43 protein-coding genes, 5 tRNA genes and 1 other RNA gene (1 of these 49 running past the window's edge) are annotated in these 57671 nt (G+C 66.8%); 38 read left to right on the forward strand and 11 right to left on the reverse strand.

Going from position 1 to position 57671, the window contains the following annotated elements; all coding sequences use genetic code 11:
* Window positions 1–749: 749 nt before the first annotated feature.
* The 14 genes from FJY88_01475 (at window position 750) to FJY88_01540 (ending at window position 22724) form a co-directional block, all read left to right on the forward strand.
* On the forward strand, window positions 750–1727 hold the full coding sequence (locus FJY88_01475; GenBank protein ID MBM3286014.1) for a YbbR-like domain-containing protein: 978 nt from the start codon (window positions 750–752) through the stop codon (window positions 1725–1727).
* A gap of 212 nt (window positions 1728–1939) precedes the next feature.
* The gene (locus FJY88_01480; protein MBM3286015.1) at window positions 1940–2224 is read left to right on the forward strand and encodes an integration host factor subunit beta; all 285 of its coding nucleotides are present in this window, start codon (window positions 1940–1942) and stop codon (window positions 2222–2224) included.
* A 46-nt stretch (window positions 2225–2270) separates the two neighbouring features.
* Window positions 2271–3059 (forward strand): 16S rRNA (cytidine(1402)-2'-O)-methyltransferase, encoded by a 789-nt coding sequence (gene rsmI / locus FJY88_01485; GenBank protein MBM3286016.1) that lies wholly within the window; start codon window positions 2271–2273, stop codon window positions 3057–3059.
* Window positions 3019–3675, forward strand: a complete 657-nt coding sequence (locus FJY88_01490; protein ID MBM3286017.1) for a CDP-alcohol phosphatidyltransferase family protein — start codon at window positions 3019–3021, stop codon at window positions 3673–3675. Before rsmI ends, FJY88_01490 begins: the two co-directional genes overlap by 41 nt.
* Entirely contained in the window at window positions 3486–4358 is an 873-nt protein-coding gene (tmk, locus tag FJY88_01495; protein ID MBM3286018.1) for a dTMP kinase, read from the forward strand. The genes FJY88_01490 and tmk overlap by 190 nt, the downstream gene beginning before the upstream one ends.
* An 80-nt stretch (window positions 4359–4438) precedes the next feature.
* Window positions 4439–5668, forward strand: a complete 1230-nt coding sequence (gene larC / locus FJY88_01500; GenBank protein ID MBM3286019.1) for a nickel pincer cofactor biosynthesis protein LarC — start codon at window positions 4439–4441, stop codon at window positions 5666–5668.
* Window positions 5669–6052: 384 nt separating this feature from the next.
* Window positions 6053–9619 (forward strand): hypothetical protein, encoded by a 3567-nt coding sequence (locus FJY88_01505; protein ID MBM3286020.1) that lies wholly within the window; start codon window positions 6053–6055, stop codon window positions 9617–9619.
* 142 nt (window positions 9620–9761) lie between these two features.
* Window positions 9762–10700 carry a hypothetical protein gene (locus tag FJY88_01510; GenBank protein MBM3286021.1) on the forward strand — a complete coding sequence of 313 codons (939 nt, stop codon included), beginning with the start codon at window positions 9762–9764 and terminating at the stop codon, window positions 10698–10700.
* 90 nt (window positions 10701–10790) lie between these two features.
* Window positions 10791–12401, forward strand: coding sequence for a hypothetical protein (locus FJY88_01515; protein MBM3286022.1), 1611 nt, complete (start codon window positions 10791–10793; stop codon window positions 12399–12401).
* Between the two features lie 35 nt (window positions 12402–12436).
* Complete coding sequence (locus tag FJY88_01520; protein ID MBM3286023.1) at window positions 12437–14665, forward strand: hypothetical protein; 2229 nt, start codon at window positions 12437–12439, stop codon at window positions 14663–14665.
* Between the two features lie 12 nt (window positions 14666–14677).
* On the forward strand, window positions 14678–16477 hold the full coding sequence (locus FJY88_01525; protein MBM3286024.1) for a hypothetical protein: 1800 nt from the start codon (window positions 14678–14680) through the stop codon (window positions 16475–16477).
* 155 nt (window positions 16478–16632) lie between these two features.
* Window positions 16633–19428, forward strand: a complete 2796-nt coding sequence (locus tag FJY88_01530) for a pyruvate, phosphate dikinase (protein ID MBM3286025.1) — start codon at window positions 16633–16635, stop codon at window positions 19426–19428.
* Between the two features lie 9 nt (window positions 19429–19437).
* A complete protein-coding gene (locus FJY88_01535) occupies window positions 19438–20397 on the forward strand; it encodes a CDP-alcohol phosphatidyltransferase family protein (protein ID MBM3286026.1) in 960 nt (319 codons plus the stop codon).
* 101 nt (window positions 20398–20498) lie between these two features.
* Complete coding sequence (locus tag FJY88_01540; GenBank protein MBM3286027.1) at window positions 20499–22724, forward strand: hypothetical protein; 2226 nt, start codon at window positions 20499–20501, stop codon at window positions 22722–22724.
* 56 nt (window positions 22725–22780) lie between these two features.
* Here the strand turns inward: FJY88_01540 and FJY88_01545 are convergent, their stop codons facing one another.
* The 3 genes from FJY88_01545 to FJY88_01555 form a co-directional block, all read right to left on the reverse strand.
* Window positions 22781–23593, reverse strand: coding sequence for a class I SAM-dependent methyltransferase (locus tag FJY88_01545; protein MBM3286028.1), 813 nt, complete (start codon window positions 23591–23593; stop codon window positions 22781–22783).
* 55 nt (window positions 23594–23648) lie between these two features.
* Window positions 23649–24719, reverse strand: a complete 1071-nt coding sequence (locus tag FJY88_01550) for a hypothetical protein (GenBank protein MBM3286029.1) — start codon at window positions 24717–24719, stop codon at window positions 23649–23651.
* Window positions 24720–25039: 320 nt separating this feature from the next.
* Window positions 25040–26122 (reverse strand): transposase, encoded by a 1083-nt coding sequence (locus tag FJY88_01555; GenBank protein MBM3286030.1) that lies wholly within the window; start codon window positions 26120–26122, stop codon window positions 25040–25042.
* On the opposite strand from FJY88_01555, the gene FJY88_01560 reads away from it, so the two are divergent.
* The 9 genes from FJY88_01560 to arcC all read left to right on the forward strand — a co-directional run bounded on the left by FJY88_01560 (window position 26015) and on the right by arcC (window position 37759).
* Window positions 26015–26455, forward strand: a complete 441-nt coding sequence (locus FJY88_01560) for a response regulator (protein ID MBM3286031.1) — start codon at window positions 26015–26017, stop codon at window positions 26453–26455. The two genes, FJY88_01555 and FJY88_01560, sit on opposite strands and share 108 nt — an antisense overlap.
* Window positions 26456–26590: 135 nt before the next feature.
* A complete protein-coding gene (locus FJY88_01565) occupies window positions 26591–27016 on the forward strand; it encodes a peptidoglycan-associated lipoprotein (GenBank protein MBM3286032.1) in 426 nt (141 codons plus the stop codon).
* A 33-nt stretch (window positions 27017–27049) separates the two neighbouring features.
* Window positions 27050–29425, forward strand: coding sequence for a DUF2341 domain-containing protein (locus FJY88_01570; GenBank protein ID MBM3286033.1), 2376 nt, complete (start codon window positions 27050–27052; stop codon window positions 29423–29425).
* Window positions 29426–29514: 89 nt separating this feature from the next.
* A complete protein-coding gene (locus FJY88_01575; GenBank protein ID MBM3286034.1) occupies window positions 29515–31212 on the forward strand; it encodes a lamin tail domain-containing protein in 1698 nt (565 codons plus the stop codon).
* On the forward strand, window positions 31209–31976 hold the full coding sequence (locus tag FJY88_01580) for a hypothetical protein (GenBank protein MBM3286035.1): 768 nt from the start codon (window positions 31209–31211) through the stop codon (window positions 31974–31976). Before FJY88_01575 ends, FJY88_01580 begins: the two co-directional genes overlap by 4 nt.
* Window positions 31973–33634, forward strand: a complete 1662-nt coding sequence (locus FJY88_01585) for a hypothetical protein (protein MBM3286036.1) — start codon at window positions 31973–31975, stop codon at window positions 33632–33634. Before FJY88_01580 ends, FJY88_01585 begins: the two co-directional genes overlap by 4 nt.
* A gap of 149 nt (window positions 33635–33783) precedes the next feature.
* The gene (locus FJY88_01590; GenBank protein MBM3286037.1) at window positions 33784–35181 is read left to right on the forward strand and encodes a hypothetical protein; all 1398 of its coding nucleotides are present in this window, start codon (window positions 33784–33786) and stop codon (window positions 35179–35181) included.
* A gap of 310 nt (window positions 35182–35491) precedes the next feature.
* Entirely contained in the window at window positions 35492–36658 is a 1167-nt protein-coding gene (locus FJY88_01595) for a pyridoxal phosphate-dependent aminotransferase (GenBank protein ID MBM3286038.1), read from the forward strand.
* A 156-nt stretch (window positions 36659–36814) separates the two neighbouring features.
* Window positions 36815–37759 carry a carbamate kinase gene (gene arcC, locus FJY88_01600; protein MBM3286039.1) on the forward strand — a complete coding sequence of 315 codons (945 nt, stop codon included), beginning with the start codon at window positions 36815–36817 and terminating at the stop codon, window positions 37757–37759.
* On the opposite strand, the gene FJY88_01605 is transcribed toward arcC, so the two are convergent.
* Window positions 37756–39198: an amidohydrolase family protein gene (locus tag FJY88_01605; protein ID MBM3286040.1), complete on the reverse strand. Its 1443-nt coding sequence runs from the start codon at window positions 39196–39198 to the stop codon at window positions 37756–37758. The genes arcC and FJY88_01605 overlap by 4 nt on opposite strands.
* 233 nt (window positions 39199–39431) lie before the next feature.
* Between FJY88_01605 and FJY88_01610 the strand changes: the two genes are divergently transcribed.
* The 3 genes from FJY88_01610 to FJY88_01620 all read left to right on the forward strand — a co-directional run bounded on the left by FJY88_01610 (window position 39432) and on the right by FJY88_01620 (window position 40840).
* A complete protein-coding gene (locus FJY88_01610; GenBank protein MBM3286041.1) occupies window positions 39432–40055 on the forward strand; it encodes a lamin tail domain-containing protein in 624 nt (207 codons plus the stop codon).
* Between the two features lie 219 nt (window positions 40056–40274).
* Window positions 40275–40517: a ribbon-helix-helix protein, CopG family gene (locus FJY88_01615; GenBank protein MBM3286042.1), complete on the forward strand. Its 243-nt coding sequence runs from the start codon at window positions 40275–40277 to the stop codon at window positions 40515–40517.
* Window positions 40502–40840, forward strand: coding sequence for a type II toxin-antitoxin system PemK/MazF family toxin (locus tag FJY88_01620; GenBank protein ID MBM3286043.1), 339 nt, complete (start codon window positions 40502–40504; stop codon window positions 40838–40840). The genes FJY88_01615 and FJY88_01620 overlap by 16 nt, the downstream gene beginning before the upstream one ends.
* Before the next feature lie 46 nt (window positions 40841–40886).
* On the opposite strand, the gene FJY88_01625 is transcribed toward FJY88_01620, so the two are convergent.
* Window positions 40887–42230, reverse strand: a complete 1344-nt coding sequence (locus tag FJY88_01625; protein ID MBM3286044.1) for a hypothetical protein — start codon at window positions 42228–42230, stop codon at window positions 40887–40889.
* Between the two features lie 165 nt (window positions 42231–42395).
* Here FJY88_01625 and FJY88_01630 point away from each other — a divergent pair, with 165 nt between their 5' ends.
* Window positions 42396–43367, forward strand: a complete 972-nt coding sequence (locus tag FJY88_01630; GenBank protein MBM3286045.1) for an aldo/keto reductase — start codon at window positions 42396–42398, stop codon at window positions 43365–43367.
* Window positions 43361–46612, forward strand: a complete 3252-nt coding sequence (locus FJY88_01635) for a hypothetical protein (GenBank protein ID MBM3286046.1) — start codon at window positions 43361–43363, stop codon at window positions 46610–46612. The genes FJY88_01630 and FJY88_01635 overlap by 7 nt, the downstream gene beginning before the upstream one ends.
* 62 nt (window positions 46613–46674) lie before the next feature.
* On the opposite strand, the gene FJY88_01640 is transcribed toward FJY88_01635, so the two are convergent.
* Window positions 46675–46758, reverse strand: a tRNA-Leu gene (locus FJY88_01640).
* 71 nt (window positions 46759–46829) lie between these two features.
* Between FJY88_01640 and smpB the strand changes: the two genes are divergently transcribed.
* From smpB to FJY88_01665, 5 genes are all read left to right on the forward strand, one after another.
* Window positions 46830–47318, forward strand: a complete 489-nt coding sequence (gene smpB / locus FJY88_01645) for an SsrA-binding protein SmpB (GenBank protein ID MBM3286047.1) — start codon at window positions 46830–46832, stop codon at window positions 47316–47318.
* 1152 nt (window positions 47319–48470) lie between these two features.
* A complete protein-coding gene (locus FJY88_01650) occupies window positions 48471–49349 on the forward strand; it encodes a GerMN domain-containing protein (protein ID MBM3286048.1) in 879 nt (292 codons plus the stop codon).
* A gap of 81 nt (window positions 49350–49430) precedes the next feature.
* Complete coding sequence (locus tag FJY88_01655) at window positions 49431–50291, forward strand: glutamate racemase (protein MBM3286049.1); 861 nt, start codon at window positions 49431–49433, stop codon at window positions 50289–50291.
* A gap of 8 nt (window positions 50292–50299) precedes the next feature.
* The gene (locus FJY88_01660) at window positions 50300–51106 is read left to right on the forward strand and encodes a ribonuclease PH (protein MBM3286050.1); all 807 of its coding nucleotides are present in this window, start codon (window positions 50300–50302) and stop codon (window positions 51104–51106) included.
* Window positions 51103–51702, forward strand: coding sequence for an XTP/dITP diphosphatase (locus tag FJY88_01665; GenBank protein MBM3286051.1), 600 nt, complete (start codon window positions 51103–51105; stop codon window positions 51700–51702). The genes FJY88_01660 and FJY88_01665 overlap by 4 nt, the downstream gene beginning before the upstream one ends.
* A gap of 2 nt (window positions 51703–51704) precedes the next feature.
* Here the strand turns inward: FJY88_01665 and FJY88_01670 are convergent.
* The 3 genes from FJY88_01670 to FJY88_01680 all read right to left on the reverse strand — a co-directional run bounded on the left by FJY88_01670 (window position 51705) and on the right by FJY88_01680 (window position 51988).
* Window positions 51705–51781 (reverse strand) — tRNA-Arg (locus FJY88_01670).
* A 33-nt stretch (window positions 51782–51814) separates the two neighbouring features.
* A tRNA-His gene (locus FJY88_01675) sits at window positions 51815–51890 on the reverse strand.
* Window positions 51891–51914: 24 nt separating this feature from the next.
* Window positions 51915–51988 (reverse strand) — tRNA-Pro (locus FJY88_01680).
* A gap of 104 nt (window positions 51989–52092) precedes the next feature.
* Here FJY88_01680 and FJY88_01685 point away from each other — a divergent pair.
* From FJY88_01685 to ssrA, 3 genes are all read left to right on the forward strand, one after another.
* Window positions 52093–52566 carry a single-stranded DNA-binding protein gene (locus tag FJY88_01685; GenBank protein ID MBM3286052.1) on the forward strand — a complete coding sequence of 158 codons (474 nt, stop codon included), beginning with the start codon at window positions 52093–52095 and terminating at the stop codon, window positions 52564–52566.
* 70 nt (window positions 52567–52636) lie between these two features.
* Window positions 52637–52712 (forward strand) — tRNA-Lys (locus FJY88_01690).
* A 14-nt stretch (window positions 52713–52726) separates the two neighbouring features.
* Window positions 52727–53069: a transfer-messenger RNA gene (ssrA, locus tag FJY88_01695) on the forward strand.
* A 212-nt stretch (window positions 53070–53281) separates the two neighbouring features.
* Here the strand turns inward: ssrA and FJY88_01700 are convergent.
* Together FJY88_01700 and FJY88_01705 are read right to left on the reverse strand one after the other, a co-directional pair.
* Window positions 53282–54700 (reverse strand): hypothetical protein, encoded by a 1419-nt coding sequence (locus FJY88_01700; protein ID MBM3286053.1) that lies wholly within the window; start codon window positions 54698–54700, stop codon window positions 53282–53284.
* Window positions 54697–55536, reverse strand: coding sequence for a hypothetical protein (locus tag FJY88_01705; GenBank protein MBM3286054.1), 840 nt, complete (start codon window positions 55534–55536; stop codon window positions 54697–54699). The genes FJY88_01700 and FJY88_01705 overlap by 4 nt, the downstream gene beginning before the upstream one ends.
* A gap of 259 nt (window positions 55537–55795) precedes the next feature.
* On the opposite strand from FJY88_01705, the gene FJY88_01710 reads away from it, so the two are divergent.
* Together FJY88_01710 and FJY88_01715 are read left to right on the forward strand one after the other, a co-directional pair.
* Window positions 55796–57031: a tetratricopeptide repeat protein gene (locus FJY88_01710; GenBank protein MBM3286055.1), complete on the forward strand. Its 1236-nt coding sequence runs from the start codon at window positions 55796–55798 to the stop codon at window positions 57029–57031.
* Window positions 57032–57070: 39 nt separating this feature from the next.
* Window positions 57071–57671 carry the beginning of a hypothetical protein gene (locus FJY88_01715; GenBank protein ID MBM3286056.1) on the forward strand. Its footprint extends 1310 nt past the window's final position, so the window shows 601 of its 1911 coding nt (coding positions 1–601); its start codon is at window positions 57071–57073; its stop codon lies beyond the right edge, outside the window.

Below are 57671 nucleotides of genomic sequence, written 5' to 3' on the forward strand. Positions count from 1 at the left end.
CCCTCGGCCCGGAGACAGGCTCGAGCTCCTCCTCCGTCTCGAGGGGCGCGACTACATCGATCGGGAGTCGGGGATACCTTCCTCGATCGAGCGCGCGGTCCAGGCGCGCTACGAGCTTCGGGAGAGGGCCGCGGCGCGTCCCTATCTCGAGCAGAGGATCGAATGGCAGGACTACGACAGATCCTCGGGGATCTTCCAGGACAGCAGGAGCTGGGGCGGCGAGATTGGAATCGACCTGCTGGCCGGCCGGTTCGGCGGGCGGGCCGCGCGCGGGGGGCGGGACTCGGGACCCGAGTGGAGAACGCGTCTGGCCGTGTCCTTCGATCTCCAGACCCCGGATGACGACTCTTCGGACAGCCTCTCCGCCGGGGCAGACTACGGAGAATACGGAGGGATCCTGGGGATCGTGCGGGAGGGAGGCGAGCGCTTCTGGCTCGACCTGTCCATCGGGGCGGGACGCAGGGACTACGCACGAGGCGGGGGGACGACCCTGGCGTTCGAGGGATTGAACTTCAGTCTCGCGACGACCGACTACGACTACGTCCGGGCGTCGCTGATCGCGCAGTGGACGCCGATCGCCCGGATCGAGCAGGAGATCTTCGTGCAGTGGGACGAGGAAGTCCATGACGCGAAAGAGGACGACTTCCGCCTCTGGATCGTCAGCTACTCCATCGCCCGCCGCTTCTGAGACGCCCGAGCGCGCAGACGCCCAAACTCGTCTGGCATGACGCCTTCCTCGGTCCTAAGCTATGCGCGTCTCATGCGGAGGTCCGTGCCGGGGGTCCATGATGGCCAGAAGAAAGCGCTCGCTCTTCCACAACGCCGGGATCAAGCTCCTCGCCCTCATCATGGCGCTGGCCGTCTACATCCACGTCTTCTCCGCTCAAGATCGCGAGATGGTCCTTCGCGTTCCGCTCCAGATCGCTCCGATTCCCGGGGACCTCGCCTTGACGGGGGAAGTGCCCGCGGTGGCCCGGATCCGCGTGCGCGCCTCGGGCAAGGATCTGCTCAAGCTGCGCACGCGGCGCTTCCCTCTCAGGGTCGCCCTCGAGTCGCCCCGCGTGGGCGCGCTCCAGCGGCCGCTCTTCGGCTCCGACGTCGTGCTGCCCCACGGCGTCAAGGCCGCGCGGATCGAGGTGCTCGAGCCGGATCTGCTTCATCTTCAGATCGAGAAGAGCAGGACGCGCCAGCTTCCGATCGCGGTCCGCCTGGAGGGCGAGCTTCCCTCCGATCGCGCGATGGTCCGCCGCCCGGTTCCCGAGCCGGCGGCGGTGCGGGCGACAGGGCCGGAGTCGATCCTGGCCGCGCTCGATTCGCTCCACACGGCCCCTCTCTCCGTCGAGGGTTGGCGCGGCGACACCGAGAAGGATGTCCGGCTCGCGCCGCCGAGCGGGATTTCCGTGGAACCCGGTTCCATCCGACTCCTGATCGAGATCGAGGAGCGGGAGGAACGGATGGTCGGCCCGCTGGGGATCAGGATCGATGCGATTGCCCCGGCCAGAGCGGCCTCCATCGATCCCGAGTCGGTCATGGTCTTCTTGAGCGGGGCCGTCTCCGTCGTGAAACAGGTCGACCCGCATGCCCTCGATGTCGTTGCCAGGGTGCGGCGCCCGGTTCCCCACGCGCAGAAGGTTCCACTGGCCGCCGCCCTCTCCCGCCAGGCCTCCCCCGTCCTCATGCGGATCCGGTGCAGGCCCGACAGCGCCGTCGTCGTCCTTCAGAGATAGGGGGAGGGGAGAGGCCGCGGCGGACTCCGGCCGGGCAAACCACGAATCAGATGCAGGTTACTGATTGGGGGCGCGCTTTTTCGCCTTGACACCCCTGGGGGCCGTTGCTAGCTTGCAGTCGCTTGCAGTTCAGCAACTCCGCATGTTCGTTGAGCTTATCTGCGCGAATGGCCTGCGGGCGAAGGAAGGGAAGATCCTTAGGAGGGATGCAGATGACAAAGGCTGACCTCGTCGACGAGATCGCCGATCGCACCGGTCTTACGAAGAAGGATGTGGCGGAGACGGTGGACGAGTTCCTCGAGGCCGTCTCGCGCGCCCTCGTCCAGGGCAAGCACATCGAGATCAGAGGATTCGGCACCTTCAAGGTGAAGGATCGCCGTCCTCGGATCGCCCGCAATCCGCGAACGGGCGCGCAAGTCCAGGTGCCCCCGCGAAAGGTGCCGGTCTTCAAGGTCTCCAAGGAGCTGAAGGACAAGGTCGCCGGCCCGTCCCAGTAGTCCCGTGGGTCGCGAGAGGGCTGGGGGCGGCAGCGGCCCAACCAGCCTGAAGAGGGACCCGGGACACGGTGCCGGCCCGGGCACGCTTTTTCTCATCGCCACGCCTATCGGCAATCTGGAGGACATCACCCTTCGGGCCCTGCGCGTTCTCCAGGAAGTGGACTGGATCGCCGCCGAGGACACGCGGCGCACAGCGATCCTCCTGCGCCGCCACGGCATCGACTGCCGCCTCTTCTCCCATCACGCGCACTCCGAGCATCGAAGCGCGCCGGGGCTCGTCTCGAGACTCATGGCGGGAGAGAGCGGCGCCCTCGTCACCGACGCCGGGACGCCGGCGATCTCCGATCCCGGCTTCCATCTCGCCCGCGCGGCCAGGCGGGCGGGGATCCGCGTCGAGGTGATTCCTGGGCCCTCGGCGATCCTCGCAGCCCTTCTTGCGAGCGGGCTTCCCGCCGACCGCTTCGCGTTCTGGGGATATCCTCCCCCGCGGGAGGGGGCGCGGAGGCGGTTCATCGAGTCCGCCATGAGCCAGGGCTGCACGATCGTTGTCTTCGAGGCGCCCCATCGCGTTCTACGATGCATGGAGGCGATCGCCGCGATCGATCCGGAAAGGGAGGTCGCGATCTGCCGCGAGATGACAAAGAAGTTCGAGCAGATCGATCGGGGCGCCGCGCGCGATCTCCTTGAACGCGCGGGCAGAGGCCCTCAGCGAGGGGAGTTCACTCTCGTGATCGCCGCCGGACGGACGAAGGGCGGCACAACCGCGGCGGACGCGGACGCCGGATCGGGCGGCGATGCGGGATCGTCCACGCCAGACGCGGAGCGGAGGAGATAGGATGGGCGGCTCCATCAAGAGCAGCGTGCGCGCGATGGCGGCCCCCCTCGGAGCCGTCCTGGCGAGAGCCGGCGTGTCGGCCAACGGCGTCACCCTCGCGGGGCTCGTCCTGGCCGGCATCACCGGCGCGATGCTGGCCGGCGGCCGATGGGGATTGGGCCTGCTCTTCTTCCTCGCGAGCTCCCTCTGCGACCTCCTCGACGGGGCCGTCGCGCGCGCCCGCGGCGCGAGCGGCTCCCCGCTGGGCGCGGCCCTCGACTCGACGGCCGATCGGTACGGCGAGGCGCTCGTCCTGGGCGGCGTCCTGATCGACGCGCATCTCCGGAGCGGGGCGGGGGAGATCTACACTTGGATCTGGGTCCTTGCGCTGACGGGATCGTTCCTGACGTCCTATGTCCGCGCGCGCGCGGAGGGGCTCGGCCTTCGATGCGAGGTCGGACTGATGGAGCGGCCCGCGCGTCTCGCCCTGATCGGGATCCTCTGTCTCATCGGTCCGCGGGCCGGCATCTGGACGCTCACCCTGCTCGCCCTGGGAGGCCACATCACTTTCGTTCAGAGGCTGCTGCACGTGCGCCGCGAGTCGATGCGGCCGGCCCGCGATCGGGAGGGACATTGAAGGCGTCGCGGCGCTCCGCGAATCTCCCCCGCTTGAGGAATCTCCCCGGGCTCTTTCTTACATTCGAGGGAATCGAGGGATCGGGGAAGTCGACGCAGGTCGAGATGCTCGCCGCGAGGCTCCTCGCGGACGGATGGACCGTGCGCGTCGTGCGCGAGCCCGGCGGGACCGCCCTTGGAGAGGATCTCAGGCGCACGCTTCTTGCGCAGGCGGAGGAGCCGATCGATTCGAGGGCGGAGCTGCTCCTCTATCTGGCCTCGCGCGCCCAGCTCGTGGAGCGGATCGCCATCCCGGCCTTGCGGAGTGGGGCTCTCGTCCTTGCGGATCGTTTCGGCGACGCCTCGGTCGCCTATCAGGGCGCGGGGAGGGGACTCGGCGAGGCGCGCGTGCGCTCGCTCGTCCGCTTCGCGACCGGCGGCCTGGTTCCGGACCGCACCTACCTGCTCGACCTTCCGCCCGAGGAGGGCCTGCCGCGAGCGCGCGCCCGGGGCGCTCTCGATCGCCTCGAGGGCGAGGACATCCGGTTCCACAGGGCTGTTCGCCGCTCCTACCGGGGGATCGCCTCCCGCGAGCCCTCCCGCGTTCTCCTGCTCGACGGCAGGGTCCCCGCGGACCGGATCGCCGAGCGGATTCTTCGCGACGCCCGCTCTCTCCTTCCTTTTCTCCGCCGATCCGATCTGTGATCCTGAAGAGGGAAGGACTCCGTCCGCCGGCTGCGCTCGATTGGACTTGACTGGATCCGACCCTCGCGGGAGGTGCCCCCATGCGTGCCTATCTGGATCTCTGGACCGGCCTGTCAGGCGACATGATGGTCGGCGCCCTCTTGGACGCGGGCTGGAGCGAGGAGCAGATGCGCTCGACCTTCTCCTCCCTCGGCCTCCCCGAGGCGAGGATCGAGGTCGAGGCCCGTTCCCAGCGGGGGATCCGGGGCCTCGGGATCCGCGTGGAGACTGCGGATGAGCCGCCCGAGCGCTCCTTCGCCGACATACGCCGGATCATCGGCACCTCGCGTCTCGATGCCGGGGTGCGCGAGCGCAGCCTGCGGCTCCTGCATCGCCTGGCGGTCGTGGAGGGGCGGATCCACGGCGTGGACCCCGAGGAGGTCCACTTCCATGAGCTCGGCGGCGTCGACTCGATCGCCGACATCGTCCTTTCTGTCGCGGGTCTGGAAGGGCTCGGCATCGAGCATCTGGCCTGTGGGAGCGTCCCTCTGAGCCGCGGGGAAGTCTCGACCGACCACGGCCTGCTCCCCGTCCCCGCCCCCGCGACGCTGGCGCTCCTCGAGGGGCTGCCGGTCCGGTGGCTGCCGATCGAGGGAGAGTGGCTCACCCCCACCGGGGCGCTTCTCCTCTCCGGGTTGGTCAATTCGTTCGGTCCGCCCGCCGACATGGTCCTGCGCCGGATCGGGATCGGCGCGGGCACGAGGCGATCGGAGGATCGCGCGAACATCGTCCGCATCCTGGTGGGCGATCCCGCCGAGCCGTCCCTGGGAGGAGAGGGGGGAGCCTGCGGCGAGGAGCGACTGGGCTGGGTCTCGATCCTCGAGACGAATCTTGACGATCAGGATCCTCGCCAGGTCGAGGAGGTCGCCCGGCGGCTCGAGGAGGCGGGGGCCCTCGATGTCCTCAGGATCAGCGCCCTCATGAAGAAGGGGCGAGCGGGGACCCTGCTGACGGTCCTGTGCGATCCGTCGAAGGAGGCTGAGCTGGGAGACCTGCTTCTGACACAGAGCACGACGCTGGGGATCAGAATCCGCAGGGAGCCCAGGAGGGAGCTCCAACGGTGGATATCGGTGGTCGAGACGGAGTACGGGAGCGTCCGCCTCAAGTGGAGCCGGCCCGGAGGGCGTCCGCGAGCGGTGGCGGAGTTCGAGGATCTCCGCGCGAGGGCCCGCGCCGCGAACGTGCCGGTCTGGGTCGTCGAGCGGGCCGCCCTCGGGGCCGCGCAGGCCGCCCCTCCGTTTCCGGATGCCCCCCAACTGTTTTCCGACTGAGCAGTTGACACCCCGCGCGTCCGTTCCTATACTGTTGGCAGGCTGACCTACCAGACTGGGCTTTGAGGACATCGCGGAACTGGCTTCTGAGGCGAGAAGGGTCCCCCATCCGATTGCTTGCGGAGTTCGGCTGTCTGAGGCCGGCTCCCGGGAGATGTATAGCTAAATCGCTCACGGCGGGACTGTTCGCGTGTTCCGCCCGGCAAGGGTTCGAGGCTGTTGAGTCTGTCGCGCTTGCCCTGGTTGGGAGGGCCGGTGCAGACGAGCGAGGGAGGTGATGCGGATCCCAACTGCCGCGCCCGGGGATGCGCGGCGGCTCGAGCCGTCCATGCGAGAGAGCGGCGGCGGCGAGATCTCGATCCCCCGATCCGTACGGATAGTCACTTGGATTGGTCGCCGCGAGGGACCGGCAACAAGGGCTGCAGCATGGAGCCGGAAGTCCCCCCGGAGGACCCAAAAGAGAGACGGAGGCTCGTTATCATGAGGATGACTCTTCCCATCCTGATCGGGCTCTTGATTGTGACGGCGGCCGTCGCGGTCGCCGACAACCCGGGTCAGCAGGCTCTGAAGTATGAGCTGGGACTGATGCCTGGGCAGCTTCACAACGATCTCATGATCAGGGACAATGCAGGAATGAGGGCCGACACCACCTGGTGGGGCGGCCACACATGGATCTCCGGGGAGTACTACGCGTCTCCCTACCTGAACGCCAGGGTGGACGCGGTCTACAGCTTCGATCGCGGCACCGGGCCGAACAACCCGCCCGCCCCCTACATCCACAACGGCCAGGGATGGAAGGCCGTCGACCTGACGGCCAACTCGGTCCAGTACTGGCGGGTGATCGACGAGAACTTGGACCTTGGCGAGGGCGTGGTCGCGCCGCTCGTCGCCGGCGTCTACTCCCTCTGGTTCGGCGTGAACCAGCCTGAGGCCGATCAGCTCTGCTGGCAGTGCGGCGCGGGCTACGGCAACGACTACTGCCAGAGGGTGACCTCGCCGAACATCGCCTACAACGGCACGGCCAACATCAGCCTCGAGATGCTCTACTGGAACGACAACGAGGAGTGCTACGACGGGACGACGATCTACCTGAAGCGCGCCGACAGCGTCGAGCTCTCGATGAACCAGCACACGGGCGGCTGCCCCGCGAACCCGGGCTGGGAGACGCAGGGCAAGGGATTCACCGGCCGGATCGGCGTCGACACGCTGACCTGGACCGTCGTTCCCGAGCTGTGGGTCAGCCCCTCCTACGGCACCGCGGAGATCGGCGCGGCCCAGAACATCAACTTCATCATCGAGTTCATCTCTGACGGCGGTCTGTCCAACGAGGACTGCCGCGGCGACTTCCTCCTCGGTGGCTTCGCCTGCGACAATATCGAGTACAAGGTCAACGGCGCCGTGAGCCAGTCGTGGAACTTCGAGGACAACACCTTGCAGGGCTGGACCCGCGGATTCTGCCTCCCGGTCGGCGCCTACGGCGGCATCTGGGACTTGAGCCTCTTCGAGATCCTCGATCCGTGCGCCTGCAGGCTCGAGAACAACATCCTCGCTCTTGCCGTCGAGGAGCAGGGGGAGTGGGTCCACCCCTACGGCCAGCATGTGAACCTGATGGGGCCGATCTGCAACTTCGCCAACACCGATCTCAAGACGATCTTCATGGAGTTCGACATGTACGCGGAGATGCCTCGCGAGAACGGAGTCCTGATCCGTCCGTGCTGGCAGTACTACCCGTACCTGTGCGAGATCACCCAGACGATCCAGTGGTCTCCGATCGTCGGGCAGGACGCCTTCAACTACTTCGGAACCGACCCGGTCTGCTCGACCTGGCGCTACGGCGCGACGACGGTCAACAGCGGAGTCCCTGTTCCGAACAGCGCGGAGCAGGTCATTCCGATCATCGAGCTTCTGGGCAACTGCGACACCTTCGCCATCACGAACTGCAGCGGCGTCACCAACTACACGCCTCTGTTCGACAACATCGTTGTCGGCGTGACGGGTGCAGCGAACGCTCCGTCCATCTCTTCCGACAACGGAACGCTCTTCCAGGACATCGGCAGCATGCCGTCGATCAACTTCGACGTGCGCGCCCCCGGCCCTGCGAACGTGACCGTCGACAAGTGGATGGACAACCAGGCCAAGAGAGACAAGCTCGGAGACTCGCTCTTGATCATCGGCCCGGATCCGGGAACCGACGTCAACAAGCGGTGGAACGCGAAGCTCTGGTGGCGTGTCGCCCGCAGGGGCGCCTTCCAGTCGGATTTCGCCGGCGGCTCGCAGACGGCCTACAAGACCTGGAAGGACAGGGTCGCGGACGGCAAGTTGATCGACCGGCCATACCGTCCGGAGTTCACCTGGGGCCAGATGGACTCGAACCAGGTGGGTGTCATCCCGCAGAAGAACCGGCTCATCTCCCACTTCCGCGAGGACGACGACGACTACGTCGCGCCCGAGTCGAACCCGCTGAACGAGATGCTGCTCGATGACATCTTCTACCCGGGCACCCAGATCCAGTACTTCATCACGGCCAGCTACAACAACTTCCCGAATGAGAGGTACTTCTATCCGGATACGCTGGGCGGCAACTACTTCGAGTTCGAGATCCTCCCTGGTGTGCGCACGGCCAACGTGCCCAACTGCGGCGGCTCGGGCTTCAACTTCTGCGCCTTCCATCCGGCGACGCTCTACATCGACTTCTTCAACCGCGGCAGCCAGTTCTTCATCGAGAACGCCTTGGCCACCCTGCTCAACGACAAGGCTCCGTGCCTGATCGAGGACGGGTGCCCGATTCCCCCCGATCGGAACTGGGACCGCTACGACTACTCCGATGGATCGTCGAACTGGAACGCCCCGTTCGCTCGCGGCCTTGTGGCCGGCAGCACCAACGGGATGACGCTGAACCAGATCCTGGGTTACAGGACGATCATCGGCAACACGGGGACCTACAGCGAGGGAGCCACGCAGGAAGAGGACTATCTCCTCTTCGATCAGTGGCTGACGGAGCCGAACTGCGGCGCGAATCAGAACTCGCAGCTCTTCGTCTACAACGGAGACAAGTGCGGCGAGATCCTGATGGCGCTGCCGACCTTCGGCGTGCCGTTCCTCAACAACACGCTCGGCGCCCAGCTGCTCTGCGACGCGTTCAACGGCTACACGACCGACCCGGAGTGCGCGCCCGAGGACAACTCCTACTGCTTGCAGCTGCTTCCGGTCGGTGGCGGGCCGTTCGGCACGATCGTGGCTGTCGACGCCTATGGCAGCTACTGCCCGAACCTGTACGGATTCAACGTCTACACTCCGATCAACGGAGGCGTGGGCAACAGAGTCTATACGGGCGAGGACGGCGGCAAGAGCATGCAGTACGAGCAGGTCGTCCGCACGTCGGGGCCTGACTACAACACGCACAAGTACAAGACGGTCATCGACGGCGTGAGCTGGCACCACATGACGCTGCGGGATCCCCTCGGCACGGGAGAAGGCAAGTGTCCGAGGGACACGCCCGATATCGTCGCCGGGTCTCTCGCCGAGATCCAGGCGGCCATGTGCTGGGGCCACAACATCACCGACCCCAACAACTACCGGCAGCTGCCGCGCCTGACGAGCGCCAAGGACCTCGGGCAGTGCCAGGCCACCTGGTCGCTCCCGGCCGGCGTGGATGACGCGGCTCAGGGCTCCTTCGTCAACCGTCTCTTCCAGAACCAGCCCAACCCGTTCAACCCGAGGACGTTGATCAGCTTCAGCCTGGCCCAGAGCGGCCCGGTTGATATCTCGGTCTTCGACGTGAACGGAAGGCTCGTCCGGAAGCTGGTGGACGGCACGAAGGAGGCCGGCCCTCACTCTGTCTACTGGGACGGCACGAACGACCAGGGTCACCGGGTCGGCTCGGGCGTCTACTGGAGCCAGATGAAGGTGGGTTCCTGGGCTTCCACCAAGAAGCTGCTCTACGTGAAGTAGGAATCGCGCCCTATCGAGGGCTCGGATCCGCGGAGGCCTCCGGCGAAAGCCGGGGGCCTCTCTGCGGCTGGTCGCGCGTTGACAATCTGGCGCGGGGCATCTAGCGTCGCGACTCATGACAGGATGTGGTCGAGCGGGGGCGATGATCTTCGCGGTTCTCTTTCTGGCCGCGGCCGGCAAGTCGGCCGCCGATCCGAGGGAGGCCGCCGTCGGCTCCGCGATCGCCCGCGCTTCCGCCTGGCTCGACGGCGTGCAAGTCGCGCCCTTTCTCTATGGGGCCACCTCTTTCCGCCTCTTCGCCATGGAGATCGAGGCCCGCCACCGCCTCTGGCTCGCGGCGCGAGGGGAGTCCTCCCGGAAAAGCGAACTGGATCAGCAGATCAGGGGCCGCCTTGCGCAGGCGCTCGACGCCGAGAAGCTCCGCGAGGTTCTGACGGGAGAGGACGGAGCCCTCTGTTTCACGGAGATGGCCGTGCTCGCCAAGCGGTGCCGCGACCACGGCCTCGATCCGGCCCCGTTCGGATCGGCCCTGGACGCCAACCTCGATCGCCTGAGGGCGGATGTGGATCGGCTCCCTCCGTCCCTCCAGGTTCTTCACGCGGTTTACCTCCCGGCGGCCGGGATCGATCTCGGTCTCGATGCCGCGCAACTGCGCAGGAAGGGGATGATCGCGGGCCGACCGGCCGAGGCCGATCTCACGCTCGCGGAGATCTACTACCTGACGCACGAGATCTTCGCCCACACCGACTATGGCGCCCTCCCTCTCACGGGTTTCTCGGAAGGGGAGGAACGCTTCCTCAGCCGCGCCCTCTCTTTCTTCGCGATCGTTTACGGCTCCGTGAACAATCTCGACATCCTCTCGGAGATACTGATCTGCATGGCCTCGGCGGGCCTCGCGGATGGCTGGGCTTACGAAGAGGGGATCCGGGTGCTCGTGGAGCGCCAGAATCAGGACGGGAGCTTCGGTGGCCCGGATCCGAGGAGTCTGGGCCGCCCCCTGCTGCCCACCGACTTCCTGCACGCCACCATGAACGGGCTGGGGTGCCTTCTCCTCGATTCCGCCGGCCGCCGAGGCCCCTGAAGAACCGGCCAGGGCCGGGGTTGACACCCCTTCCCGGAGGGCCCTACCATGGGCATCGGCAGGGGGTTGGTCTTGGGGCTTGGGGGTGGTATGTCCGCTCGCCGTGTGCCTACCGGCGCTCGAATAGTTCAGACGATCCAGTTCGGCCTTTCGATGGGCGTGGTCCTCGCCTCGCTCTGGGGTCTTCTTGGCGGCTGCCGCGAGCAATCCACGGTTCCGATCGACCGGAATCTGGCGCCGGAGACCTTTCTGACGTCCGCTCCGGGGGACAGCCAGACCGCCTTCTATCGGGTGGCCCTGCACTGGGCCGGCGTGGACCGGGACGGGACCGTTTCACAGTTCGATGTCGCAGTCACCGACTCCCTCCCCGGCGAAGAGATCCTCTGGCGGAGGACGGCCAGAAGCGACAGCCTTGTCGTCTTCCGAGTGGAGGAGACGAGGGAGGTTCTCGGCCATCGGTTCTACGTCCGCGCTGTCGACAACGAGGGTAGGGTCGATCCGACGCCCGCGTGGATTTTCTTCGGATCCCGAAACAACGTCGCGCCCGAGGTCGACTGGCTTCGAGCGATCGCCTATGAGCCGATCTCCGGGGCGACGAAGGGCCTGACCTCGGAGAACCAGAACTCTCCCACCGACACGATCCCGACGGGGTGGGGCGTGAGGTTCGCGTGGGACGGGAGCGACGGCGATGTGGCCGTGGCGCCGGACGGGCGGATCATCCAGGTGGGGCGTGTCGACCGCTACTTCCACCGCATGCTGCCGGTAGAGTCCGGCTACCTGCCGCCCGGCGGGAGCCTCGCCGACACCGCGGCGGAGTATCCCCCCGACTTCTTCCTGAGAATCCCGAAGGGGAATGTCTATGTGATGCAGGTCAAGGCGATGGACGACGGCGGCCTGACGGGAAGCGGCGCCATCACTCGGTCCTTCGTCTGGAATCGAGACCCTATCACGCGGATCCAGAGATGCGCCTCGCCAGGAAGCGACTATGAGCGCACCTGTTTCACGTCGAGGGGACAGACCTTCTTTTCGGGAGATACCTTGCCGTTGGGGAGACTGAACGATGATCTGCCGAGCCTCTCAACGACCGCGACCGCCTTCGATCCGGACCCGATCGACGGCGACTCGTCGGTCGCCTCGATGGAATGGCGATCGGGGTCGGGGGCAGTCTTCTCGTCCTGGTTGGAGTACGAGGGTGGAGGAGCGCCCATCGAACTCTCGGGCCTGAGAACGGGCGACTACATCATGATGGTCCGCGCGGTCGACCGGCTGGACCGGCTGGAAGGGACTCCGGACAGCCTCCGCTTCTCGGTGAACCTGAAGCCGGTCTTCGTGCTGGAACGCGACGGCTTCAGCCAGACGCCCCGCAACGGCGATGTGTTCCGCCTCTCGGATCTGGCGCAAGGCCTCGCCTGCCGCTTCCTGGTGGAGAACCCCGATGGCGATCCCGCCGAGAAGATCGGCTACGGCATCCGCTTCGAGACTCCGCTGGAGCGGGAGGCCTCCAACTCCTTCGAGCAGGTGCTGAACCCCGATGTGGCCTACGACATCACGAACGCGAAGCCGCGGGGCGGACAGAGGGAGTTCATCGTCGGAGACTACAAGCTCTTCGTCGAGGCGAAGGACAACGCCCAGGCCGGAGGGGACACGCGGGGGGGCAGGGCGAATCGGCGCGAAGTCCGCTTCCGAGTGATTCCTGATTGACGCGGTCACGGGGTCGGTACAGAGGAGATCCTCCCATGAAGCAGCGATGGCTGTTGGTCCCGATTCTTCTGGCGTGCGCGGGGTGTCTGCTCATCCCCGATGACCAGGAGACCGGCACGCGCGTGCCGAACATCCGCCCTCTGGTCAGGATCACCGCCGGCGCCGCAACCGCCGACTCAGCGGGCGTGGACTACAAGGTCAACTTCCAGTGGCGGGGAGCGGATCAGGATGGCATGGTGATCCGCTTCCAGTACGCGACCGACGACACGACGACCGAGGCGGCCTGGACCGACACGACCGCTTTCGGCGCCCTTCTGAGATTCCCTGCCGGGCAAAAGGACCCCAGGGATGTCGCCCAGACGTTCTCGGACTGGCACACCTTCTACATCCGCGCCGTCGACAACGAGTATGCCGTCAGCTCCATCGACAAGAGGCAGTTCAACGCCCGGACGATCGCCCCTCTGACGAGGATCACGTTCCCGAGGCTGGCGGCCGCGTCGGGGAACCTGGTGCGCACGTTCAACGTCGAGTGGGAGGGGGAGGATCTCGACAGCTCCGCCCCCGAGAAGACGCCCGCCCACTACGAGTACAAGCTGATCAAGCTGGCCTCCGGGTTCATCGAAGACGCGGCCATCGTCGACTCGCTCCTGCTCAGGCCCAACGCCTTCCTGGACACCCTGAGGGCCGGGGACAAGACTCGATGGATCCGCGTCAGCGGCGAGCAGAGGGAGCTTCTCCTGAGGGACCTTCCCCTCACCCAATCGAGCGAGGTCTTCGTCTTCTCGATCCGCGCCGTCGACGAGGCCGGGGCGGTCGAACCGGTGCTCGAGCGCGGCGAGAACTGGATCATCTTCCATGTCCAGGACATCCGCAGCCAACCCTATGTGACCGTGACGGAGCGTTCGCTCGGTAGGCACGTGTTCCCCAGGGACGGCGAGGTCTGGTACATCGAGGTTCCCAGCGACACTCCGGTCCGGTTCCGATGGTCGGGAGACGCGGACTACTACGGAAGCAAGGCCGGGGATGTGAACTACGGGATGGATGTGCCGGACCCGCAGGATGACAGGTACCGCGATCCCAGGGGAATCGGCGGCTGGATAGGGTGGGGGAAGTACACGGGCGTCGTCACGCCGCTCATCTTCCCGGCGACCGAGAGCGGCCAGCAGCACGTCTTCTACATCCGCATGATGGATGCCGGGGGTTTGAGAAGCTCGGAGAGGCTGTGCACGATCGTCATGACGGTCGTCGCCTTCACCTTCTCCCGTCCCGCGCTTCTGGTCGACGACGCGAAGGTGGCATACGGTCTCGGTCCGGTGAACCAGGACGCGGTCCACGACGCCTTCATCGACAAGTTCATCGGCCGCATACGGGACTTCACCGGCGGCGAGCTTGATGTGCGAAGCATGTACGCGCCGAGGGGTCAATACAACGAGGGGCTCAACCCGACGGTGAACCGGGCTCTGAAGTTGAGCGACATGGCGCTCTACTCGACGATCCTCTGGAGCTTCAACTTCGCCGGCGGCGAGACGAGCGGGATCTGGTTCCATGAACGCGAGGCGGCGTCGGGCCAGTCCGGAGACGACAAGAGGATGCTGTCCTCCTACCTTGCCGCCGGGGGGAAGCTCTTCCTATTCGGGGGGCGCCCGATCTCGGCGATCATCAGCCGCGTGCAAGGGGCGGCCGGGGGAGACTACCCCAAGCTACCGCCGCAGGCCGGGGTATCGAACGCGAACTTCACCGAGACCTCCTTCATCTGGCGGTTCCTGCACGTCCGGAACATGGTGGTCGGGATCGATCCTCTCGACTGCACCAACTCCCCCCCGAACGATCACCAGTCCTGGCGCGACGGCCTGACGCGGTGCGTGTCCAGAAACCCCGCCTACCCCGATCTGTACATCGACCCGGCGAAATTCAACGGGGAGGTGCTCTCCGGCTGTGAGATGACCCCCAAGCCCCCCACGGGGGGACTGCGCGACTACGAGGGGATCCTCTTCGACCGCCGGTACTCCCCGTTCTACCCCGAGGCCGGCCTGGACACTCTCTATACGAGCGAGACCTACAACTGGATCGGCGGGCCGCCTTCCTACTGGGGCGGCTCTGTCATCGCGCAGCGGTACGAGTCGACGCAGGTCGATACCCTTCGCGGCAATGCGCAGGGAAGGGTGGTCCTCTTCCTGTTCCAGCCTTACCCGTTCTATGAAGGACCGGCCGTAGACGCTGGAACCGCGGCGATCAACTGGCTCATCAAGGGCCAGGACTACTAGGAAGCCCCGGCGATGTGGGGAGGAGTGGGGATGACGTCTGTTGCACGAGGGTTCGTCGTGGCTTGCATGCCGTTGGTCCTGATCGCCTGCATGGCGGGCGCGCAGAGAGCGTCCTTCTCCGGCCCGCCCGTCCTCGATGACCGCAAGATCAGCTGGAGCTGGACCCCGCTCGAGGGGAAGGACCCGTACTTCCTCGGAAACACGGTGCTCGACTCCCTGAAGACGCTGGCAGGACCCGTGTCCGGCCGGCCCCTCCGGCTGTTGCGGGCGATGTACAACGGAGACAACGTCTGCGGCGTCTATGAAGGGGATGACCGGATCTTCATCTGGAACGCTCTGACCGGAGTCGTCCATGCCACGCTTGGCGCGCCGCCCGATTCCCTCCTCGATCTCGACGTGCACCCCAGCGATCAGCTCCTTGTGGGCGGGATGAGGGACGGAAGGATCGCCTTCTGGAATCTGACGGTGGGAACGACGCCGGAGGTCTACACGGGCCACGAAGGACGCTGCCGGAAGGTCCGCTTCTACGGAGCGGGGAACAACACTCGCGATCAGAGATTCGCGAGCGGCGGGGAGGATCGGAAGCTCAGGATATGGCTCGCGCCCGGAACCCCGAGCGTGGCGATTGACGCGGAGCCGGTCGTGACCCTGGACGGCACCAGCGACGGGGCGACGATCGCGACCGGAGACGGAAACGGCGTCATCAGGATCTACCGCTTCCTGCAGAACCAGTGGACGATCGATCGCCGGATCGACGCGCACCAGGGCGCGGTCACCGCGATTCGCTTCTGCAGGGATCATTCCCGCATGTTCTCCGCGGACGCTCTGGGCAATCTGAAGGGCTGGGAGACTCGGAGTTGGAAGGAGACCTTCGATGTCCAGCTCGATCGGATCGAGAGTCCGGTCATCGGAGTCAGGGATCCCGACGGAGCGCTCGCCTACGCGCTCGACGGCGAGGGTTTTTTCCAGGTCTTCGATGGGGAGGACGGGAAGCCATACCGGAGCAGGGACCTGGTGAGGGAAGGGCGGGCTTACGGCCGCGCGGTCGGCGACCTGGGCCGGCGCGTCTTCGTCGGCCTCGCCGACGGCTCCGTCCGCACCTATCGGGCGGGATTCTGCGCTCCGTCCGGGACCAACCCGGAATGCTTCGGCGGCTACATGGTCTATCGGAGCCCGACGCCCTTCCCGGAGCACGCCGTTCTGCTCCGCAGGTACGGCTTTGGAGACTCGACCTGGAGCTTCGTTGGTCTCGAGCGGTCGTTCGTCGACCCCGACTCGATGATCGCCCGCGGAGGCAATCTGGATGAGCCTCTACCGGGACCGCACAACGGATTGCCCTTCTATTACAGCATCGTCGACTACAAGCTGGTCTACCTCAACGGATCGATCTTCGATGTCGGCAACGACCCCGAGTCGATCCGGGCCGGCTTCTTCCGCGTGGAGCCGCTGGGGGATCCGACCCCCGTGGAGGCCCATCCTTCCGCCTGGAGCGCGCCACCCCTGCTCGACAGAGTGATTGTCGTCCCGAACCCCTACGAGGCGGGGCGCGTGCCCTGGGATGCGCAGCTCGGCGAGCATGTCGACTTCATGAACCTCCCCGGGCGGGCGACGATCAAGCTCTTCACTACTGCCGGAGACCACCTGCGGACCCTCGAGCACGGCGCGGGCGCATTCGGCGAATCGTCGAGCAGGGAGTCCTGGGACCTGCGGAACCATCGCGGCGAGAAGGTTGCGAGCGGCGTCTACATCTACCACATCACGACTCCCGCGAGCAAGGAGGAGGCCCAGGGCTACTTCATCGTGGTCCGCTAGAGCGGGTTGACCACATCTCAGAGGCTCGCTTGGCGCGTCCGCGCGGATGAGCTGTGTCGCGTTCCCAATCGCGACCCAAACCGTCTAAGATGGGCGGATCGCCCTGAATCCCACGAAGACCAGCAGGCAATGTCAGTCGGCAACAGGGGACAATCATGACAGACAAGTACGTGTACCGATTCGGCGGCGGCGCAACCGAGGGTAGCGGAGAGATGCGCGACCTGCTCGGCGGCAAAGGAGCGGGGCTCGCGGAGATGACTGCGGCCGACCTTCCCGTGCCTCCCGGCTTCACGATCGTCACGACCGCCTGCGGGCTCTACGCCGCGGGGAGAGGCAAGCTCCCCCCCGAGGTGGCGGAGCAGCAGGAGGCCGCGCTCAGGTGGCTCGAGGGGCTGCTGGGCCGCGGGCTGGGCGATCCCGAGAATCCGCTGCTCATCTCGGTCCGTTCGGGCGCCAAGTTCTCCATGCCCGGGATGATGGACACGATCCTGAACCTCGGCCTCAATGATCGATCAGTCGAGGGGCTGGCCGCCAGAACCGGGAACAGGAGGTTCGCCTTCGACTCGTACCGCCGGTTTCTCCAGATGTTCGGAAGCGTCGTGCTGGGAGTCGAGAAGGACGCCTTCGAGCATCTCCTCGCGCGCTTCAAGGAAGAGAAGGGCGCCAAGATCGACCTCGATCTGTCGGCCGGCCGTCTCGAGGAAGTCGCGGGCCTCTTCAAGGGGCTGATCCGTGAGCGGACCAGAGACGACTTCCCTCAGGATCCCCGCAAGCAGCTCGACATGGCGCGCGACGCCGTCTTCCGCTCCTGGAACAACGACCGGGCCGTCTTCTACCGCAAGCAGAACGGCATCCCCGACGATCTGGGGACGGCGGTGAACGTTCAGGCGATGGTTTTCGGAAACATGGGCCCGCGCTCGGCGACAGGCGTAGGCTTCACGCGCGATCCGGCGACCGGGGCGGCCGAGTTCTACGGCGAGTATCTGATGAACGCCCAGGGGGAGGATGTCGTCGCCGGGATCCGCACCCCGGAGCCGATCCGCACGCTCGAGGAGCAGCTTCCGGAGAGCTACGCCCAGCTTCGCAGGTTCACCGACCACCTGGAGAAGCACTACCGCGACGTCCAGGACTTCGAGTTCACCGTCGAGGAAGGGAAGCTCTACATGCTTCAGACCCGGCGGGGCCAGAGGACGGCGCAGGCCGCGGTTCGCATCGCCGTCGACATGGTCCGGGAAGGTCTGATCACGAAGGAGGAGGCCCTCATGCGCGTCGAGCCGGCGCAGCTCGACCAGCTCCTCCACCCGCGCATCGACCCGTCGGCGAAGGTTGTGGTTCTCGCGCGCGGGCTGGCTGCCTCGCCCGGAGCGGCCGTCGGATCGATCGTCTTCACCTCCGAGGAGGCGGTCGAGGCCCAGAGGCGGGGCGAGAAGGTCATCCTCGTCCGGTCGGAGACCAATCCGGACGACATCCATGGGATGGACGCCGCGGCGGGAATCCTGACGGCGACCGGAGGGATGACGAGCCACGCGGCGGTGGTCGCGCGCGGCATGGGGAAGTGCTGCGTCGCCGGCTGCTCCGCGCTGCGCATGGATGAGGAAGCCGGATCTCTCGAAATCGGAACGCGCCGGCTCGGGAGGGGGGACACGATCAGTCTGAACGGTTCCACCGGCGAGGTGCTCGACGGCGCGGTGCCGACTCTGGAGGCGGAGGTCGCCGACGAGTTCCGGGTTTTCATGGAATGGGCGGATCAGACGCGGAAGCTCGCCGTGAGGGCGAACGCCGACATCCCGCGGGACGCCCAGCAGGCGCGCAAGTTCGGAGCGCAGGGAATCGGGCTCTGCAGAACGGAGCACATGTTCTTCGCGACCGAGCGTCTCCCTCACGTGCAGCAGATGATCCTCTTCGCGCCGATCGCGAAGCGATTGCAGGCGGAAATGCGCCGCCTCGAGAAGGAAGTCTCCGAGGCCGGATCCGCGAAGGCGGAGACCCAGACGAAGCTCGCCGCGACGAGAAAGGAGCTCGAGGAGCCTCAGAGGAAGCTCGATGAGGCGCTGGCGAAGATCCTCCCCTTGCAGCGCGACGACTTCTACGGCCTGCTCAAGGCTATGGAAGGCCTGCCCGTCACGATCCGCACGCTGGATCCTCCCCTGCACGAGTTCCTGCCGAGGCGGGAGGAGCTTCTGGTCGAGATCGCGCGGATGGAGGAGAGAAAGGAATCCGGCCCGGAGCTGGAGAGGAAGAGAACGCTCCTGAAGCACGTCGAGGAGCTTCACGAGTTCAACCCGATGCTGGGGCATCGAGGCTGCAGGCTGGGAATCGCCTATCCCGAGATCACGGCCATGCAGACGCGCGCCATCATGGAAGCCTCCTGCCGCCTCCGGAAGGAAGGAGTCGCGGCGCATCCGGAGATCATGATCCCGTTGGTTGGGGATGTGCGCGAGTTCCTGCACCAGGCCGCGATCGTCAGAGAGACCGCCCAGGCGGTGCAGGAGCGCGAAGGGGTCGAGGTCGACTATCTCGTCGGCACCATGGTCGAGGTCCCCCGCGCGGCCCTGACCGCCTCGGAAGTCGCGAGGGAGGCCGAGTTCTTCTCCTTCGGGACGAACGATCTGACGCAGATGACATACGGCTACTCCCGCGACGACGCGGGGAAGTTCCTCCGCGAGTATCTCGAGCTCGGCGTCCTCGACAGGGATCCGTTCGTCAGCATCGATCAGGCCGGCGTCGGCCAGCTCGTCGCCATGGCGACGGAGAGGGGGCGCGCCGCACGGCCGGGTCTGAAGGTCGGAATCTGCGGGGAACATGGAGGCGATCCCGCCTCGGTCGACTTCTTCTCGCGGGTCGGCCTCGACTACGTGAGTTGCTCGCCGTTTCGCGTGCCGATCGCGAGGCTCGCGGCGGCGCAGGCGGCCCTGCGCGCCCGCGGCGTCGCTGAGACCCGGACGGCCTGACGGAGGACCTTGAAGGAGCGGCGCGAACGGACGGCCCTCGAGCGGATCCTCGGGCATCTCGGAGTCGCGCAACTCACGCACTTCGTCTGGGAACGAGGCCGGGTCGGCTTCCATCAGAACCCCGAGGGGATGCGGGACGTCGTCCGGACGGGATTCCTGATCACGGGGCTCGCCTGGGCCGCGGCGATCTGCGTGACGCTCCCCCTTGGAATGGAGGGACTCCTTCCTCTCCTTCTGGTCACCGGGGTCTGGATCGCCGCCGCGACCGGGCTTCTCCTGCTCAACATCGGGTTCCTTTCGACCCTCTCGGGAGAGCCGGTCCATCGCCTCGGCGCGGCGAATCTGATCACGCTGGCCAGGATCTCGACCCTGCCGCTCCTCTCGGCGCTGATCCTGCAGGGACGATGGACGGCCGCCCTGGTCGCGTATCTGGCGATCGCCTTCTCCGACGTCGCCGATGGGATTATCGCGCGCCGCCGCCACGAGGAGACGAGGCTCGGCTTCATCCTCGATCCGTTCGGCGACATCCTCTTCCAGGTTGTCGTGTTCATGAGCCTCTGGAGCTGCGGTCGCGTCGGCTCGGGGACGGTGGCGGCCGCGCTGGTCCGCTACGGCCTCCTTCTCTTCGGCTGCCTCGCCCTGTATTTCCTGATGGGGAGGGTCTGGATCCGTCCGACGCCGTTCGGCCGGGCGACCGGCGTGGCTCTCGGCGCGGGGACGGTTCTTCTGCTCTACGGACCGATCAGCGGGTGGGAGCGGGACTCGCTCCGGCTCGTCGAGCGGGGCATCACGATCCTCTTCATCGCGGGGGCGATCCAGGTCCTGATGATCGGCTGGGCGAACATCAGGCGCCCGGCGGCGAGCGGCCATGGAGACTGGCGCAAGTGGGGGCTGAAGCTCGCGAGGCCCGGTCCGGGAGAGAGCGCTGCCTCTCGCGGGGATCACGAGGGAGTCGAGGAGGAACGATGATGCGCGGTCCACGATCCGATGAACCCGGCTTCCTGAAGCCCCTGTCGCAGCGCGAGGAACCCTCGGGTTCGCCCGGGGTGTAGGGGCGGAGGATCGGCACGATGCAGCAGCTATCGCTCGAGTTCCTGTCTCCGCAGCGCAACCTCTGGCTCCTACTGGTGCCGGTGGGGGTAGCTCTCGCCGTCTGGGCCTACTACCGCACCGTGGCGCCGCTCGAGCGCCCGTCGCGCACCGTCCTCCAGATTCTCCGCGGGCTCGCGATCCTGATCGTCCTCTTCGCTCTCGCAGAGCCGGTGCTCACGATCGTGCTTCCCGACCCCGGCAAACCGCGGATCGCTCTGCTCATCGACGGCTCCGCAAGCATGGCTCTGCCCGGCTCCGGGCCGGCCGCAGGGAGCAGGGCGGAGCGCGCGCGGGACCTCGCGCGCGAGATCGCCGATCGCCTCGGCTCCGACTTCCGCGTCGACCAGTACGCCTTCGATTCCGCTCTCGCCCCGCGTGAGAGGGATGCGCCGGCAAGGAGCGCGGGGAACACGGCGATCGGGGATGCTCTCGATGCGCTCGCCTCGAGGGAGGGCGGCCGTCCGCTTGGCGGCGCGATCCTGCTCAGCGACGGGATGAACACGGTCGGATCCGATCCTGTGGGAGCCGCGCGCAACGCGGGAGTACCCGTTTTCCCGGTGATGATCGGCGGATCGCTCGGCGCGCCGGATGTGCGCGTTCTCAGGATCAGAACGAACGCCGTCGCTTTCTCGGGCGAGCCGGTCCCCGTCGAGGTCGAGATCGCGAGCACTGGCCAGGACGGTCGCGCCCTCGATCTGGAGGTGGTCGATCAAGGAAAGGTCCTCGCGACCGGGCGGGTCACGGTCGGCAGAGGCGAGGATCTGGAGCAGTCGGTTCGCCTCGATGTGCGCCCGCAGGCGCCGGGGCTGCGCAAGTGGGATGTCCGTCTTGTCGGCGCGCAGGACGCGATCCCCGAGAACGACAGTCGATCGGTCGCTCTGCGCGTTCTCGAGCGCAAGACCCGCGTCTTGCTCCTCGAGGGGCGCCTCGACTGGGACCACGCGTTCCTGAGGCGGGTTCTGGCCTCGGACAGCACCTTCGGCTATCGGTTTCTTCTCGCCGATCGCGCGGGCCGCTGGCTGCCCGATCGCCCAGGAGCGCCACCGCCGCAGATCGGAGATCTGCGCGACTACGCGGCCGTGGTTCTGGGCGACGCTCCCGCGTCGGCGCTTGGCGCGGGATTCCACGCGGCCCTGGCCCGATACGTGGAGCAGGGCGGCGGTCTCCTCGTCCTGGGTGGACGGGCGGGCCTCGCCCGCCTTCGTGGGACGCCTCTGGAACCCCTCCTGCCGGCGGACGTCATTCCGGGAATCGATCAGGAGCGGCCGCTCGCCGCGAGGCTCACGACGGCCGGCCTGACCCATCCGATCACGGCTGTGGAGGAGAGTCCCGCGCGGGCCGAGGCTGTCTGGTCCTCCTTGCCGCCGGTTTGGCCGAGTCCCGATCGCGTGCGCACCAGGGCCGGCGGCGTCACTCTCCTCGAGTTCGCCGCCGCCAAGGGCGGGGAGCCCGCGCTCGTCGCGGGCTTCGCCGGCCAAGGCAAGGTCGCGTTGCTCGCCTCGCACGATTTCTGGAGATGGGGATTCCTTCCGAGCGGCACGGCGGCGGGGGGAGAAGCGGATCTCTTCGGGCAGTTCGCGCTCCGCCTCATTCGCTGGCTCGCGGAGCCGACCCTGCGTGATCGATTCCTCGCCGAGCCGGCGCGGGGCGTGTTCCAGAATGGGGAAGCGCCCGAATTCGCGGCGCGCGTCTGGGACGAGCGATACGCCCCCGTTCCCGACGCGAGGGTCACGATCCGGGTTGTGCCCGCTTCCGATGCGAGCGGCGGAGTCGGAGACTCGTCCGCCCATCCCACCCGGGCGCGGGTCGTCGATCTGCGGCCGAAGGGCCTCGAGGGGACATTCGCCGGGAAGGTCGACCCGCTTCAGCCGGGAGCCTATCGATTCACTGCGGAGGCCGTGAGCGCCGACGGCCTGCGGCAGCTCGGCCGCATCGAGTCGGCTTTCTGGGTCGATCAGAACGGGCCCGAGCATGTCCGTCTCCGCTCCGATCCCGGGACGCTCGATCAAATCGCGCGCGCGAGCGGCGGGACGGCCGTCGACGAGGATGGCTTGGCCGCCTTGCTGGCCCGGCTTCCCGGCACGATCCGCAAGGTCGGCCGCGTCCGCGAGATCGAGATGTGGAATCAGCTCGCCGTCTTCCTCGCCTTCATCCTCGTCCTCTCCGTGGAGTGGTTCCTGCGAAGGAGGAGAGGGCTGGCGTAACCGCTGGAATAGAATCGGGGCGCGCGTTTGAGCGCCCCACCGCGCTCACGCGGCTGTCACTTGGTCAGAATCAGGATCGCGATGTCGCAGGTGTACATCTTGGTCTTGTGCCTGAACTGCCGCGGCTCGAGCTTCCTGATCAGCAGAGGCGCGAGGAAAGGGGCGAGGGGCTGGAAGAGGACGCGCCGGACATACCACGGGATTCGCTGATTCCCATAGAGCAGATTGTGCGCATTGAATCCCGGTTCTCCGAAGTAGTCCGTGCTGAGCAATCGGAGACCGCTCGGCTCCACAAGCCGACTCCGCAGGTTGTCGTCGTTGTAGTAGCGCTGGTAGAACTCCTCAGACTCATGCTGGCCCGTCACATAGACCTTCCGGCGGTAGTACTTGGGTTCGTCCCGGTAGGGGTCATAGGGGACGGAGATCGCGAGCAGACCGTTCTTCGCGAGCAGGCGAGCTAGCTCTCGCATGACGGGGCCTTCGTCGACGATGTGCTCCAACACGCTGATCGCCGCGATCTTCGTGAAGTGCCCATCCGGGAACGGAAGCTCTCCGGCATCGCGGGTATGAAAGGAGAGCTTCCCCTCATGGGCGAGCTTCAGGGCGTGCGGCACCTTCCGCATCATCGCCATCTGCTTCTTCTCGAAGTTCGGTTCCGGGTCGACAGCCGTGACGGAGCAACCGTGGCGCATTGCGAGCAATGCCGGGAAGGGTGAGTATCTGCTGCCGATGTCGAGGACCCTATCGTCGGAAGCGAGGCGAAGGCGCCTTACGACCTCGGGATACTCGACGCAACGCGCGTAGGGCATCCCTTGGCTCAGGGCGACAGGCCCCAGTCTGGAAAGAAAGCGATAGTAGTCCCACTTCATCCGATCATCCCCTCGACAATGCCCAGATAGTAGGGGCTGCCGGCTGCCGTGGCGACTAGCGAAATGCCGCCTTGACCTCTCCCCAGGTGACCCGCCGGGTGGCGGTAGGGCCGCAACCCACGCCCAATGCGCCGATCAGGCCGCAGCCAGGGTTGTTCCCGGGCGCGCACGGGGAGTTGCCGTTGAGAGAGTAGTCGCCGCCTGCGGGATCGCAGAATAGGGGATCGGCATGAATGTTCCCCCGCAGACCAAGCTGTTCCGCAATGCAGCCGACCCAGTCGCCGCCGGCATTCCCATAGACGGCGCAGCAATCGAGCATGGCGCTTGTCCCCGGTTCGCAATGAACGCCGGATCCCTCACCGCTGAACGCTACGATCGTATTGGAGATAGATACGGAAGCGACATTCCTGAGGCCGATCCCGCCCCCTGCGACACACCGGTTGCCGTAGAATGTGCAGTTCTCCAGCGATGCGTTGGAGTAGTTGTGACAGTGAAAACCCCCGCCTCTCCATGTGGCCGAGTTGCCGGCGAAGAGGCAGTCGCGTAGGGTGGCGTACGAGTAGTTGCCGCAGTGCATACCACCCCCGTGTCCTGTTCCTGTCGCGTTATCGGCGGTGTTTTCAATGAACAGGCAGCCAGACACCAGAGGCGCGCAGTAGGACATGCAGGCGACTCCGCCGCCGGCGTAGCCGGACCAGTTGTCCGCGAACACGCAGTCGATCAATGTGGGATCAGATCCATCCAGTATGTAGACTCCGCCTCCGTACTCCGCGGCGCGACCGTTTCTGACCATCAGTCGCTCCAGTATGGCGAGGGGTCCCTCGCCCGATTGGAAGATGAAACCACGACCTTGACTCTGGCAGTCCACAACACATGCGTGTGCGATTCCCCCCTGGGACCGTATGGTGATCGATTTCCCCAGGTAGTCGATGTCACGGTTGCCGACACCCGTGAACACCCCGTTGGTCAACTCGATCGTATCCCCGTGATTGGCTGCGTCCACCGCAGCCTGGATCGTAGCGTAGTCGCCTGAACCCTCGGGATTCACGACATAGGTCGCGGCGGCAACCGTGGCGGGCAGAAGCACGATTGAAACAAGAACGGAAAGCACTGGAAGCGATCTCATGGTTTACCTCCTGGATCCGCGGATGGGGATTCTCCTTGCCGGGGCAATTGTACCCCATTCGGGCGCAGGTATGCGGGGGAGAAGTGCTCGCGGCAGCGATTCCGCAGAAGCTGCTGGCGGAGGGTTGGCAGTGCTCTGAAGCTGACGTGGGAGCAGTCGGATGGTTGGGTCGCCGGGGTATCTTGGGTGGGCAGGGCTGTTTCGTAGTGCGTGTGGGACGGAGATTGGCGTTCGGGAGGTGGGTCGAGCCTGCGAGGTGGCGATGGGGCCAACTCGAAGCGGGCAGTTTCAGGGTAGGAGAGACTGGTGGGGCGGCGATTTCACGGTGGCAGGGGCCAAGGCTCAACAGGAGCGCAGTGGTGCAGATCCGCAGCGATGAGGCTTGCCCAATGCAGACACGTGTGCCGGACTCGCAATGCGGGTTTGATCTGCCTGCTGACGAAGGCGTGGAAGAGGTTATGAGCCATCATGACCATGAGCCAGAAGACCTGAACCGCCTTAGGGTGGTGATGGAACAGGTGATCAGCGTGCCAGTGCTCGACGAGCTCGTTGAAGCCCTCGTTCTCGATGGCCCAGCGGCGATGCGCGAGAGCTACAAGCCGAGGGGTGGCGACCCGTGACGGGGACAGGGTAGTGACCCAGACCCAGTCGGCTACCCGGGTTTGGAGGCATCCGTTGGCCTGTGCGTGCCAGGTTGTTGTCTCCAGGCTACGAACGACACGCACCGGGCGCTTCATTGCCTCCCACGAGGTAAAGCCATCCAGATCCCACATGAGTCGCTCGGTGGAGCCCTCCTGCTCTCGGATCGGTGGGATCGCGGCGAACAGAGACAAGGCGTCTTGGAGAAGATCCCGTCGATCGTCTTTCAGAACAGCGACCACATCCTTGCCCCGCTCGATCGCGGTCCGGAAGAACTCGGCGCGCGCATAGAGGCCATCTACCAGCACGATGTCGAAGGCGCGAGGAAGGCGGGCGGCCACTCGCAGGAACAGGCGCAGCGCAGCAGCAACCTCATCCTCATGAGGCAGCTGGGGTTCCATGTCGAGTAGGAAGCTCACCTCGCCGACCTGCAGCTGCGCCATGACCGAACGATGGTAGTACTGAACGTGCTCCTGCCCCCCGATCGTGATCTTGCGCTGCAAGCAGCCGGGACAGTGCCGCCGGTAGCTGGCGGAGGACTCGTGCCCGTCGATAATCAGCGAGATCGACTCCCCGTGGGATCGGGCCAGAACCTTGTTGCGCCGGAAACGAGAATAGAGGCCATAGAGGACCTCTCGCAGCCCGGGCAACTCTAGCTGAGCGCAAACCCGCCCGATGGTGTCCGCGGAGGGAGACGCTTGGCCAAGCCATCGCTTCCAAAACGAGTAGCGCCTTGTCTGCTCGAGTGCGTGCAGGCTGGCCATGCGCGCCCAGAAGGCAAGAGCGGCTACCGCGTTCTGACGGCCGGCAGCGGCCTCGAGGCCCTGAACCTCTGCAACGCCGCATCGCCGGGCATCGTAGTCCTGGACCTCCGCATGCCAGGGCTCGGTGGCCTGGACACGGCCAGGGAGATCTCGAGGCTCTACCCCGAGATCCCCGTGATCATCCACACCGCCAGCGAAGGGCTCCTGCGGTTCGACCTGAACCGCATACCGGCTCGTGCCTTCGTGGCGAAGTCGGAGAATCTCGAGGGGCTGAGAGCTGCGATCGCCCAGGTGCTGCTGCAGCGCGATCGTCGCCAGAGTCGGCCCGCATGATCCGTTGTCCGGTTCCATGCCCTTCATCGCAAGCAGCACAATGAGAGGCTCGTGTGCGAAAACTCAGCTCGGTCGTGCTGACATGCCTGACCCTGACGATGGCCCTGTTGCCTCTCCTGTGGTGGCAAGAAGACTGTGAGGCCCACAAGGGAAGCCCCATCGGCCGGGGCCGAACAGCCCGAAACACGCCAACCGGTCACGGCTCCCGAGCGCGTGGAGGCCGTCTCCTTTGAGGAGGTCTACTTCGATTTCGACACGTACGTGTTGCGACCGGATGCTCTGGCGACTCTCTCTCGGCATGCCAGGACTCTGTCGGAGCGGACGGATCTGACCCTCCTCGTGGAGGGGCACTGCGACGAGCGCGGCAGCGTCGAGTACAACCTGGCTCTGGGCGAGAAACGGGCGCGCGCCGTTGTCGAATACCTGACGGGCTACGGTGTGGCAGCCGGTCGCCTCGCGGTGGTAAACTACGAGGAGGAGAGACCAGTGGACCGAGGGCACAGCGAGTCGGCATGGGCTCGCAACCGGAGGGCTGCGTTTGCGATCACTGGGCAGCGCTGAGGCGCGACCCTTCACTTCGGCAGGGCAGAACGCATGGAGCGACGGAGCACGGCGGGTTTCCTGCAGGTGACGTCAGCGCTCATGGCGATGGCGTTCCTCGCCATGCTGGCCGGTTCCGTGGAAGCCTCGTCGGAGCACGCAATCACTCCCGTGGGGTCTGCCGTCCCAAAACCACAAGCATCGTGGGCGGTGCGGTCCGCGGCCGGCTGGCTTGACGCCGCCTGGGCCTTTCGCCGAGAGATCAGGATCGACAACGGAAGCGGCGAGGTCGCTTTGGCCGACTACGCGGTTCGTTTGCAGGGCGACCTGATTCCACTCGCGGCGGCGGAGCGTGCCGGCGTGCGCTTCACAGATGCGGATGGAGTGACGCTCCTGGATCACTGGGTAGAGGGTGGCGTCTCAGGGGCTCCTGCCGCCTTCTGGATCAGTGTGCCAGTCATTCCTGCGGGGCTGCAGCACTCGATCTACGTCTACTATGGGAATGATAGAGCGCAAAGCACGTCGAACGCCCCGCAGGTCTTTCTCTTCTTCGATGACTTCGAAGGCAATCGATCCTATCCGACGATGTTCGGCACAATGCGTGGCAAGCCATGGAACAAGCACGATGTGAATCCGATTCTCTCGAAATCGCTCGTCGGGTGGGACTCCTACGGCCTGCGGGATCCGATGCTCATGCTGGACGGACGGGGCCGGCTTGCCACTGACGATGGGCAGTACGTGATGTACTACCGCGGCAACGAGTATGATCCGCAGTTCCTTGAGTCTGGCGACCACATCAAGCGGCAGATCGGAAGGGCGGTGTCGACGGACGGCATCAACTGGATCAAGGACCAGGACAACAACCCGGTCTTGCGGCTTGGCGAATCCGGGAGCTGGGATGATGGTTTCATCGGAAGTGCCTGGGCAATCAAGAACGGCGACCTGGATTACAGGCTCTACTATGACGGCTACGATGGCGCAAAGTCCGGCATCGGCCTCGCAACATCCCTCGATGGAGTGAGATGGACGAAGTGGTCCGAGAACCCTCTCCTGCGGGCCAGAGACTGGGCAGGGATCGACGACAGCGCTGCGGTCGTCGCCATTGTCAGCGTGCTCAAGAGAGATCGGGGAGACTATGGCCTGTTTGTCGAGGTTGGTCCGCCTGCGAGGGCCATATACGGCGCGTTGTCGGAGGACGGGATCCACTTCACTCCCCTGAACGAGGGTCGGGCGCTGCTCACGGGCAGCCCAGGGGAGTGGGACTACCTGCAGGTAGCCAATCCGAAGGTCGTCGAGGTTTCCGCGGGCAAGTACATCATGGGCTACAATGGGCGCGGCGGACTGATGCACCAGCTTGGATTTGCCACAAGCACGGATCTGGTCCACTGGGAGAGGTATGCGGAGAACCCTGTGATGTTTCTGGGCAGGTCAGGTGCGTGGGACGGTGGACGAGTGGAGAACGCATTCATCGCCAAGGATGACCTAGGCACGGACACCGTCAGGATGTGGTTCTTCGGATGCCCTACTACGCATGGAGTGCGAGACTGTGCGATCGGCTACGCGGTGGCTCCGCAGTACGGCACCGCGGGCCCGCTGGGATGGTGGGCCGTCTACGGCGCCCCAGAAGCATCTTCGGATCGGGTCTTGTCGGGAAGAACCGCCATAAGGATGGACGGCAGCGATCGCGACTGCATCAGGAGATTCCAGAACCATCTGGGTTCCTTCACGGTGCAGTTCCATCACTTCTATGAGACCGGCCATGGCCGGGCAAGCGAAGTCCGGATAATCGACGGTGCCACGGTCGGAATCAGCATGAAGTACGAGGGTGGCCATCTGCATTACCAGGAAGGCGACTCATGGATCGATCTCGGGCCCGTCGCACCGCGCGAATGGCACAAGATCGAAATCGCCGCCGACACCAGGGGAAACAGGGTCGCCATCTACATCGACGGGGTGCGCGCCGGAGTGCATCGGCCTGCCTCAGCGACGATATCCGGTCTCACCTATCTGGAGATGGTTGGCGCATCAGGAAGCGCCTACTACGTGGAGGATGTCTCGGTGCGCAACCTGATTCTGCCAGAGCCAACAACAGCGGTCGGCCCTGAAGTCAGCATGTCAGCCTGGGCTGGCGTGGGCTCGGTATCCGCCTGGGCCAGTCCTTCGATCGAGATTGTCAGCCCCAATCCCGCGTCGACCAGGTTGGCCTTCCGCTACGTCCTGCCAAGGGAAGGCGAAGTTCGCCTCACGGTCCTCGACGCGGCTGGTCGCAGGGTGAGGACTCTGCTGGATGGGCATGCCGATGCAGGGATGAGCACATTGCTTTGGGATTGTCGCGACGATGGGAGAAGGGTCCTGCCCTCCGGTATCTACTGGGTTCTCCTTCAGTGCAACGACGGCCAGAGGGTGCGGAAGCTGGCCATCGTCCGGTGAGGATCTCCGGCTAGGCACGTAGGCGCCAGTCGCGAAGATCAGCTTCCTGTCGCTCCCGTGGCACATCTATTGCCTCGGGATTCCACCTCATGGATCCCTCTTCGATGCTCGCCCGCGGGGTCGCCTGCCGGTTCTCCCTGCGGCGGGCGATGCTCGGCCTTCACATATGCCTTGCACTTCTCGCTCTCGCTTGGAAGCCCGCGACCCCCGCGATCGTCATCAACGAGATCCTCTACGACCCCGCAGGGTCGGACAGCGGGCGCGAATTCGTCGAGCTCGCGAACACCGGCCCCTTCGCCGCGTCGCTCGAGGACCTCGCTCTCGAAGCGGGCAACGGCGGCCGCGCGAATGACTGGAAGGTGATCTGGAGGGGCGGGGCTGATCGATGGATCCGGCCGGGGGGGCTCTATCGGATCGGTCTCGATGGGCCGGGGGACGGAGAGCCCGCTGAATTCAACATCCAGAACGGACCCGACGCGCTTCGGCTCGTGAAGCAGGGTTTCGTCCTGGATCTCGTGGGGTGGGGGGACCACCTTCACGCGGAGTACTACGAGGCGCATCCGACGCCGCTCGCGCGATCCGGGCGCTCCCTGGCGCGGGCGGTCGATGGTGTCGACACCGACGACAACCTCGTCGACTTCGCCGTCGCGCAGCCGACGCCCGGGCGGCCGAACCGTCCGCTCGATGACTGGGCCGTCCGTTTCTCGACGCCGAGCCCCGAGCTTCCGCGTCCGGGGGATCGGATCACCGTCGCTCTTCTGCTGGACAATCGAGGTGTCGAGACGCGGACTCCTCCTCTCACGGAAGTGATCGAAGGCAGGCGCTCGATTCTTGTCGGTTGGACCTCGGTCGTGGAGCCGGGTAGCTCGGCCGAGGAGACGCTTCTGCTGGACGCGCCGGCGGACACGGGCCGCGCGACCTGGCTCGCCCGCATTCTCCAGCGCGATCAGGTTCCCGAGAACGACTCCGACTCGCTCCGTCTCCGTGTCGGCCATGGCCCGGTCCGCATCGTCGAGATCCTCGCCTCTCCCCTGGTCGGCCAGCCGGAGTGGATCGAGCTTCGCGCGGACGGCCCCGCCGGACGTCTCATCGCCGGCCTCGTTCTCGATGCTCATGGCCGGCGCATCGAGCTTGCGCCGCGGCGGATCGACGCGGAGACCCGCATCGGGTTGGTCGTCGAGGATTCGGCGGCGATGCGCACGCAGTTCCCGAACCTCTCCCCCTCCACGATCTGGAGTCACAAGGGCGCCTGGCCCCGATTGCGCAATGGCGGGCGGGGGGGCGGAATCTCCGATTCGCTCAGACTGATCGGCTCCGACGGCCTTGTCTGCGAGATCGCGTTGCCCGGCCCTGCCCCGGGGCGCGGCGTCTCTCTCGAGCGCCTGGCGGCGGACCTGCCGGAGGGGCCCGGTTGTTGGGTTCCTTGCGGAGAGCCAGGCGGATCGACCCCGGGCCGGGATTCCGAGGCCTCCGCCTCGCGCCTCGCCGGGGAGGCCTTCGCGGTCCGCCCCCGCGCCGTCCGCCCGGGAGAATCCGTCTGCACCTTCGAGGGGAGCGTCGGCTCGCGACCGGGCGAGGTGAGGCTCGACCTGTTCGATCTGAGCGGTCGCCCCATCCGCTGCCTCTTGCGGGATCTCTGGGCTGCGGGACAGGTCGTCGCGACCTGGAACGGCAAGGACGAGATGGATCGCGCTGTCGCGCCCGGACTCTATGTGGCCGTCCTCGAGATCGCGCGCGGGTCCGGGGACGTCGAGCGCCATCGCGTCGCGGTGGCCGTGGCGCCGTGAGAGTCTCGATCGCGGTGCCGCTCTCCCTCCTCCTCGCATGCGGGGGAGGCGCCGCATCGGCGGCCTTCGAGTGCCTCCCCGGGCCCGCCAGAGGCGGACTATCGGACTGGCTCTGGGATCCTGCCGGGCCGCGGAGGGGCTTCGCCGGTTGCGCAGCATTCGGAAGCCCCGCCGCCATACCCGACCTCGGATGGAGCTGGGCCGAGATCCGGTTCGGGACCGGGAGGCGCGGCCTCCGGAGCGGTCTCTACTTCCTGCGCTTCGCGGACGTCTACCGTGAATCGGTTGCCGGTCTTGTCCTTGACCACGGCAGATTCTCGATCGGCGCGCGGCGTTGGGAGGTCCTCTGGGACGACGACGCTCTTGCGGATCTTCCGGCTAAGCGCCATGGATGGACCGCTTGCGCCGAGGCCAGGGCGAGCTGGAAGCGCGCCGTCCTCCGTCTGGCGGGGGAGGGGGTCGCCCTCGGCCGGCCGGACGCGGCCGCCCCGCCTCCTCGCTCCTCTTTTGATCTCGACCTGGGGCTCGGCGGCGGCATCCGCGCCGGGGCCGCCGGATTCCGCACGAGAGACGGCTCCGGATGGATCGGGCGGGCGTCCTTCGCTCCCCTGCAGGTGGTCACCCTGCGGCAGGAAGTCGTGTGGCCGGGAAACGCCCTGCGATCCGAGATCGAGATGCGGGTCGGACGGATCGGAACCGATCTGTGGATCGAGCCATCGACCGCTCTCGGCCCGCGCGTCGGCGTGCGCTGTTCCTTCCAGTGAGACCAGGAGGTCCTGCCCTCATCCGGCTCCTCGGGGCCATCATCGTCGGAGTCCTCATCCTCGCCGTCGCGGCACGCTGGAGCGCTCGCCCCGCGCGCGCGCATGCCCGATCCGGCGATCTTCGACGCGAGGCGCCGGCGACTGACTCCGAAACCGGGATCGGATTGCAGGAGGAGCTGCGGATCGATCTCAGCGATCAGGATCCCGATCGTCTCGACGATCTGCCCGGCATCCTCGATCTGGAGACCGACGCCCTGAGCGGCGTCGCCGGGCCCGGTTCGGAGAGCCTGGGAGATCGTCTTCGCGCCTCGGGGATCGACCCGCGCCGGCTCAGGGAGTGGGCACCCTACCTCCGGGTCTCTTCCTCAGGGGACACGCGGGCATCGTGGCTCATTCGATCGACACATCGAGTCTCCGGATCTGCGATGACCTCGTCGCAGACGCACCTGCGCGGCGAGCGGTCGCCGCTCCGCCTGGAGATCGTCGTGCGGCATCAGGCGAGCCGGTCCTCGGCGGCCTCCGCCCGCGACGCGGCGTACGGAGCTGCTCCCGAGGCGCGCCTCTCCTGCCGTCTGAACGACCACTCGGTCCTCTGGGGCGGATCCCTGGCGGGAGGACTCGTGGGTCCGGATCCATGGGATGATCCCCTCCGCCGATGGCAGGCTCCGGTTCCCTTCACATCTGCGGTTCGAGTCTCGCCGAAACGCACGGCGCGCGGCCTCCTTTTCCAAGGCAAGCCGCTCAGCGCCGGCGCATGGAGCGATGAGAATGCCGGAATCGGCGCGGCCGTCTCGTGCGAGATCGCCTCGGCCGGCGGATGGCTCGGCTATTCCGAGAAGCTCGGAAGGGGATGTGGAGCGAGGCTCGCCGCCCGGGGAGTCGCCCTCGCCGGCTCCGCCAGCCTGCCGTCGGGGCATGCCCCCGTGCTCGCGCTGGGGCTTTCCTCTGAGCGATCGAGGGCGCGGCTGGCTGGGGCATGGTCGCTCGGCGATCGGGCGGACGGACGGACAGGCCTCGTGGAGGGGAGGCTGACCCGATCGATCGGCTCGATGGAGTCGCGGATCGAGGTCGCCGCCCGCGGGAGCGCAGATGGACGAGCGGGGCAGACCCGCTGGACCTCGAGCCTCCGAGGGCCCCTCCTTCCAGGGTTTCTCATCGCCGAGATCTCGCGCGGCGGCACGACCCTCAACCTCCGTGGAACGTGGGAGCGCTCCTGGACCGACGATCGCTCTCGATCGATCGCTTCCCCCCGCTCGGAATCCGACGCAGTCGGATCGGGCGACTCGATCCTCACAGGGCGCGGAATCCCGATCGCCGGGCGGGCTCCGCAGCGGATCTCGGCCATCAAGCTCCAGCTTCGAGCGACCCGCGATCGGGCGAGGAGCGGGGTTCTCCTCGGCGCGGGCGGCCAGGCGGTCGCGGGGGGGTGCAGACTCCACGCGTCGGTCTTCGGGCGCACATCAACGGTGGTCGGATGGCCGGGCTCAGCGGGCGGGACGACGCCCATGCCGTGGCTCTGTCGGCTGGAGATCCGGATCCCGGGCCGCGCGGGCGGCATCAGGCTGGCGGCGTCTCTTCCCCTCGCCTTCAAGCATCGCGCGCGCACGGGACCACCCATCTTCGACCTCTCGATCGAGCAGCGCCAGGAGCGCAGGTGACGCGCTCGATCGGATGGCGATCCGACCGGGGGAGCTTCCCGCCGCGGGTTGACTTCGCGATCGGGCGCGAATAGCCTCGAGTCCGTACGAATGAACGATTCGCATGGATCACCGCGGGCGCTCCGTCATTCCAAACCTCGAGGGCCCGCGTGAGTAGTCGCGGAGACCTGCGCGACTCGCTTCACCGCGGCATGCTCGCGTCGGGCCGCGGCTGGTCCTCCGAGGAGATCGCGCGCGCCGCGCTCAAGATCGTATCGCGCGCGGCGCAGGCCGATCGGATCGTCGAGGGCATGCTCGAGGGGGATCCGCGTTTCAGCAGGGAAGGGTCCCTGTGGTCTGCGCTCGCCGTCCCGAAACCTCCTCTGGCAAGTCTCTCCTTCGTCCTGGTGGACGCTCCGCCCGCTGTCATGAAGAGCGAACCGGTTCCCCTCTTCCTCCGTCTCTACGATCCCGGCTCGGGCGCTCGGGGAGAGATCATCAAGATCGCCCCTGACGGATCGGGGCTGGAGCGGGGAGGCGGCGCCATCGAAGAGCGCCTGGCGGCCAGCCTCACGGCGGGCGCGGCGCGCCGGCAGCTCCATCGGCTGGAGCGGTCGCACGCGCTTCGGGCTTCTTCCGACCGGCTTCTCGATCTCGCCCTGCTATCGCGCCGCCTTGGTCTCGCCCTACCCGACGCGCGCCGCGCCTGCCCCGATCCATCGATCGAGGAGAGGCTCCACGCATGCGGGAACGCCCTCGAGAGAATCCTCGCCGTCGCGGGCGAGCGCACTCTCGAGCAGATCGAGGCCGACCTCGGGTCCGAGAGCGCCAACGTCGCCGTCGACTTCTCCTCCTTCCGCTTCGGAAGGGAAGTCCTTGATTTCCTCCCGGCCCGGCCCGGCGTCTATCGATTCTACGGAGAGGACGGGAAGCTGCTCTACATCGGCAAGTCCCGCGATCTGTCGCGCAGGGTCTCGAGCTACTTCTGTCCGCTCGCGCCCGATCACGCGCGGCGCGCCAGGCTCCTCGCGGAGATCCGGGATCTCGAGTGGGAGACGACGCCATCGGAACTGGAGGCGCTCCTGATCGAGGGAGAGACGATCCGCGCGCAGAGGCCCTCCTACAACATGCAGGTCGAGATCCATCCCTCAGGGGAATTGGTGCCCCATCCCGAGAGGGATCTCCTCTTCGTCCTCTGTGAGGGGGATCCCGACGAGGTCTCGGTCTTCTCCGTCCGCGATGGAGCCGCGCGGGGGCGCGCCCGCCTACCGCGGGGTCCGGCGGAGGAGGCCGAGCGCGGCGCCCTTGTCCTGGCCGGCTCCTGGCTCGAGGACGCCTTCGATGCGGCATCGGGCTGGACGCCGATTCCGGAGCCCGAGGCGATCCTCGTCTTGCGCTATCTCCGCCTCCACGGAGACGAGATCGACCGGGTGCGCGCCTCCGACCACACAAGCCCGATCCAGGCCGCGGAGAGCCTGGCGCGCCTGGCCCTCCGCGAACGGCCGGCGTGGGATCCCTGGACCCTGCGCCCGGCCTCCGATCGCGACGGGGAGCGTTCCCGCGGCTGACGGGTCGGATTGGTCGGCCACGGATCGCCGGTCCATGACCCGGAGCGCCCGCTCGCGCCCGTGTCGCTCCGATGGCGTCGGGGCGCCGCCGGCGCCGCGTCGGTTGGGCCGATCGGGGGCGCATGCTACAATCTCCGGGTGTTGGCGTGGCTCCACGCCGACGCGCAGGTCGGGCGCGCCCCACTTCTCTCCGCGCAGTGCGGGGGGGCGCTGGAGCGCGGGGATCCGGCGCGGCAGGGCCGCCCGTCGTCCCCGACGGATTGGGGCAGGCCCGCCGGGCGTCGCCCGGGGGTCTGAGGGAGGAGGAGAGATGTTCGCCAGCAGGATGTCACGCCTCGGCACCGAGACCGCTTTCGAGGTTCTCGCGCGCGCCAAGGAGCTCGAGCGCCAGGGGCGCGATGTCGTCCATCTCGAGATCGGCGAACCCGATTTCGACACGCCGCGCTTCATCAAGGACGCCGCGATCGAAGCGTTGAACTCGGGATACACGCACTACGGCCCGTCAGCGGGCCTCGTCGAGGTCCGAGAAGCGATCGCGCGGGTCGTTTCCGAGTCGAGGGGGATCCCGGTCGATGCCACGAACGTGGTCGTGACCCCGGGCGCCAAGCCGATCATCTTCTTCACGATCCTCGCGGTCCTGGAGGAAGGAGACGAAGCGATCTACCCGAATCCCGGATTCCCGATCTACGAGTCGATGATCAACTTCATCGGCGCCAAGGCGGTCTCGCTCCCCTTGCGGGAGGAAAGGGATTTCTCGATCGATCTCGACGAGCTGAGGTCCCTCGTGACCGACAGGACGAAGCTCATCATCCTCAACTCCCCCCACAATCCCACCGGCGGGGTTCTCACCCGACGCGACATGGAAGGGATCGCCGAGATCGTCCGCGACCGCGATCTCTTCGTCCTCTGCGACGAGGTCTACTGCAAGATCCTCTACGAGGGCGAGCATGTCTCACTGGCGAGCCTGCCCGGCATGCAGGACAGGACGATCATCCTGGACGGCCATTCCAAGACCTACGCGATGACGGGCTGGCGGCTCGGGTATGGAGTCATGCGCGCGGATCTCGCCGCGCACGTGACGCGCCTCATGACCAACTCCAACTCCTGCACGAACGTCTTCGTCCAGCGGGCCGGAATGGAGGCCCTCACCGGACCGCAGGACGAGGTGGATGCGATGGTCCGGGAGTTCCGCCGCCGTCGGGATGTGATCGTCGACGGTCTCAACCGGCTTCCCGGCGTCAGCTGCAAGAAGCCGAAGGGGGCATTCTACGTCTTCCCGAACGTGAAGCAGGTGCCGATGGACACCGCCAAGCTGGCCAGGGAGCTCCTGGACGTGGCTGGGGTCGCGGCCCTCTCGGGGACCTCGTTCGGAGCGAACGGCAACGGCTATCTCCGCTTCTCCTATGCGAATTCGGTCGAGAACATCGAGAAGGCGGTTTCCCGCGTCGGGGAGTATCTGGCCAAGCTGAAGGGGTAGGGCGGCGGAGCCTTTGAGGGCTCAATCGACAAGAAGGCCCGGTCGAAAAGATGGTTGGAGGCGGGCCGATCCACCCGCTTCCAACTAGCCGAACTCGGATCCCTTCCCAAACCATCCTACCCTCGCGGGTAGGATGGGCATTTTCAGGGAGGAAGGATGACGCGCTCGTTCGTTGTCTCCATCGGGGGCAACGCGCTTCTCCCCGCCGGATCGGCGGGGACCATCGAGGAGCAGTACCGGATCACCAGGAAGACGATGGCCCCCATCGTCGATCTGGTGCGAGAGGGTCGTGTCGTCCTGACGCATGGAAACGGTCCCGTTGTCGGCAACATCCTGATCCGCAACGAAGCCGCCCGCGCGCAGGTTCCTCCGATGCCGCTCGACGTCTGCGGCGCTGACTCCCAGGGCGGCCTCGGCTACATGATCCAGCAGACCCTGCAGAATCTCCTGGTGGAGGAGGGTCTCGCGCATCAGGTCGTGACCGTCGTCAGCCAGGTCGTCGTCGATGGGGACGATCCCGGATTCAGGAATCCGAGCAAGCCGATCGGACCTTTCTATGGCGCCGAGCAGGCGCTGGAGTTCGAGGGGACGAAGGGGTGGCGGATGGTCCAGGACTCCGGGCGCGGCTTTCGGCGCGTCGTCCCCTCGCCGATGCCGAAGCGGATTGTGGAGATGCCTGCCATCCGCACGCTCTACGACGCCGGACACGTCGTGATCGCCGCCGGGGGCGGAGGGATCCCTGTCGTCGAGGATCCGGCCGGAATGCTCCACGGCGTCGAGGCCGTGATCGACAAGGATCTCGCGTCCGTGGTTCTCGCGACCGCCCTCGGCGCGCGGTCCTTGCTCATCATCACCGCCGTCGACGCGGTCGCGATCGACTACGGCAAACCAACGCAGCGCTGGCTATCCAGCCTGACGCCCGAGGATGCGGCGCGACACCTCGAGGAGGGGCAGTTCCCCGAAGGGAGCATGGGACCGAAGATCAGGGCGGCGATCCGCTTCCTCTCCGAGGGGGGGGGCGAGGTCTGCATCACCAGCCCTTCGCGCGTGCTCGACGCCCTGGAGGGGCGGGCGGGCACGTGGATCACGCGGACGACCTAGCGCGAGGAAGTAGCGACGATCTCGCCTCTTTGGATGACCTGCGAGACCGTCTCCACGTTGCCGATCTCTTCTAGCGGGTTTGCCTCCAGGATGACGATGTCCGCGTCGCGACCCACGGCGATCGATCCCGCGCGATCGGCGATCCCGAGCCACGCCGCGGGATAGATCGTGGCGCCACGGAGGATCTCGGCCGGCTCGATCCCGCAGGCCCGAAGCCTCCGCATCTCGGATGCGGTGCCCGCCGGATCGGCGCCGTCCTGGCCCACGAGCATCCTGACCCCGCCGGCGGCCAGCTCCCGCACGAAGTGGACGCTCACATCTTCCATGGAGCGCGTCATCCGCCGGATCCCCTCCAGCATCGGCGGCGGGATCTCCTCGATTCCCTGTCGCTCCTTGCTCTGCTGGATCGCCATCTCTTCCATCGACGCGAAGACCTCGAGAGTCGGGCAGAGAAAGACCGCCTTCTCGACCATCCTCCGTCCCAGGCTCTGAAGCCTCTCAGGGGAGATCGAGCCGATCCCCATCCCGACCACCTTCATCATGAAGGCGCTCCGGGCTCCGGGTTCCGGCGGAGCGGACAGAAGGCTGTCGTGCTCTCTCTTGAGATCGTCTCGCAGGACCGCCGGCCACGGAGCCTTCGCGTGCTCGATGCTCGTGATCCCAAGCTCGATCGCTTCATCCATCGGGATCCTGTGGAAGAGGGGCGTGCCTGGATCGTGAACGATTCGCAGAGAGAGGGAGTCGGCGACCCTCACCAGATGGCGGTAGACGTCCCGATCGAGCTTGTTGAAGGTCTTGACCATGCTCGCGCCGCCGCTCGCGAGGGCCGGAAGGAGGCTGTCGACCGCCTCTCGGGAGTCGATGGCGACCGTGAAGCCCGGGAGCTCGGCGTTGAACTTCTCCCATGTCAGCGGGCTCCGCTCGAGCATCGGCCCGGTGTAGAAGATCGTGGGGCCGGGGAGATCGCCATCGTCGACGCGGCGTCGCATCTCGGACAGCCGGTCGATCGGGCCCCCGACATCCCTGACATGGAGGATTCCGCGCTCGACGAATCCCCCGAGCGCGAACCGCAGGCTGTCCTCTCCCTTGGGAAGGAGATGCGCCAGGTGGGTGTGGCAATCGAAGAGGCCGGGGATGGCGAACCGGCCCGCGCCGTCGATCTCGCGATCGGCGCCGGAGATTCCGGCGAGGTCTCCTATCCGCGCGATGGTCCTTCCTTCGATCAGGATCTCCTGCGGCGGCGACATCGATCCGCTCTCAACATCGAAGACGCAGATGTTCCTGATCAACACCGTTCGGGGCGACATGTCAGAGGCCTCGTTTCTCTCGCCTGCGGCGATCTGCCCGCTCTCGAGCGCCTGTCCGAAGAGAGCGGGTCGGGCACCGGGCCAGAGGATTGCGACGGCGCAGCCGATGCAGAGCATCATCAAGGATCTCATGGGCGACCTCCATGCCGGTTCCTCGAGCCGCCCCAGGCCATGATCGCGACGGCTCGATCGACCCTGCTCCACGATGACGGTTGCTCGAGCAACCCTACGCTACCACCTTTGCGGTCGGTTCTCACGCCGGGAATCGCTCGCGCGCCGCGGCGCGTCTCTTGCTTCCACGCCGCTCTTCGTCGCCGGCCGTGGGGGCCGGGGACGCGCGCCGCCTTCGGCGGCGGGGAGGTGTCATGCGATTCGTCTTGCTTGTCCTGTTCGGGTGCGTCGCCTTGGGTGGGTATGCCGGTCCGGCGAGCTGCGGTCCGGTCCTGAACGAGGTGATGGCGGATCCCGCGCGGGACTGGGATGGCAGTGGAGCCTACAACTACCGCGATGACGAGTGGGTCGAGATCTACAACCCCGGTCCCGGCACGCTCACGCTCGACGGATACCTGATCGGCGACGGAGACGGGTCGCCGCTCTACGGGTTCACGGGGACTCTGGCCGCGGGAGGGCACCGCGTCGTGTACGGAAGCGCCGCGGTGGTCTATCAGCAGGCGCACGGACTGGGCGTCTACGGCCTACGACTGGGGAACGACGGCGACACAGTCACGCTCTTGCAGGTCGTCGGGTCCGACACGCTGCTCATCGACAGCCGCTCGTACAACACGTACGAGGCCGAGGATGACCGATCCTCCGGCCGCTCTCCCGACGGGTCTTCGACCTGGGAGATCTTCGACTCTCTCAACCCGTACGGCGGCAGCACCCCGCCGCTCGGAAACGGCCTCCCGCCGACGCCGGGGCAGGCCAACGGGGCCCCCGCCGTGGCGGCCGTCAGCACGACCTGGGGTCACGTGAGGGCGATCTACAGGTAGCGGGAATCCCGCGCGCCGGCTCCCGCCTCCCCAACCGGTCCTCGACCGGGGTTCGGGGTCTCGGGGGCCGGAGCGCGGAGGGGCATGCGAAGTCAGATGCCGGGGGTGAGAGATGTCGGGCGGGGGGGCGTTCTCCGCCCGCGGTCTGGATCGCGCGCGGGCATGAAAGGGCTTGGCGAGGTCAGGGGTATGACATATAGTCATACCAGGAGGCCCGAGATGGCGCGATCCAAGGTGGCGATATCGATCGACGAGATCACGTTGGAGCGGCTCGACCGCCTGGTCGAGCGCTCCGTCTTCCCCAGTCGCAGTCAGGCGATCCAGATCGCGGTGGAAGAGAAGCTGGAACGGCTCGAGAGATGCCGGCTCGCGCGCGAGTGCTCCAGGCTCGACCCGAAGTTCGAGAGGGCCCTGGCGGAGGAGGGGATGAGCGAGGATCTATCCGAGTGGCCCGAGTACTGAGAGGCGAGATCCGGCTGGCAGATCTGAATCCCGTTCGCGGGCACGAGCAGGCCGGCCAGCGACCCGTGCTCGTCCTAAGTCATGACGTCTTCAACGAGCGCTCCGGCACCGTCATCGCCGTCGCCCTCACGAGTCAACCGCAGAGAGCGGGCTTCCCGCTCACTCTAGAGCTGAGGGCGAGGACTCTTCCCAAGCGATCCTGGGTGAAGATCAGCCAGATTCGAACCCTTTCGGTGGAGCGGATCGGGAGGCGAGTCGGTCGCGCCGCGCCGGAGGAAGTCGCTCAGGTGGTCGAGGGCCTCCACGAGATCATCGGGGCCTGACTGCACGGATGCGCAGAGCGGGCGTCTCGGACGCGCCCGAGACGGCCTAGGCAGACTCCGCGATCGGCAGCGCCGGCCTCAACTCATCTCCCTCCGGGTGTCGCATCGAGCCGATCGCGGCACGGCTCCGGCGCCACAGCCAGAGGATCTGAAGTCCGTTCGCGATCACGGTCGTTGCCAGCGCGACGTAGAGGCCGGTGGCTCTCCCCATCCGGATGCCGAGGAAGAGGAGCAGGATGCTCGTCAAGAGATAGACCGCCACCGCCTCCGTGACTCCCCTCGTGCGGTGGGTGTGGACGAGAATCCCCTGGTGCCAGCTTTGCCAGACCCCGAAGCACGGCATCAGGATGACGATCCAGAGCGCGTTCCCGGCAAGGGCGGCGAGGGGCGGCGCCAGCGCCGAGAGCTTCCCGAAGTAGATCGGGGCGAGAGGCGTGGCGGCGACGATGAGCATGAGCGACGATGTCGTCGTTCCCAGGATCAAGGCGAAGCGGCGGAGGCTCCTCCGGGCGCCCGGCTCTCCCAGGAGAGCGACGACGACCTCGTTGAAGGCGATCCCCACGCTTCGAAGCGTGAAGCCCAGTCCCGAGATGACGGGCCAGACGGCCAGCGAGTCGAGCGCGCGCGGCATGCGGCTGATCGCGGCGCTCCCGATCGGGGTCGCCGTGAGCGCGATGAGCGGCGTCATCGCGAGAGGAACGTAGAAGTGCAGGAATCGCGAGACGGTCAGCGGCCTCTCGAGAGGCGGCGCCTCTCGCAGCGGACCCTTCAGGACCGGGCGCACGGTGACTCCGGCGAAGATCGCCTCGCATGTCACCCCGGTCGCGACCGCCGCCGCTCCGACGACGATCCCCGGTATGTCCCCCACGAGGTAGCCGATCGCGAGGACGAGGCCGTTTGAGCCCAGCCGGACGGCGGTGCCGAGGCCGACCAGATGCGAGCGCCCGAAGCGGATCAGGACTCCCTGCTGCAGGCGCCGGTAGGCGATCGCCCAGGTCCAGGGCGTCATGATGATGAGCCCGATGCGGGCAGCGCCCCGGATCTCCTCGGGCGCTCCGATCAGCCGTCCCACGACGAGATCGTAGAGGGGCGTCAGCGCGATCAGCAGATGGATCAGAGTGAGGCCGCCTCCCATCCACATCATGAACCGCCGCTGAAGCCTGTACGATTGCCAGTCCTTGGAGAGAGCGGTCGAAGTGGAGAGGAGCATGATGATCGGGGCTTCCACGATCATCGACAGCGGGAAGACGACGCCGCCGTAGGCGGCCAGGCTGATCTTCGGGTCCGCGAGGCGGGCCATGATGGCGCTCACAGCCGGCAGCTCGAGCCCCATCAGGATCCAGCTGCCGGCGAGCGGCCACCAGGTCCTGAAGACGCGCCGCAGGCTCATGGGGGAGCCGGCCGCGCCCTTCTCTGTCGCGTTCGAGGCCACAAGCGATTCTACACCGGTCGCTTGACCGCACGAGAGTCTCTTCCTAGCTTCGAGTCAATCGGACGCGAGACGGGGGAGGAGTCACCCTCGCGCTCGGCCGTTCGGCCTCGAAAGGAGCAGAGCATGGACTACACGCGTCTGGGTAGGACCGGCCTCAGAGTGAGCAGGCTCTGCCTCGGGACGATGAACTTCGGCCCTCACGCGACCGACGCGGAGAGCTTCGCGATCATGGACAGGGCCCTCGAGCTCGGGATCAACTTCTTCGACACCGCCAATGTGTACGGATGGCGCAAGGGGGAAGGGGTCACCGAGCAGATCATCGGCCGCTGGCTCGATCAGCAGGGGGGGCGGCGCGAGAGGATCGTCCTCGCCACCAAGGTCTACGGCTCGATGGGGGATGGGCCGAATGATCGCCGGCTCTCGGCCTACCACATCCGGAGCGCCTGCGACGAGAGCCTCCGCAGACTCAAGACCGATCGGATCGACCTCTATCAGATGCACCATGTCGATCGCGATACGCCGTGGGAGGAGATCTGGGAGGCGATGGAAGGGCTCGTGCGGGCCGGGAAGGTCCTCTATGCCGGAAGCAGCAACTTCGCCGGGTGGAACATCGCCCAGGCTCAGGGGATTGCCGCCTCCCGCCGTTTCCTGGGGCTTGTCTCGGAGCAGAGCCTCTACAACCTGAAGGACAGGATGATCGAGCTGGAGGTCATCCCTTCCTGTCGCGCCCACGGCCTCGGCTTGATCCCATGGAGTCCGCTGGCCGGCGGGCTGCTCGCCGGCGCGCCGGCGCACGCCAGGGACGGGCGTCGCGCATCGGAGGGCGTCCTCAAGAGCGCGCAGAAGAACGGGCCGCAGCTCGAAGCATATGAAGCCCTCTGCCGCGAGATCGGAGAGCGGCCGGCAGATGTGGCCCTTGCCTGGCTCCTGCGCAACCCCGCGGTGACCGCCCCCATCATCGGTCCCCGAACGATGGAGCAACTGAACGGGAGCCTGCGCGCATTGGCCCTGTCCCTTCCGGAGGATGCCGTCAAGCGCCTGGAGGAGATCTGGCCGGGCCCGGGCGGCGAGGCCCCCGAGGCATACGCATGGTGACGATGCGCGCGCGGTCATGTCCTCTGAGAGCCCCTGTCCCGCTCTTCATCGCCTGTCTGATGATCTTGGCCGCGAGCGCCGTCGCGGCTGCAGCGCCGGCATCCCAATCGGGCGACGGCGCGCGGATCGAGGGCCTCGACACGCTCGCGACCCGGACTCTCTTGCGCGCCTTCGATGGCCTCGGAATCGCGCCGGTTGAGCTCGGCTTCGACAAGCTCTATGCGGAGGACGACACCTTCCGCCTCGCGATCGTCGAGGAACTCCTGAACGATCCACTCCGTCTCCCGAGCTGGCAGGCGAGGACGGTCGAGGGAATCCGCCGCATCGTCGACGGGTGCCGGGACTCCCCGCACCGAATCGGGGCTCTGATCCAGGACCTGGGGGAGATCGGCGAGGCTTCGATCCGCCCGGCCCGGAGCGCGCCCGGAAGTGACAATGCCTCCGGCGCGGTTCGAATGCGCCCTCCCGCGAGCCGGCGCCACCACGGGCGATGGGCCGGCGAGTGGGGCCGTCGCTCGGACGACAATCGCGCCGCGCCGCCGGTCTCGAGGTTCATCGACGGATGCCTCGCGGCCGAGCGGGACCTCGATCGAGCCTTCGCCCGGCTGACCGACCGGGACAGGACGACGATCCTCCTTCTGGCGCCCGCTTTCTGGGGGGACTGGGAGGATCCCGACTCCCCTGATCGATTGCGCAAGGGCGCGCTCCACCGCGAAGTCGGCTCGCCGATCGACACGACGGGAAGAGTGACCGCGGATCCGATCCTCGATGCCGCGACGCGGCTCGATCGTTCGGCGCTGACCCTTGCCGCCTGGGAGTTCGTCAAGGCCTTCGCGGTTCTCGGCGAGGGGATCGCCGCGGGGCGCTTCGGCGAGGGGACCGCGGCAGGAGGCTCTCCATCGACAGCGGGGCGAGGCCTCCTCGACCGCGTGAGCGGCAGCGGCCGGAAGATGGAGGGGATCACAGGGAGGGTCCGCGGCGTCCACGACACTCCATGGGGACTGCTCGTCATCGGCGGAGATGGGCCAAATGTCTACTCGGCCGAGGCCCTCTCGCGGATCGCCTTCCTCATCGAGCCGGGGGGAGACGATGTCTACCGCGGCCGGATCGCTTCGGCCCTCGGCGGGCTGACCCGGTCCTTCTCGGGGATCTACGACCACGAGGGGAACGACCTCTACGACGCGCACGATCGTCCCTTCGCCCTGGGCGGGGCCGTTCTCGGCGTCGCGGCGCTCATCGATCGCTCGGGCGACGACGTCTATCGCGGAGATGACGGCGCCCAGGGAGCCGGCTTCTTCGGAGTGGGGCTTCTCTACGACGGCGCCGGCGTAGACTTCGTGGAGGGGCGCAACTTCTGCCAGGGGGCGGGAGCCTTCGGCCTCGGGGCGCTCATCTCGAACGGCGCGGCGACGCCGCCTCCCGCGCCGAGCCCCGAGGAGGATCGCGCCTTCGCCCTGGGAATCGTGAAGGTCCCCGGCACGGGGGCCTTGCCCGTCCGCTACGACGACAACGACATCTATCAGGCCGCGCGGCAGTCGCAGGGATTCGCCTCGACCTTCGGCGTCGGCCTCCTCCACGACGAGACGGGCAACGATCTCTATCGCGCCGGCGGCCGTTACCTCCACCGCCCGCTGCGCCCGAACGACTTCCAATCCCTCTCGCAGGGATTCTCGATCGGCTTCCGTCCGCGCGCCGCGGGAGGGATCGGGATCCTGATCGACGAGGAAGGGAACGACTTCTACAACGCCGAGATCTACGCGCAGGGGGTGAGCTACTGGTACTCGATCGGCCTGCTGCACGATCGCTGCGGCAACGACCGCTACCACGCCACCCACTACGCCCAGGGCGCGGGGGTCCATCTCGCCGTCGGCTCGCTCTGGGACGGCGGAGGCGACGACCAGTACGTCTCGCAGTTCGGCGTGACGCAGGGGACCGCCCACGATCTGTCGGTCGGCTTCCTGCTCGACGAGTCGGGGGACGACTACTATGTCGTCGACGGCGGCCAGGGGATGAGCATCACGAACTCCTCCGCCATCTTCATCGACGCGATGGGCAACGACCTCTACGCCACGACCGGTGGGGGGCAGGGGACGCTCACATGGGCGCGCGGATTCTGCGGGGCGGGGATCTTCCTCGATCTCGAGGGGAAGGACACATACCCCGCGCACTCCGGCGGGAAGGACGGCGCCGTCTGGAGCCACGACCTCTACGCCCTGGGGATCGACCTCGATCGCGACCTGCAGCTTCCCGGGGAGACGACTCCTGACATCGTCCTGACCGCGCAAGACACCGTGCGCTCCGTGAAGGATCTCTTCGCCGAAGCCTCGATCTGGGAGGTCGGAAGCGCGCGGGAGAAGGTCCGCCGCGCCCGCAAGGCGCTTTCCACGAAGGGGCGCGAGGCGATCGAATACGTCCTGCGGGAGAAGATGGCGAGCGACGACGGCCTCGAGTACCGGGCGATCCTGGAGGTCGGGCAGACCGACCCCGAGCTGTTCACCCGCCGCATCCTGGCGCGCCTCGACGATCCGAACGGGCAGGTGCAGCGCAACGTGATCGCGCTGCTGGGAGAGATGACGCGGAAGGAGGGGCGCCTGCCTCTGGAGGGGTTGCTCTCGCGGGCGGAGCAGGAGAAGAACTGGACGAGAGTCGTCCAGGCGTTGGGGAGGATAGGCGAGCCGGTGTCGGCGCCCGCGATTCGACCCTTCCTTGGCGATCCGTCCGAGCGCAGGAGGATCGCCGCCTGCGTCGCGCTCGCATCCATCAAGGACACCCTCTCCGTTTCGGCGATGGCGGCCCTCCTCGATGATCCGCTCCTCACGGTCCGATCGGCCGCTTCCTCGGCTCTGCAGTCCCTCGGGGCGGCCGCGGTGGCTCCGACGGCCGAAACCCTGGGCGGCGCCGGCGGTGGCCGGCCGGCCGGAGAGTCGGACCCGGCGCGCGAGCATCAGATCAGAGTCAAGGTCGAGACGATCGGGAAGATCATGGTCGCGTTGGAGGGCAAGGCGGACGAGCGGAGCCTCCGCGCGCGCCGACTCGCCGTCGAGACGCTTCTGGCGGAGATGGATCGGCTGCCGCCTCACGCCCCTGCGACCGCGGCTTCCGCGGGAGCGGCCCGCGCCGCGGCGATAGGCGCCTTGATGAAGGCCGGCGATGAGAAGACGAAGGAGGCGGTCGCCGCGCGCATGAAGGGCGAGACCGATCCGCTCGTGCTGCGGACGTACGAGATGGCTCTCTCCAGGGAGTAGGAGGCGCTCTCCGGGATGCTGAATTGACTAGGGCGGCCTCTAGCGGCCGCCCTCTGTCGCTGTGCGGAAGGGGGGAGTTGAACCCCCACGAGGGAACCCTCACTGGACCCTGAACCCAGCGCGTCTACCAGTTCCGCCACTTCCGCAAAACCCTGGGATTCCGGGGCCGAGATGGTATGCTAGGCGCTCGTCACCATCGAGTCAAGCGGAGGTCAGAATGCCCGCCCCACGCGCCGGCGTGACGCCGGAGGGGATCCAGAAGGTCGTGCAGAATCGGCGGGCCCGGCACGACTACTTCATCCTCGAGTCGATCGAGGCGGGAATCGAGCTGCGGGGCACCGAAGTCAAGAGCATCAGGGCGGGGAAGGTGAACCTTGGGGACGCCTACGCGCAGGTCATCGGGGACGAGGCGTGGCTGCTGCAGATGCATGTCAGCCCATACGAGCAGGGGAATCGATTCAACCACGACCCCCTGCGCAAGCGAAAGCTCCTCCTCCACCGCCGTCAGATCCTCCGCCTGCGCCAGCACACGCAGGAGAAGGGGCTGACTTTGATCCCGCTCTCCCTCTACTTCAAGGGCCGGCACCTGAAGATCGAGCTGGGGCTCGCGAAGGGCAAGCGCTACCACGACCGGCGCGAGGATGTCGCGCGCCGGGACGCGCAGAGGGAGATCGACCGCGCGATGCGGGGGGACCGTGAGAGGTAGGCTCGATCTCGGATCCCGTCTCCTCCTGGCGGCGCTCTTCCACGCGCTCCTGTGCATCTCCAGCTCCTCCGCTCTCGCCGCCCCGGCCTTCATCGACCCCGACTCCGTCGTCATCGTCCTCCCGCAGGACGGCCGGCCGCCGCAAACCGTCCCGATCGTCGATCGGGAGGGCCGCCGCTATCTTCCCCTGGTCTCCGTGGCGCGCGCCCTCGGCGTTCCCTTCTCGTGGGATCCCTATGCCTACAGGGGTTGGCTCGAGACCGATTCGGTGCGCACCCGTTTCACATTCGACAGTTCTCTCCTCCTGCACGGCGCGGATCTGGTGCAGATGGACGACGCCGTCTCCTACGATCGTCACGGCGTCCTGATGCCGATCGACTACCTCGCCGTGCTCAAGGAGGCCCTGAGCGCGGGCCGGTCGATCTCCTGGAGGAAAGCGGAGGGGAAGTTCGTCTGGGGCAGCTCCTCGCCGCGATTCAGCCATGTGCGCCACGCGCAGGTGGGGCATCGCAGCAGCGTCCGCCTGAGCGGCCCCCGCCCGGATCGCAGCATCCTGCTCTGGTCTCCCGTCGCCGGGCTCGACGTGCTGTTGGAGGGCGTCGCGCCCCATGCCGAGAGCCTTGTCGTGAGCCCCGCCCGCGGCCTGCTCGACGTGAGAGAGGTGACCGGATGGGGTCGCGGGAGCCGGATCCACGTGCATGTCGACCCTCGCGCCCTCGGCGCTTCGATGAGCTACGACGAGCGAGAGGGATTCCTCGAGCTGGCCGCGACGACATCCATCGATGAGGTCGACCGGGGGAGGTTGCGGCCTCTCCGCCGCGCGGAGATGCCACGATCTGCCGGGGTGGAGGGCCCGATCCTCCTCTCGACCTGGACGGACGCGACCCGCGATCCGGCCGAGGCGGCCTACGCCCTCGGAGACATCGCCGACAGGATCGCGCGGATCCTGGCCGATACGCTCGGGCTGGAGGCGCTCTACATCGCCGATGTCGCCGCCCCGGAGGAGTTCGCGGCTCGCGCGAACCGCGCGCGCGCGCGTTGCGCGGTCGCCTTCAAGCTCGACTCCTACGGAACCGGCGCCGGACAGGTCCAGGTCTGGGCGCCCCTGGCCCGCTTGCGGTGGGAGGCGCTCAGCCAGGATGAGACCGCCCGATCGGCCGCCGCCCGGCTCCTCCTCTGGAGCGAGACGCCTCTTCTGTCCGCGGGCGCATCGGAGCAGCTCGCGGCGACGATCGCCTCTCACCTCGAGTCGCTTCTCGCGCCCGATGTGGTCGTGCGCGGGCGCCGTCCCTCCCGCTGGCTCGAGGGATTGACGATGCCCGCGGTGCTCGTCTATCCCGCCCTCACCAACGACCCGATCTCCCTCGAGAGGCTCCTCGATCCCATGAAGCGGGCCGAGTTCGCCCGCTCGATCGCCTTTGGGATCTCCGAGGCCCTCACGCTCGGGACCTACGAGGAGGTCCGTCTGTGAGGCGGCTGGGCTGGATCCTCGCGCTGGCTCTTGTCGTGGCCGGCGGCCTTCTGCTCGTGCGTGGGCTCGCCCGCCTCATCCAGCAGCCGCAGGAGGTCGAGGCGCGCGGCGTCCCGCCCGGCTCTCCGCTGCGAGCCGTGCGACTCTACTTCGGGGCGACCGACCATGTGGGGCTCGTCTCGGAGGAGAGGGTCATCCTCGATCCCGGGAGCGTCGAGACGCTCGCCGCGGCCGTAGCGACCGAGGTCCTGGCGGGCCCGACGGACGGAGTGACCGGTTTCTCTTCAGCGACGGCCGTCCGCGCCTTCTACCTCACTCCCGACGGCACCGGCTACCTCGATCTTTCGCAGGATGTCCTGAGGCGGTGGCCGCGCGGCGACGGTCTCGAGTGGGTGAGCGTGGGATCGCTCGTCCGCTCGATCGCCGAGAACGTCCCGGCGGTGCGCGCGGTGCAGATTCTCGTCGAGGGGCGGGTGGTGGAGCGCACCCCGGGCTCGATCCCCCTCGATCTTCCGCTCGTCCCCGAGGCGTTCGGAACGACGGGCGAGGTGCTACCGTAGTGGGACGATGGCAGCGCGACCCGCTTGGGCGCCGCTCCGAGTCGCTAGATTCCGTCTAGGGGGATTCCGATGACCGATTCGATGGCCGCTTCACGGGACAGAGGGGAACCGCGCGATCAGCGGGATCTGCCGATCGGCGTCTTCGATTCGGGGATCGGCGGGCTCACGGTGGTGCGGGAGATCCTCCGCCAGCTGCCCGGCGAGAACGTGGTCTACTTCGGGGACTCCGCGCGCGTCCCCTACGGCGGCAAGTCGCCCGAGACGGTGACCCGCTTCTCGATCGAGAACACCCACTTCCTCGCGCGGCGCGGCATCAAGTTCCTGGTCGTCGCCTGCAACACGGCGAGCGCGCTGGCCCTGCCCGTCCTGCAGCGGAGGTTCGATCTGCCGATGATCGGCGTGATCGATCCGGGCGCGCGGGAGGCCGTCCAGAGGACGCGGAACGGGAAGATCGGCGTGATCGGGACGACGGGAACCGTCGGCTCGCGCGCCTATGACCGGGCGATCGCCGAGATCGCGCCCGACTGCTCCGTCGAGGCCGCGGCCTGCCCGCTCTTCGTTCCCCTCGCCGAGGAGGGCTGGACGGAAGGGGAGATCCCCCTGGGCATCGCGAGGACCTACCTCGATCCCCTGCGCGGAAGCGGCGTCGACACGGTGATCCTGGGCTGCACGCACTACCCGCTTCTGCGGGGTGTGATCGCCGATGCGCTCGGCGCGGAGATCCTCCTGATCGATACGGCCGAGGTGACCGTGGCGGAGGTTCGCCGCCGGCTCGAGGAGCGGGGGCTCCTGCGTCCCCCGGGCGCTGGGGACGGCGAGCGGCATTTCTTCCTGAGCGATGTCCCCGTGCGTTTCCGCGAGATCGGCGGCAGGTTCCTCGGCGAGCCGATCGACGACCTCGCATGGATCGAGCAGTCGGACATCCCATGGTACGAGAGGTGACGGGAGCGATGGCTACGCCGAGACGGGGCGGGAACCCAGGAAGCGAGCTCGGGGCCGGACGCGAAGGCGCCGGCGCGCGCGCGGACGGTCGCGGAACGCTGCGGATGAGGCCGATCCGCATCCTGCGCGGCGTCCTGGCGCACGCGGAGGGTTCGGCTCTCATCCGCATCGGCAGGACGCAGGTCCTCTGCGCGGCCAGTGTGGAGGAGAGGGTCCCGGTCTGGCTGCGAGGCCGCGGGCAGGGGTGGCTCACGGCGGAGTACGGCATGCTCCCCTGCTCGGTTCCCAACCGGGCGCAGCGGGGAAAGACCTCCGGACGCTCGTTCGAGATCCAGAGGCTGATCGGAAGGAGCCTGCGGGCGGTGACCGACCTCTCCGTCCTCGGGGATCGCACGATCACGATCGACTGCGACGTGATCGAGGCCGACGGCGGGACCCGTGTCGCCTCGATCACGGCGGGATGGATCGCCCTCCACGATTGCGTCGAGCGGCTCCGCGAGAAGGGGCTTCTCAAGAAGGATCCCCTCAAGGACCGCGTGGCGGCCGTCAGCGTGGGGCTCGTCGACGGCGCGGGGATCCTCGATCTCTCCCACTCCGAGGACTCGCGCGCCCAGGTCGATCTCAACGTCGTCGGCACGGCCGGGGGGCTCCTGGTCGAGGTCCAGGGGGCCGCGGAGGGGGATCCGTTCCGGGAGGAGGATCTGCGGATGTTGGTGCGGATCGGCCGGCGCGGCCTGGCGGCGATGCTCCGCGCCCAGGAGAAGGCCCTGGCTCGCCCGCCCTCGCCCGGCGTCGACCTGGTCAAGGCGCCATGAGGATCGTCCTGGCGACCGCCAACAGGGACAAGGTGCGCGAGCTGCGCCACGCGCTGGAGGGGCTCGCTGTCGAGATCCTGACGCGCGACGACTTCCCGGGGGTCCCGGATGTGACGGAGGACGGCCGCACGCTCGAGGAGAACGCCCTCAAGAAGGCTCGCGCTCTCTGCGCGGCGACAGGGTTGGTTGCCGTGGGAGATGACACGGGGCTCGAGGTGGCGGCCCTCGGCGGCGCGCCGGGGGTCTACAGCAGCCGGTTCGCCGGCGCAGGCGCCACCTACGCGGAGAATGTCCAGAAGCTCCTGCGGGAGATGGACGGGGTGCCGATGGAGCGGCGCGGAGCGCGATTCCGCTGCGTGATCGCCCTCATCGAGCCGAGCGGGGCGGAGATTCTCGTCGATGGAACCTGCGACGGGACGATCCTGACCGGGCCGCGCGGCGATGGGGGTTTCGGCTACGATCCGATCTTCTCGGTTCCGCCCGAGGGTCGAACCTTCGCCGAGATGACGATGGAGGAGAAGGACAGGATCAGCCACCGCGGGCGGGCGATGGCATCCATGAGGAGGCTTCTCGCGGAACGCTTCCTGCTTGGCTAGGCTGGCGCGCCCGGAGGGACTCGAACCCCCGACCCGCGGATTAGAAATCCGCTGCTCTATCCACCTGAGCTACGGGCGCGTGTTGGCGTGGCCGGAGGCCTGGCAATGGGAATGGGGTGGATGATGGGGCTCGAACCCACGACATCTGGAACCACAATCCAGTGCTCTGCCAATTGAGCTACATCCACCGCCATGTTCTTGTGGAGAAGCCTTCGGGGTGAGAGGATTTGAACCTCCGACACCCTGCTCCCAAAGCAGGTGCGCTACCAGGCTGCGCCACACCCCGAAAAGGGACTGCCATGGGGCGCAGAAGGAAGCCTACGGCACCCGGCCCGGGTTGACAAGGGGCTTGGACCGCCGGCCGGATGGGCCGGGAAGGAGCTGGATTCGATGGGAAGTCTGAACAAGGTCATGCTGATCGGGAACCTCGGGGCCGATCCTGAGATCCGCCGCACCCAGTCGGGGCAGGTCGTCGCCACCCTGCGCCTCGCCACGAACGAGAGATGGGGCGACCGCGACGGGAACCAGCAGGAGCGGACCGAATGGCACCGCGTCATCGCCTGGGGCCGGCTTGCGGAGGTCTCAGAGCAGTATCTGCGGAAGGGGCGCCAGGTCTACGTCGAGGGACGCCTGCAGACGCGCCAGTGGCAGGATCAGGAGGGGAAGACCCGCTATTCGACGGAGGTGGTCGCGCAGAACCTCCAGATGCTGGGATCCCGGGGCGCCGGAGGCGAGCCCGACATGGAAAGGGATCGGGGAGCGATGCCGGCCGGGGTGTCGCGGACGGCCGTTCCCGAGGGGCAGCCCGAGTACGACGATTCCGGCCCTGTCGGCCAGGGGGACGACAGCGACCTTCCGTTCTGAGCCGGTCCGCTCCCCTTGACCCCCGGGGGAGCGGTATCTACACTTGGTTCTTGTCTGTTCGGCTGAACATGCGCCACTAGCTCAATTGGCAGAGCAACTGACTCTTAATCAGTAGGTTCAAGGTTCGATTCCTTGGTGGCGCACCATCTCGATGGAAACTGGGGGCGCCTGGTTTCGACGGGGGGAGGGAAGCCAGAACTGCGTGCCGAGCTGTCATGGCCTCGTAAAACCCATGGCAACGTTCAACTGCCAACACTGAATTGGCACTAGCCGCCTAGCGGCTACGTCCTCTGCGGTTGTGCCTACTGGGTCGCAGAAGGACGTCGTTACAGATGGCTAGTCGCGGAAGCGTCTCGGTACCGCGGCGAAACTAAACGAGGCTGGCCCTGACTGGATCCTGACGGCCGGAGCTTGAGGGGCGAGATACAATAGACCGCATACGCACGTAGAGGTTCTCGCAGATCTCCTTTCGGACGCGGGTTCGATTCCCGCCGCCTCCAATTATATGTAGGGCAATAATTTACGGCTGGACGATGCTCTGTGCCTCAATAGAGGGTCGTCATACATGCCTGTCGCCGCTCTCTTGTCGGTCGGTCTCCGAGGCCTGATCTGGTTCAAGGGCGTGGGCCATCCGGAGCGTGAGGAATGCCACCATGCGCTCCTCTTCGGAAGAGGCACGATGCTCGCGTGAGGCGCGGGCAGCGATCCTCACACTTCAGCTCACGCGATCGAGGTAGCCCCGCCTGCCAGAGCAGGTCCGCCCGCCCGGCGCTTTGTGCCTTCTGAGGGTCGCGTTGTTGCTCGTATGGCGAAACTCCTTGCTGCACGCGGGACATCGGAACACGTACGTCGGTCCGACGCGATGCGTCCTGGGAGAGGTCGTCGTCCGCAAGCGCCGAGTCGGCGCTGCGGCATGACGCTGGGGAATCGCAGACGGCAGGATCGGCGCGAAGCCGCCGGAGACGAACTCGATCCGGTACCGAGGCGTGAAGGGCTGATCCGTCGGCCGCGCGTTACGGATCTCGGCAGTGTTGAACGCCTTGATGTGTGTTCCCCCAACCTCCCAGGCGTAGAGGAGGATGTTCCCGGTTCCCGCTTGCCGTAGTGAGTAGGGTTCGACCAGCCGGTCGCGTCCGTGGTAGGTGAAACGAATGAGAAGCCGGTTCGACCCGGCGAAGCGGATCGCCTCGAGTCCGAGGCCCCGACCCCAGTAGCGGATCCCAGCAGGCGCGATCGACTCAAGATCGCCTGGAATGGGCGCCCGAGGGAGTGCAGCGGCGGGAATCGGAACAGGAGTGTCGATCCACTGCAAGGAGGCGGGGACGCCTTCGAGCATGCTGTCGATGGGCGGAAGCTGCGGCAGTTGGTGCCGGAGCATGTTCTCCCACTCGGACCTGAGCTCTTCCGCCGTCCGGACATGAGCAACGAGTCGAGCGGATGTCGGGATCTCAAGTGCCTTCGCCTGGCATTTTCCTCGGAAGAGCTCCCGCGTCCGCTCGAGATTCAGACCGACGTCTTGGTTGTTCAGGACGTAGACGACGTCATAGAGGTCCCGCGGGCGCGTGCGCTCCTGAAGCGCCCGGGTCTTCTCAGCGAGAAGCTCTTCGAGCGGATAGGCCCGGATGCTCGCCGGAAGCGGGAGCGTGTCCGGATACGGATGGAAGATCGGAGCGCCGACCGGTTCGCTGAGGAGGGGTTCGTGCGCGGTGAGGTCGAAGAGGATCCGGCGGGGTTCTCCCGGGAAGGCGAGCGGTCCCTTGTATCCGAGCCGCGCCTTGAAGGTCGCGCGGCCCTGTTTGTCGTGCCTTTCGTCGACGACGATAGTATCCGCGGAGATCTCGATGCCGCTCTCCTCCGCCACGGCATGGGCGACCTCGCGCAAAACCGTGAGGATCTCGTCCCGCGCGTACGGTGCTTCCGGCCGCAAGGTGAAGTCGAGATCCTCGGAGAACCGGTACGTTTCGAAGTAACACTTCTTGAGGCAGGTGCCGCCCTTGAACACCCACATCTCGCTGACGACGGGATGGCGTCCCAAGCCCCAGAGCAGCCAGCCTAGGACGTAGTCCTTCTCGACGACCTCGGGCCGGAGTTGCCACTCGCTCGCCCGATCGAGGATGTCCTGCTTCGTGATCATTCGTCGTCTGATGAGGGGATCGATGCGTTCACCCAGAGTCCCCAACGCTTCAGGAGGCGCCCCTTGCTCCGAATCGACGGATCGAGTCGGATGACGCCAGTGCTCCGCCGGGCATGGGAGGTCAAGATGAGCGCCGTTTCTGTAGGGAAGAGCCGTTCGAGAAGAAACCCGAATCTCTTGATCCCAGCGGCCCGTGTCGCGTCACCGAGGTATTCGAGGATCTTCGGGAAGTTCGAGCTCTTCTGTGCGGCGTATGTCTTCAGGATATCGGTGAGGTGCCGGATTCCGCCAGCCCAGGTCGGATCAACGAGGGCGTCCGCGATCGTCCGCTCACGGTCCGAGACCGGAACCCGAACAGCCCCGCGCCACACCGGCGCGGTTCCGACAACGCGATCCGGGCGGACTCGGACGAGATGGAACTCCGTGCCGAGAAGACGCGGCGAGCGATTCCGAACGGCGGCGGCGGTCACGACGAAGGTGGACCGGAAGAGCTGTTCGGTCAGGCCCCAGTGCTCGGCCGCGCTCCAGCCGCCGATGTAGCACGGGGAGAAGAGACGGAGAGCGAGCACCCAGGGGTCGGGCGCGACCACAGCCTCACCGGCGCTCGACTCAAGCGGCAGGACGTAATAGAGTCCGCGATGCACGCGGGCGAGCCAACCCCGCCGGGCCAGGGCGGCCAGGCGGACGGCCGTGGATCGGCGGCTCAGGCCGAAGAGCGACGCGGCTTCGTCGACGGTGACAATCCCGCCGACGGCATTCCGAGCCAGGACCGTCAGGACAGCCCTTGCTGACGTGGACTCGCCCATTGCCTTATTTCGTAACGAGTTAGGTTCCATGGTATGATGCGAATGCCGTTATTCCTCTATTCCAGATACAACTGCACTCGCAGTGTACCCCTGTGGATCCCCCTGTCAAGACCGTCGGTTCAGAAGATCGCGACGCCGGGACAACGACAAGCGCTGCCCAAGTCCAAGGCCGCCGCGACCACTGCACGGAGCGCGCGCTGAGAGTCGCGGTCGGCGGTCCGCGCGAGGAGCCGTTCTTCCTGGCGCGCGCCACGCTGCGCTGGAGCGGGCGACAACAGAGAGAAGGATGATGAAGAAGATCGAAACCGATGCCGAGGAATGGGTCAAACTGGATCAGCTCATTGCGGAGATCACGGTCCATGCGCAGGGCGACGACGAGCAGTTCCAGGCGTTTCGGCAGATGCTCGCAGCCCGAATCAGTCTGCCGTCCGACGGGTTCGTCATCGGTGAACCTGTCTCGGTCGTGGGGTTCGAATACGATGGAAACCAGCGGCGCGGGTTGACGGTGCGGTGCCGGCGCCATGACGGCTCCGAGCATGTCGTGGTGGCATCTGAAGTCATACTTCCCGCAAGCACGGGCGGGGCTCGCTACCTTGACGCTTACCGGATGTGGATGGGCCTCGATCCGTCGCCTCGCGACGTCGCAACTCCGCCCTTCCGCAAGCGCCAGCACAAGGTCAAGGCGGCCGACATCGACCTCGGCGGTCCCGTCGAGCTTGTCGTGCTGTCCGTCGCGCAGAACGCGGCGCGTTGCAGGCTCCTGGGCAGCGATCGGGTCATCACGCTGCGCCCGAGTCGTCGCCTCTGGGATCTCGTTCCCGGCGAAATCGCGGTGGTGAGTCCGCGCAGACAGTGGAGCTACGCCGGTCACCCCTACCTGTCCGGCGAGATCGATTCAACGCGACTCGACGCCGCTGCGCTGGGCCTCGTGCCGCTGAAGCTAGAAGACCAGGGCGCCTGGACTCCTGGCGAGGACTACTGGGGTGAGGAGGATGAGCCGATCGAGGACTGGGCCAAGCCGATCATCGCCCATGGCCCCAGGCGAGCATTCGAGATGGAACAGGTGGTGCCGGGGAGAGACGAGCACGATTTCGACTCCGACCCGATCTGCGAGTCCAACGACCTCAAGGATGCTGGTGATCATGTAGCCGCGCACAAGATCCTCATGGGGCTCTGCTGGGCGGATCTCCGTTGTCTGGATGCCCATGCACATCTCGGCAACCTGGTCTTCGGCCATGGGCTGGGGGAAGCGATTCGTCACTACGAGGTCGGGTTTCGGATCGGCGAGCTGTCGCTGGGCCCGAACTTCGATGACCTCCTGCCCTGGGGACATATCGACAACCGACCGTTCCTACGTTGCATGCACGGCTTCGGCCTCTGCCTGTGGCGCCTTGGCCGATTCGAGGAAGCCGCGCGTATCTTCGACCGGATGCTCTGGCTCAACCCGTCGGACAACCAGGGCGTGCGCTTCCTAATCGACGACGTGGGGAGAAAGAGGGCCTGGGAAGGCCGGGAAGGGAGGTGACCAAGTGGGGAAGAAGTTGATGAGGCTGGGCCCGAAATCATGAAACGATACAACGCTGATGGAGGAATCCCCACGCTCCAAGTCGCGCTCACTGAGTACATGAACGCGGACGACCTCAGGAAGCTCGCCGCGCTGACCAAACAGAAGCTGCCCACCAGGAAGGGCGACCTCAGCGACCTCATCTTGCGGCATCTCGGCGGGGAGCGGTTGCGCACAGCCTGGCAATCCCTCGATGAGCTGCAGCGCGCGGCCATCGCCGAAGTTGTGCACTCGAGCTCGACCCGGTTCCTCGCCGATCGGTTCCTCGCCAAGTACGGACGAGATCCGAACTGGGGCACCGGCGACAAGTACGGCTACCAGCGCAGCCCGTCGATGCTGGGCTTCTTCTTCTACGGCAACGGGGTGATGCCGGACGATCTCAAGGCGCGGCTCAAGGCGTTCGTACCTCCCCCTGTCGAGGCCAGAATCAAGGTGATCGCGGACCTGCCGGCCGCCCACGCCCTTCCGTTCTCCCGGTGGAACCCGAAAACCCATGCCACGGAGAAAGGCACCAAAGAAGTCCCGCTCGCGGTTCACGAGACCGAGAGAACCGCCCAGCGGGAGCTACTCTCCATCTTGCGGCTCGTTGACGCTGGCAAGG

The organism is Candidatus Eisenbacteria bacterium (genome assembly GCA_016867495.1).
Taxonomy (GTDB): domain Bacteria; phylum Eisenbacteria; class RBG-16-71-46; order CAIMUX01; family VGJL01; genus VGJL01.

What these genes read in the sequence shown, in the direction of transcription:
- FJY88_01510 (MBM3286021.1), top strand. Translation starts at nt 9,762, where the DNA reads ATGATCTTCGCGGTTCTCTTTCTGGCCGCGGCCGGCAAGTCGGCCGCC.
- FJY88_01550 (MBM3286029.1), bottom strand. Translation starts at nt 24,719, where the DNA reads ATGAGATCGCTTCCAGTGCTTTCCGTTCTTGTTTCAATCGTGCTTCTG.
- FJY88_01665 (MBM3286051.1), top strand. Translation starts at nt 51,103, where the DNA reads ATGAGGATCGTCCTGGCGACCGCCAACAGGGACAAGGTGCGCGAGCTG.
- FJY88_01570 (MBM3286033.1), top strand. Translation starts at nt 27,050, where the DNA reads ATGGAGCGACGGAGCACGGCGGGTTTCCTGCAGGTGACGTCAGCGCTC.
- FJY88_01520 (MBM3286023.1), top strand. Translation starts at nt 12,437, where the DNA reads ATGAAGCAGCGATGGCTGTTGGTCCCGATTCTTCTGGCGTGCGCGGGG.
- FJY88_01480 (MBM3286015.1), top strand. Translation starts at nt 1,940, where the DNA reads ATGACAAAGGCTGACCTCGTCGACGAGATCGCCGATCGCACCGGTCTT.
- FJY88_01595 (MBM3286038.1), top strand. Translation starts at nt 35,492, where the DNA reads ATGTTCGCCAGCAGGATGTCACGCCTCGGCACCGAGACCGCTTTCGAG.
- FJY88_01605 (MBM3286040.1), bottom strand. Translation starts at nt 39,198, where the DNA reads ATGAGATCCTTGATGATGCTCTGCATCGGCTGCGCCGTCGCAATCCTC.
- FJY88_01615 (MBM3286042.1), top strand. Translation starts at nt 40,275, where the DNA reads ATGGCGCGATCCAAGGTGGCGATATCGATCGACGAGATCACGTTGGAG.
- FJY88_01635 (MBM3286046.1), top strand. Translation starts at nt 43,361, where the DNA reads ATGGTGACGATGCGCGCGCGGTCATGTCCTCTGAGAGCCCCTGTCCCG.
- FJY88_01630 (MBM3286045.1), top strand. Translation starts at nt 42,396, where the DNA reads ATGGACTACACGCGTCTGGGTAGGACCGGCCTCAGAGTGAGCAGGCTC.
- FJY88_01655 (MBM3286049.1), top strand. Translation starts at nt 49,431, where the DNA reads ATGGCCGCTTCACGGGACAGAGGGGAACCGCGCGATCAGCGGGATCTG.
- FJY88_01530 (MBM3286025.1), top strand. Translation starts at nt 16,633, where the DNA reads ATGACAGACAAGTACGTGTACCGATTCGGCGGCGGCGCAACCGAGGGT.
- FJY88_01710 (MBM3286055.1), top strand. Translation starts at nt 55,796, where the DNA reads ATGAAGAAGATCGAAACCGATGCCGAGGAATGGGTCAAACTGGATCAG.
- larC (MBM3286019.1), top strand. Translation starts at nt 4,439, where the DNA reads ATGCGTGCCTATCTGGATCTCTGGACCGGCCTGTCAGGCGACATGATG.
- FJY88_01555 (MBM3286030.1), bottom strand. Translation starts at nt 26,122, where the DNA reads ATGGCCAGCCTGCACGCACTCGAGCAGACAAGGCGCTACTCGTTTTGG.
- FJY88_01610 (MBM3286041.1), top strand. Translation starts at nt 39,432, where the DNA reads ATGCGATTCGTCTTGCTTGTCCTGTTCGGGTGCGTCGCCTTGGGTGGG.
- FJY88_01700 (MBM3286053.1), bottom strand. Translation starts at nt 54,700, where the DNA reads ATGATCACGAAGCAGGACATCCTCGATCGGGCGAGCGAGTGGCAACTC.
- FJY88_01525 (MBM3286024.1), top strand. Translation starts at nt 14,678, where the DNA reads ATGTGGGGAGGAGTGGGGATGACGTCTGTTGCACGAGGGTTCGTCGTG.
- FJY88_01540 (MBM3286027.1), top strand. Translation starts at nt 20,499, where the DNA reads ATGCAGCAGCTATCGCTCGAGTTCCTGTCTCCGCAGCGCAACCTCTGG.
- FJY88_01475 (MBM3286014.1), top strand. Translation starts at nt 750, where the DNA reads ATGCGCGTCTCATGCGGAGGTCCGTGCCGGGGGTCCATGATGGCCAGA.
- FJY88_01660 (MBM3286050.1), top strand. Translation starts at nt 50,300, where the DNA reads ATGGCTACGCCGAGACGGGGCGGGAACCCAGGAAGCGAGCTCGGGGCC.
- arcC (MBM3286039.1), top strand. Translation starts at nt 36,815, where the DNA reads ATGACGCGCTCGTTCGTTGTCTCCATCGGGGGCAACGCGCTTCTCCCC.
- FJY88_01545 (MBM3286028.1), bottom strand. Translation starts at nt 23,593, where the DNA reads ATGAAGTGGGACTACTATCGCTTTCTTTCCAGACTGGGGCCTGTCGCC.
- FJY88_01705 (MBM3286054.1), bottom strand. Translation starts at nt 55,536, where the DNA reads ATGGAACCTAACTCGTTACGAAATAAGGCAATGGGCGAGTCCACGTCA.
- FJY88_01490 (MBM3286017.1), top strand. Translation starts at nt 3,019, where the DNA reads ATGCGGGATCGTCCACGCCAGACGCGGAGCGGAGGAGATAGGATGGGC.
- FJY88_01685 (MBM3286052.1), top strand. Translation starts at nt 52,093, where the DNA reads ATGGGAAGTCTGAACAAGGTCATGCTGATCGGGAACCTCGGGGCCGAT.
- FJY88_01625 (MBM3286044.1), bottom strand. Translation starts at nt 42,230, where the DNA reads ATGAGCCTGCGGCGCGTCTTCAGGACCTGGTGGCCGCTCGCCGGCAGC.
- smpB (MBM3286047.1), top strand. Translation starts at nt 46,830, where the DNA reads ATGCCCGCCCCACGCGCCGGCGTGACGCCGGAGGGGATCCAGAAGGTC.
- tmk (MBM3286018.1), top strand. Translation starts at nt 3,486, where the DNA reads ATGCGAGGTCGGACTGATGGAGCGGCCCGCGCGTCTCGCCCTGATCGG.
- FJY88_01575 (MBM3286034.1), top strand. Translation starts at nt 29,515, where the DNA reads ATGGATCCCTCTTCGATGCTCGCCCGCGGGGTCGCCTGCCGGTTCTCC.
- FJY88_01515 (MBM3286022.1), top strand. Translation starts at nt 10,791, where the DNA reads ATGTCCGCTCGCCGTGTGCCTACCGGCGCTCGAATAGTTCAGACGATC.